Consider the following 56,674-nt stretch of genomic DNA (forward strand, 5'->3'; position numbering starts at 1 on the left):
CTCCGAATCTGCCCTTTGAATGCAAAAATTTGTCGTCATCTGAAATAACAGCAGGCGGTCGCCGCGTCAGCGGTGGTTGTGCAGACCATCCCTAGTTGAGCCAGGGTGTTCAGGTAATGGCGGATCTGGTGTGTAGTCGCGGAGATTGGCGAACCGTCCTGTTCACGAAAGCTATACTTTTCGAAGATTGACTGGCTCCGATGAGAGTCACCGGACAAACGATTATTGATGTCGTTCGTACATGGTCGCATGAACATACATCGGTAGACAGCTCTGGATTTGTGCAGCTCGTTTCGACGCACCAAAAACAGCAACTGGGAGAACTGCAACCTATGCTCCGAATCTGCAATCGGAAAGCCCGCAGGCAGCATGTTCAGAACAGCTCGCTGGACCGCATCGAAGCGAACTAGACGGGATGCTCCCTGCCTCTTTGTGTGGACCCCATTTGCTTTGCACCACAGATCAATCACGCTTCGGGCTACGGGGTCGATGAAAAGCACCGCCCCCAACTCAGCCATCGTCAGCCATTCCTGCGCTCTTAGGTGCTCTAGATCGTCAGGCAAGAAGATCTTTTCTGGATTTTCTTCGTACCACGCGGCAAGCTCTCTGGCAGGTGCGCTGATCTTATTCGTCTTGACGAATGCTTGCCGAACAACGTCTGCCATAGACTTTACCGTCCACTTGACCTGCGGTTTCGCTCCCTTTGAGGGAAACCACCGGAGGCCGTAAATCGGGTCACCAGTAGTGGGCTCTTGATGGGTCACTTGTGAGTCAGCCGCCAGCCTCAAGACTTCGTTAACTCGCTCTGGAGCGGCACACAAAATCGCCATCACAGACGTCACGATGACGTCCGATGGATCAGTCGCCACATTGAATATCGAGGCGAGCGCAGAAAGCGCAGCCGGGCTAGGCATGCGCGCCAGCCGACGCGCATCAAACTCGGGCCCAACCTTTTCCAAGCAACCAAAGCGCTTAACAGGCGATCGCCAGCTCATCGGCGAAGCCAGTAGACATGAATCGACCATCAGTTGATTGATGACCTCAAGCTGTCCGGCATATTGGTAAGCACTCGTCGCAGCCACACGCTCCTTGATCAGCTCCACCGCTCGATTGAAGTGAACGGGCAACAATCGAGTCGGATCTGCCGCGCCGCCATCCTCCGTGAGCGCACGATGAAGTGCCCTCAGGCCGATCAGTCGCGTCTGCAAGCTTTTGGACTGTCTTAGCCCTTGTAGGTATCGAATGGCTGACTTGGCAAAGGACTTGAATGGCTCTTGCATTGACACTGACTGGCGACGCCCAAGAGGCGACAGCTCGGTGAACAAGAGTGTCACTGGCCCTCGTTGCCCCTTCAATTCAACATACCCAGAGACATCCCAACGGTCCTCATCAAAATTTAGTCCCTCACCGAAGACAGAAAGCTCCGAGCGACATACTTTGACAAAATGGCTCAGGTTCTGCTGAGCAGACCAACCGTGAGCTGGTGAAAAGTAGATGACGTCAGCCATTGCTGCGCGCCCCCCGCGCCGCTGCGCAAATCTGTATGACCTCGGCCACTGCCAGTATCGTGCGGTCATTGATAGAAGCCATGCGCGCCCCATTACGGCTCAACTGCTGATCTCTGCGCGCGATCAAATCGTCAAGCACCGCTTGATGTGGGCCGTCTAGCCATGGCTTGAAGCTCCGGCACGTGTAGCAACTCAGCGGGGCCAGAAAGCTACACGAGCCTGTACCTGAGCATCGCCCCATCGGCTTGGCGCTCTGATCAACTCGCAGATCGACGATGACGCTGGATGGATCGGTCTTCTCTGGATCAAAGCGCTCAGGCTTCTCTCCCTGAAACGCACGAGCCAAGGGAGCAAGGCTGTGCGCCATTGCTGCATCGATCCGGCTAACGATGGTCGGCACCGCTTCAACGTAATACCTCGCGCTGGCCACATTCGTGTGATCGAGAATCTCCCCCACGACAAGTTCGCCATGCCCCTCTTCAGCGGCGCGTGTGCCGATTGTTCTTCTCAATCTTGCGGGTGTCACGTGCAAAGAGCGCCCAGTTCGTTCTGATTTGGCTTTGATCTTTCGATTCGCAGACTTGATGAGATCACTCATTTGATTCGCGGTCATGTGCCCGGAGAACGGCCCATCCTCCGAGTCAACCCAGCGAGCTGGGAACATGGGGGCTTGATACGCATCGCCAAGCCGTCCGTCAAACCTTGCACGTACCCGCTGCAAATAGTCATGCAGTGGGGCTCCCAGCTGTTGAATCAGCGGTCGAACCTTCAAGCTGCTTCGGGGGTGGATCGCATCTCGCTGCTTTGCTCGAGGAACCTTGAGGAGGTATTCATGGCTTCCGTCAGGCCGAGCTTCAACGACAAGATCGCAGACCTTCAGTGCGGCGGTCTGGCACGGCCGCTGACCGATGGCCCGCGTGAGCCAGATCGCAAAGAATGCCGCCTCACTCAGGTCACCACGCGCGAACGCCGCGTTCAGCCCATCTTGGTACGCCTGGTCCTCGAGGTGTGTGAGAGGCCCTTGCTTTGGACACATCGTCAACACAGGCACGCCCACGTCAGGCTTCTTCATGCGCAGGCTCTTCAAGAATCCAATGGCGTCGTCGCTGACCCCAAGCAGACCCAACCCATGCCACTTCTTCAACAACACGGCCAGCATCAAAAGGCGGTTGCCTTGTTGCCTGGTCAGCATCGATCGGTAGCTGATCAAATCAAACTGAGTGATTTCATTGATCGGGCGATCACCGGATCGGCCTGTCATGACAAGGAAGTGCTTGAAGCTCGAGTATGCGTTGCGCGCAGTCGCAACAGCCCTGTTTTGAAGCAACCAAGCCAACGTTGCTTTGAGCCCCTGCATCGTCTCAGGTGTCACCGCATCTCTCAGCACCAGGAAGTCAAAGTGCCCCGGCGTGACAGCATCCTGGAAGGACCAGATCTCGTCTTCCATGCAGAACTGAACGCCGCTCTTGGTGAAGGCGACAGGTAGCAACGTGCGGAGTGAATTTGCGCTCATGGCTTGCCTCCGCTAACGCCCAACTGGCCTTGCATGCTCTTCATTGCTTGGCTTGCACGCTCTCGAACGTACCGCCTCGTGTAGGTTGCGGCGGTCTCGGACGTGGGCGACCATCCCATCAACACCGAGCGCATTTTTTGCTCGGCCTCTGGCGACATACCTGCTCGCTCCATTTGCTTGCTAAACCGATCGTTCCAGGTGTGCCTCAGGATGTGCGCGGTCACGTCCTCCGGAAGATTGAGACCAGCCTCCCTCATCGAGGCAAACAGTTTGTTCGCCCCCGCAATAGACAGCGGCTTACCTGTCCCGCCTGCGACAAAAAGGAAGTCATGGCGACGAGATAGTCCCTGATTCGCGCGACTCCACATGACGTAGTCATGCGTCATCTCGGCAAGCTCCTCGCTGATATCAAGCACACGCTCATAGGTCTTGGCATTCGGTTGCTGTGCGCGAGGGTCATCCTTGGCGTCGGCTCTGCGGGCGATGAGGACCTCAAGTTTTTGAAAGTCGATGTCGCAGAGACGGACTCCTAGCAGTTCGCCTCGCCGGATTCCAAGCTCCATTAGCCAACGCAGCATCAGTTGGTTACGTGCCTGCGCATGCTCGTTCTGCCAAACCTGTTGAGCACCATCCACCACCGACTCCAAGATGGCCAAGGATTGATCGCTCAGGCCTTGCCTCTGATCCCTGGGGCTGCGAATCGTGAGGCATGGCGAACGCGCCTTCAACGCACTGCAGGCCTTCTCAACCCGATCGCGCAAGGCCAAGTAGGCCTTTTCGTTCGAGTCCAACTGCATCAAGAAGCCAAAGGCCTGCCAACGGAGGTATTGGTGGATGTAGTGAAGCCGATTTGCGGCAGATGCTCGACTGAGCTGCCTTGCCGAATCCTGCCCGAACGCACGAATCGGCTGATTCGCACAGCGTGCGATCAGATCAACCTCATGGATCTGCAGGTGCTTGCCACCACGCATCCGAGCGTTCAGATCGATCTGCTGTTGATCCAATGTCATCTGCAGGACCATGATCGCTTCGAGCGCGTGGCGAATCGTTGCGCTTGATCGCCCTTGCGCGCGAAGCTCTGTGAGGACGTAGAGCGCCGGCTCCATCATGGGCTGCCCATCGGATGTGCAGAGCACAGGCAACCGTTCACCGCTGCTCATCACGAGCAGACGAACTTGATACTTCATTGTCTTTCCTACCGCGCTAGATCGCGCGCAAACAGATGGACGAGCTGCCCCATCGCGGTTGCCAGATAGTTGACACCGCGAGGCCAAGTCGGAGACTTGCTGAATGGGGAGTGGCTGTGCCCCGGTTGACGGGGCGCTCGATCAGAAAGACAATGCTGGTGCGAATAGTCTCTGTCTTTGACCGAGCGGATGCGGCGGGCCCCGAACGGCCCGCCGTTTTCTTTTATGTCATGTCCGAGCCTCCCGATTCAGAGGGTTGGGGGTCAGGCTCTTAACCATGCGCGCGCTCTGCCCTACCTGGCGGCAGTAGTCGATGAGTCCAATTTGCTGATCGCCCTGCAGGCCATACAAGGCTGACAAGATCGCTGAGATGGCAGACAGCTCGGTTTCGCTGAGCCCTTGGCGACGCAAAGCTCCAATGGCTCGGTCATGACGGGCCGCCCAGTTCAGCTCTTCCGCTTCAAGGGGCGAGAGATCGAGGAAGGCTGCCAGCTTGCTCAGTGCCTTAGGGTCAAGCGGCCCTCTTGCGCCTCGCTCCGCAGAACACAGCAGGGTGGGGTCAACGTTCAGTTTTTCAGCGACGGTCTTTTGCATCAGGCCGCGCCTGCTTCTCGCCTGCCTCAAGGCAGTGGGAAATTGCAACAGATCGGCCATGACCTTGACGACTCACACTTGGGTTTCTGGGGTCAACTTTTGTTGATTGCCCATCCTAGTAACCGGCCGAGCAAACGTCCACATCAAGCAAAGCGGATATCTGGCCACACTGATCACACCCGATGTAGATAGCCTGGAATCAACACCCATATGCGCCTAGCATCCGCCGATGAATCAACCGCCACGCAGGACTTTCGCGTGACGCAGGTGGCTTACTTTCGCCAACTGCGGATGTGTGTCCTTTTGGATGAATTGCTGTTCCTGTCGGGAGAGCGGACGCTTAAGGGATTGCTCATCGATTTGAGTGAGCACGCGCGTATCGACAGCCAAATAGGGGTGTGGCGCGCTCGCCTGCGAGGCGAGTACCTGCCCCGACCAGCGCAAATCAACCAGCTGAAACGGAGATATCCGGGGCTGCGCTTCGATCTACGTCATCCCGCCTGGGACTTGCTCGCGCACCCTCAAATGAGTTCTCGGAACCGACGAAAGATGATGGACAAGTTGCCGGACCCATGGCATCAGAGCCGCGCTCTGCTGCACGAGCTACCGACAACGACGCTCAGCATTCATCCGTCTTTGCCAGACATGCTGCAGCTTTACAGGCTGGACTTTTTGGAGGCGCTGCTTTTGTTCTGGTGCGAACGGGAGCGCGCAAACGCAGACGGGCTCAAGGACCGCAGCACCGCATTGGATCAGATCCTGTGGCTGCTACCTGTCCTGTACCCTCTCGACCCACTTTGGGCTCGGGCAGAGCATTACCAAGACCGGCACAGGCTGATGCTCGCCGCGATCGATTGCGCGCTCAACCTCACCGACGAGGGGAGCCCCGACAACCACTGGGATTGGTGCAGGAGAGAGGCCATGATCTTTGATCAACAGTGGCGTCTTCAGGAACACATGAAACGGTATCCGCAGGGCCTACGAACAGCCAAGGATCGGATGCAGTACCTGGCCAGAGTTTGGTACTGGCGCCCCCACAAGCAGCCGGTCAACCAACCGCCCAACTAGTCACTGCACCCACTCATCCCCAATCGTCTCGGCCTGCTCCAGAACCAGTTCAACGGCCGCATCGGCCATGTCAGGCGGGTACTTGTACTTGCGCAGAATCCGTTTGACCATCAACCGCAATTTGGCGCGCACGCTTTCGCGCTGCGCCCAGTCCACGCTGATGTTCTGGCGCAGGCTTTCTGTCAGCTCATGCGCGATCTTCTTCAGCGTCTCATCGCTCAGCTCACGCACCGCTGATTCGTTGATGATCAGGGCGTCGTAAAACTTCACCTCGTCATCGCTAAGGCCCAGGCTCTCGCCGCGTGAGGCCGCCTCCCTGAACTTCTTGGCCATCTCCACCAGCTCTTCCATCACCTGGGCGGTTTCGATGGATCGGTTCTGGTAGCGCTTGATGACGTTGCCCAGCAGCTCAGAGAACTTGCGCTCTTGCACGACGTTGGCGGCAAAGCGGCTCTTGATCTCGCCTTCCAGCAGGCGCTCCAGCAGTTCCACCGCCAGGTTGCGCTCGGGCAGGTTCTTCACCTGCGCCAGGAACTCGTCATCCAGTAGGCCGATGTTGGGTTTGTCCAAGCCCACGGCATCGAAGATGTCGACCACGCTGTCAGACACCACGGCCGCGCTGATGATCTGGCGAATGGCCAGTTCGCGCTGCTCGTCGGTCTTCTTCTGCTGGGTGATGTCCTTCTTGGTCAGGATCACCTTCACGGCCTGCATGAAGGCCACCTCTTCCCGCACAGCCTTGGCTTCGTCCAGCGTGCAGCACAGCGTGAAGGCCTTGCTCATGGCCAGGGCCGTGTCGGCAAAGCGCTTCTTGCCGTCGCGCTGGCCTTCGCTCTTCAAGCCCAGCACGTGGTTGGCTGCACCGGCCAGCACCTTGTGCCCGCCGGTGAGGAAGCCACTGTAGTCAAAGCCATGCAGCATGGCGCGCAGCACGTCGAGCTTTTCTTCAAGCACAGCGTAGGCCTCATGGGCGTCCACCGTGGGCTTGCCACGGCCCTTGCTGGCGGTGTACTCCCTCATCGCAGCCTTCAGCTCGTTACCGATACCGATGTAATCGACCACCAGGCCGCCCTGCTTGTCCTTGAACACGCGGTTCACGCGGGCAATGGCCTGCATGAGGTTGTGGCCCTTCATGGGTTTGTCCACGTACAGGGTGTGCACGCAGGGCGCATCAAAGCCGGTCAGCCACATGTCACGCACGATCACGAGGCGCAACGGGTCGGTCGGGTCTTTGAAGCGCTTCTCCAGTCGCTTCTTGACCTGGCCGCTGTAGATGTGCGGGCGCAGCAGCGCCTTGTCGCTGGCCGAACCCGTCATGACGATCTTGATGGCCCCCTTCTCGGGATCTGCATCATGCCAATCGGGGCGCAGCTTGATGATCTCGTCGTACAGGTGCACGCAGATGTCGCGGCTCATGGCCACGACCATGGCCTTGCCGTTCTGGGCCTTGTTGCGCTCTTCGAAGTGCTTAACCAGATCAGCCGCTACGGCTGCAACGCGAGGCTCGGCGCCCACCACCTTTTCCAGGGCGGCCCAGCGGCTCTTGAGCTTGGCCTGGGTGCTTTCCTCTTCGTCTTCGGCCAGCTCGTCCACCTCTTCGTCGAGGTGGGGCAGCTCGTCTTCTTTCAGGCTGAGCTTGGCCAGGCGGCTCTCGTAGTAGATGGCCACGGTGGCGCCATCTTCCTTGGCCTGCTGCATGTCGTAGACATGGATGTAGTCGCCGAACACGGCGCGCGTGTCGCGGTCTTCGCTGGAGACGGGTGTGCCGGTGAAAGCCACGAAGGTGGCGTTGGGCAAGGCGTCACGCAGGTGCTGGGCGTAGCCGGCCTGGTACTTGTGTGCCACCTCATACGGGGGCGGCACAAAGTTGGCGGGCAGCGCCGAGCTGGCTGCATCACCCGTCGTCACTGCAGACGCTGCCGCATCAGGCTGGCCGGCCTTGCGCTTGACCATCTTGAGTTTTGCCTCGAAGCCATACTGCGTGCGATGCGCTTCGTCGGCAATCACCACGATGTTGCTGCGGTCAGAGAGCACCGGGAAGGTGTCTTCGTCCTCGCCTGGCATGAACTTCTGGATGGTGGCGAACACGATGCCGCCGGAAGGCCGGTTGGCCAGCTTGGCACGCAGGTCTTGCCTTGTTTCCACCTGCACGGGCTGCTCTCGCAACAGGTCTTGCGCCAGGCTGAACACACCGAAGAGCTGGCCGTCCAGGTCATTGCGGTCGGTGATGACCACGATGGTGGGATTCTGCATGGCCGGCTCTTGCATCACCCGCGCCGCAAAGCAGGTCATGGTGATGCTCTTGCCGCTGCCCTGGGTGTGCCAGACCACGCCGCCCTTGTGCGTGCCACCTGGGCGGGATGCGCCCACCACATGCTCGATGGCCGCGCGCACCGCGTGGAACTGGTGATAGCCAGCGATCTTCTTGATCAGGCCGCCGTCGTCCTCGAACAGCACGAAGTAGAGCAGGTAGTCCAGCAGGTAGGCCGGTGCCAGCGCGCCACGCACCAGGGTTTCCAGCTCGTTGAACTGGCCCAGGGGGTCGAGCGTCACACCGTCTATGGTGCGCCAAGCCATGAAGCGCTCGGCGTTGCTTGACAGCGAGCCCATCAGGGCCTCGGAGCCGTCTGACACCACCAGCACCTCGTTGTACTGGAACACGTCGGGGATCTGGGCCTTGTAGGTCTGGATCTGGTCGTAGGCCTTCCAGATGTTGGCGTTCTCATCAGCCGGGTTCTTCAGCTCCAGCACCACCACGGGCAGGCCGTTGAGGAACAGGATGATGTCGGGGCGGCGGGTGTGGTGCGGCCCCTTGAGCGAGAACTGGTTGATGGCCAGCCATTCGTTCGCTGCGGCATTGCCCCAGTCCACCAGGCGCACGAAGTCACCACGGGTTTCGCCGTCCTTCTGGTACTGCACCGGCACGCCACCCACCAGCAGGCGGTGGAAGTGCCGGTTGGCTGACAGCAGCACCGGGGTGCCGAGGTCTTGGATCTGCTTGAAGGCGTCTTCGCGGGCAGCCAGCGGAATGTGCGGGTTCAGGCGGGCGATGGCGTCGCGCAGGCGTTGGGGCAGCAGCACCTGGCGAAAGTTGTCTCGCTCAGGGGCGGGGCCATCAGGGGCAATTTCGTAGCCACTCAGGTGGGTGTAGCCGACCTCGATGAGCCAACTCAGTGCTTCCTGTTCGAGTTGATCCTCTGTCATGGACATCCCGCCTACTCCCATTTTTTGATGCTCGACTTTCGGTATTTGACCAAAGTTTTAACTCGCTGCATTTTCCGTGACAGCATCTGGTTCGAGGGCGAGAATGTCGGCGTCAGTTCAGCGAGGATCCGGCATCACGATCTTCGCCCCAGGCCAGAGGACGGCGCACATGAAACGAAAAAAGCATCAGAGAGGGCGTAAGCGGACAGAAGGAGATCGACGCGGTCCGTTTTTGACCCCGCACCCACTGAGTGGGTTGCCCCTTTCTGACCGGAAAGCCTATGCCATTGAGCTTGGAAAGAAATCCCGAGAGCGGAAGGGCACCATCCTTGAAGAGGTGCGCGAGCTTTGCGCTCGCATAGAACCGTTCATCACGTTGGCTGTCCTGCAAACATACGCCTTGATGAACGGGGTTCAGTCTTCAAAGGCACCTCGTGAAGCAAAGCTCCAGCAAGGCCACATCGAATTTGTACAGGCATTGCTGCTTGCCGCCCCTCCGCGCAATGGCATAGCGCCACCACAACCCGACGACATACAGAGCCTCTTCGACTTGCTTCCTGAGCTATTTGAGGCGCACCAAACAGCCAGACTGCCAACGGCATCCGAGGCCCCATCGAAAGAGGATGAAAAGCAGTCAGCAGTGACCGCTCTGCAAGAGTACCTCCGCGCTCATACCGCCGTGGTTCGAAACTGGGGCTACTACGGAACGGTCAAGCGCGTTAGCCACGACCAGTTCCGCGCAATCGACAGCGACTTCCACGCGAAATTCGGGCTGGCTCTCACAGATGTCGTGCGCCTGTTTGATCACTTGATCAGACGCATGGAGGATCAAGTCAATCAGCACTGGTCACAACTCCGATCCGTATTTGCGGCCAAGACCGTGGATGAACTGGTCGATTCCTTCCTCGAAGCCTTTCCTTTCAAGGGTGAACTGCAGGCGTGGTCCGAGTCTTTCAAACTGGACGCACCGCATCTGGAGGGAGCCAAGAATGCTCTGCTCCCTCTTGCAGATCGCTTCTTGACGATGCGCTTCTTTGTCAACTCTGCCGTCGTGGCTGAAGCCCTTCAAATCGACCCAGAAGCGACGGACTCCTTGATGACCAAGCTCAGCCAATCACTGGGCGTTACACAGGATTGCGACGTCGAAAGCTTCTTCTGGAACAACCCGGTTTGGACGAAGCCTCTGATCAAGCTCAGCGGTCACGACTACTTCTGTGCGCTTCCGCAAACTGGCATGAGCTTCATCTACCAAATTGCCGATGCGTTGCTACAAGAGGCGCCAAAGCTGATAGAAAAGCTCAGCAAGGCCAGATCTGACTACCTCGAACGTGAAGTTCACCGACTGCTTGCAGCCGCCTTCCCGAATGCACAGTTCGCCACGGCCTACCAGTGGCGGCACGAGGGCCAGCAGTTTGAGACGGACCTGATCCTTCGCTACGACACCACCCTGCTGCTGGTCGAAGCAAAGTCAGGGAAAGTCACATGGCCAGCACTGCGCGGGGCTACCGACCGGGTCGTGGAACACGTCAAGCGCCTCATCGTGGACCCATCCGAGCAATCAGGGAGGTTATCGAAGGTCATCCAGCAAGAGATCGAAATTCGGAAGAGCGAGGCCAAGCAAAACCTGGACTTCCCGATCAGCCTGGATGGCATTACCAGCGTCTTGCGGTTGTCTGTGACCCTGCACGACTTCGCCACGGTGCAGAGTGTTCCCACGCTCTTGCAAGATGCGGGGCTGCTGAGCAATCAGTACCCGCTCTCTCCGTGCATCTCGCTCGCTGACCTCGAAGTCATGCTTGATCTGCTGGAGCATCCCCATGAGCGGTTGCACTACATACGGCAAAGAACCCAGTCGCTCTTGACTCACCATCTCGTAGGAGACGAGCTTGACATCATGGGGTTCTACCTGGATACAGGCCTGAACCTCAATGGCTTCGAGCCGGGCAAACACAGACTGATCACGGCCGGATACTCTGCCGCAATCGACAAGTACTACTCGATGAGGGATGAAGGACAGCAAACACCCAAGCCTTCCAGAGCCCTCAGTCCTTGGTTCAAATCGCTGCTCTCCCAAGTCGCAAACAGACCTACACAAGGATGGTCGGAGTTGACCTCGGCACTTCTGTCGGTCACGCGAGATGATCAAGATGAACTGGAGCGAAGAGTTCGCGCGATCACCGCTTGCATCAAAGACGGGCGCACGCCACCGAACGGACAGGACGCCATCATCCTTTCTGGCCCAATTTGGACAAACAGCGCCTTGGTGATCCACGTTAAGCCACGACTAGCGGGCCACCGAGCGAACGACAAGGCAGAGAACCTAGCGTCTGCGACATTTGAGCAGGGACACATCGAAAGATGCTACCTAATCGTCGTCGATGCCCTGGATCCAGGGCTAGCCTACATGGGCGGATCGGTTTGGTACCGGACGGACCGTCCCGTACCCGCAACCATCTTCATGTGAATTGATTGACCTTACCTACGAGCATTCAAGGAGCGCTCCGACGCCAAAAGAAGGCCTATTTGACCGCTGGCCATGTAAAAGGGAAAGCTATAGCCGGTGTTGTCGTGCGCTTTGAAACCGCCTGCTAGACAGCATTGGGTTCGGCCTTGAAGGGAGAGTAGCCATGTTTCTTATCGAACTCGAGGCCTTTTGAAACTTCACAACTTCCGTCGAGATAGTGATTTTGATCCTCACCGAGCACCAACCTGCATCCCAAGCGCTCAACCAGTGGGCTGATCCCGCCATGCTCTTCAAGCCACTCGTGATAGCCTGCGATAGATGGGCCTCCGACATTGACGACGAACTCAATTCCATAGAAGAGAAAGCCAAAGAGCGTTTCCTGTCGCTTGTTCATAAAGAGCCCGCAACCAAACCCAGCTTGCACCCATTCATTTGTGCTTGGATGACGCATTAACGTGTCGTGTGGAAAAACACGCCGATGCGAAAAAGGCCACTCCTGAAAATTACTGCCATACCGAGCGTACTCACGCACGTTGTCGAAGAATGGCTCGCTGCCTAAATGATATGGGCCTTGCGGGCTTGAGCAAAACAACTCGGCGACGGCTTCATATGCCATCTTGCAGAGAAATCTGGACATCTCTCGATGTGGTAGGTCGTCTTCAATGGTGAAGATCAATGGCTGCTCGAAGCCATTGGCGATGACGGCGTCAAGGACCGACTTATCGTTGCCTTTCTCTGGACTGAGTTGCAGCTTTCCGTTTGGCGTGCGCCGCATGTTTACTGCGACATCGGTTCCAGCGATATGCCCAACCAATGACGGATATGTTCCCTTCTTGTTGGGGACTTGCTGCCACGCGCGAACGTTTCTCATCCATGAGTGTGTAAGGATCGGTTGTTCGACCTTGCGAGCGAAGTAGTTGTTGCACTTATCGCAGACAACACCAGCCGGAAGCACTCGTTTCTTGCTTCCAATTGATTCCGGCATGATGTGCTCAACACTACGTGATTGAGTGGAATCACCTTTACAGAAGATGCATCGCATGGACCGTGATCAATTGATGTGTTTATGAATCGACCGGATCCTGTGGATGAATCCAGCAACCAGGACTTTCCGCATCGAAGAACAACACCTCTTCCACTCCTGCGGCTTTCAGGGCATCTTCCATCTTTTGAGCGCTCGCTTGATCGCCACGATAGACCGATGCAGCTACTCTCCGCAGTCGAGTACCCGACCTGCGTAACTGAGCCAAGACGTGCTCGTCTTGTTCGGACGCGGCCCAACCGTAGATGACCAATGATTCGCCGGAGCTTGGCAAGACTTCCCGAAAAACACGACTCAGGTAGCTAGAGCTGGCGATAGACTTCCTTTTGTACTCTGTTGTGCCCTCGCTGACAAAAAGCGGCACAGCCGCGCCGGACTCCCAGAGCGCAAGAATGCGCTCCAAAAGGTTATCGCCACCGCCACCTTGCAGCGTGAGTTTTTTCTCCGAGTAGTCCCGTTTACGGGCCGTGATGAGGCTTCCATGCGGATAGAAGACCAACGTTGAACCATCTGCACGATAAGGTTTGCGCAGATCTTCCCAGTCCTCGCAAAACAGCCCGCCGCCCAGAAAGCAGTCCTTGAACCAATTCCCCAAGTGAGGCTGGCTGGCCATCATCGCCCAGTAAACAAGCAGGTCATAGTTGAGGCTCAAGACCGTGTCGAACGTCTTCATGAACTGGAACATGGGCTCGAAATGCTGGCTTGCATCCTCGTAGCTGATGTGCACCTGTCGCACCGTCGATATCAAGGCCTGCCTTACCTGCTGGTAAGCCTCCTCAACCCTGCCTGGCTCTACACCAAGAGCCTTGTTGACCAGGGTGGCCTCCCAAAGACGCCTGAGCACCAACTCGAAGTCGCTCGTGTCAAACGACCTAAAGATCGATGCGACCTCAGGGGTTAGATGACCATGCTCCTCTGCCGCGACTCGAAGTGACGCGTAGCCGAACTCTTTGTGAACCGCCATGCTAGCGCCGTTTCCAAGGAGAAGCGCGCCGCCGATGAACGGCTCTTTGATGTCGGCCCACTTCTGGATCTCAGGCAACTTTGGCCTCCATCAATTTAGGCAGGCGGAGTTGGCCGGAGATAAGACGGGGGAGAAGGCTGTCGCGGAGAGCCGCAAGGGTCTGGGCTTGTGCCTGGTTGCGCTGAATCTTGGCCCACAAGCCCGATGCGACGTCGTGAAATGCGGCTCTCAACGGCTGAGACGGCACCAACACCGGATAAGAGGGAAATTCCTTTAGCGCAATGCGGTTCACGGTCGCCCCCTGAATGGTGTGCTTGGCCAGAAGCGCTTGGAATGGCGGCGCCACAAACTGATGAAACCAGAAGTGCCCTGCCCCATCTTTGCCCTTCGGGCGGATGAGCGCCAGGCGCCGACCCAGGCAGCAACGCAAATCTGGTGGGATCAGCGCGAAGAATCCCAATGTTGCTTCGTAGCTGAACACGATGTCACCAGCGCGAGGCTCCACACGCTTGGTCCACTTGGCCCACTCGGCGTCGCCGATGAACCTGATTTCGGAGAGATCCAGCGCGGTGCCCGTCAGGTTTTTGATGCCTAGGAAAACGCCGCCCGAGTTCGCCTCGGGAGGCGTGGCGTGTGGGCCGTCATACACGCCTTCCACAACTTCCGAGATGGGCTGATAGGCCCACCCCTTTGGCACCACCCCCAACTCCGTCTCTTCCAATGCATCAGGGAACAGCTCGGCCGTGGCCTCATCCATGCCTTCGGGGGCGCGGCCTGCCATCTTGGCGCGCACGGGGTCGAAATCGACGAACCACGACTTGAACAGCGCCTGGGCGATGGCTTCGAGGGTGGCGTTGGTTTCGCGCAGGAGTCGCAAACGTTCGTCTAAAGCCTCACCAATAGAAGCAATCGCGTCTTGCTCCAATGGGGCGGGCACCCATACCGGGAATGCCAACAGTGCGTCGGTGTTGAGCCGCCCCGTTCCATGGCCAGCGGCATCAACGCGCTCATGCAATCGGTCATGGTTTCCGACCAACAGGTAAGGCAGGAATCGAGCGGAGAGCCCTTCGCGAGGCAACACGGCCTTTACGTCCTGGTTAAACGTGGCAGCCTGAGCTGTTCGGCAAATCGGTACCCGCTTGTGAAGAGTCATGCCTCGCGTCAGCATTAGCACGGTCCCCGGGGACACAAGCCTTGATGCGGCAGCTACTCCAGCCGGAGTCAGGTGGTCCTCTGAATCTTCAATCCAGAAGTTCGCCATGTCTTTTGCAGAAATCCAAGGCGTATCTCCATTCCAGTAGGACTCATCTGCCTTCGATGGGGTATTACCAGAGATGAGTCTAACGAAGTCGCCAAGAGGGCGCATTCTGGGATCAGACTTCATACCCCAGCACCCCCAGCTTCTGCCGAATCAGCGCATCCAGCTCCGCGCCCTTGGCCATCTGCTCGCCCAGTTTCTCGGTGAGCTTTTGCATCTTCTCGGCAAAGGCCTCGTCGTCGTCTTCCACCTCTTCGGCGCCCACATAGCGCCCCGGGGTCAGCACATGGCCGTGCTGCGCAATCTCAGCCAGGGGCACGCTGCGGCAAAAGCCCGGTACATCTTCATAGGTGGTGATGCTGGCGCCACCCTCCGCCCCATGCAACACCTCGCCACGCCAGGCGGCCACGGTCTCAGCAATGCGGGCAATCGCTGCATCGTCCAGCTCGGCCTGCACGCGAGAAATCATCTTTCCCAGCTTGCGTGCATCGATGAACAACACCTCGCCCTTGCGCTGCTTTTGCTTGGCCAGGAACCACAGGCAGGCCGGGATCTGGGTGTTGAAGAACAACTGCCCCGGCAGGGCCACCATCACCTCCACCACGTCGGCATCCACCATCGCGGCGCGGATCACGCCTTCGTTGTTCTGGCTGGAGCTCATCGAGCCATTGGCCAGCACGATGCCGGCGCGGCCCGTGGGTTTGAGGTGGTGCAGCATGTGCTGCAACCAGGCGTAGTTGGCATTGCCTTGCGGTGGATCGCCGTAGTGCCAGCGGGGGTCGCCTTCCAGGCTGCCGTGCCACCAGTCGCTGATGTTGAAGGGCGGGTTGGCCAAGATGTAATCGGCCCGCAGGTCGGCGTGCTGGTTGCGGGTGAAGGTGTCGGCGGGTTCGCGGCCTAGGTTGAAGTCGATGCCACGGATGGCCAGGTTCATGGCCGCCAGGCGCCAGGTGGTGGGGTTGGCCTCTTGCCCGTAGATGGACACGTCGCCAATCTTGCCGCCATGGGCTTCGATGAACTTCTCGCTCTGCACGAACATGCCGCCCGAGCCACAGCATGGGTCGTACACCTTGCCGTGGTGCGGAGCCAGCACGGCCACCAGGGTTTTGACGATGCTGGCGGGCGTGTAGAACTGCCCACCCCGCTTGCCTTCGGCGCTGGCGAACATACCCAGGAAGTATTCGTACACCTGGCCCAGCACGTCGCGGGCGGTGCTGGCGTTTTCACCGAAGCCGATGGTCGAGATCAGATCGACCAGTTCGCCCAGCTTGCCGTCGGGCAACTGGGCACGGGCATAGCGCTTGTCGAGGATGCCTTTGAGCTTGGGGTTTTCGGCTTCGATCAGGCCCAGGGCGTCGTCAATGAACTTGCCGATGGTTGACTGCTTGGCGGTGGCACGGATGGCCTCCCAGCGGGCGGCTTCGGGCACCCAGAACACGTTGGCCGAGGTGTAGTAATCGCGATCTTCCAGCTCGGCGGCAATGTCTTCGTCTGTGGCGTCGCCGTAGAAGTATTCGTCGTCAGGGTCACGCAGGCGCGCGGCCAGCTCGGCCGTGCGGGCGGTGAAGGTGTCCGAGATGTACTTGATGAAGATGAGGCCGAGCACCAGGTGCTTGTACTCGGCGGCGTCCATGTTGGCGCGCAGCTTGTCGGCGGTGGCCCAGAGGGTCTTCTTGATGTCGTCGAGCATGTGTCCCGTGCGCTGGATTTGTTGTTGACTGCAAGGTGGCAAGGGTATTTGCCAAACCTCTTGATCTTAATTTGCAGCACGGGGCGGAAGCAGTTTCGGAAGGGAATTTCCTACGGTCAGCCAAAGGGGGCTCAGCAGCTGGAAACGGGTGGGTGCTGGCCTTCCGCCGCCAGGTCTGCAATGGCTGATCGCACCAGATTTCGGACACCCTGCAGCGCGAGGTATGGCGTTGGGGCCAACCACGACAGTGAGGGAAACGCGGCGCATGTGGCCACGAACTCCTGGTCCTCGGCCGACCAGTGGACGGCGTAGGCGTAGAGGTCTTCGGCCTCCGGCTGGCGCAAACACTTCTTGGCTTCATGCCCTGCCTCGCCAGCAAGCCGCTCGGGCTGCAAGACGCCCACCAGAAGCGAAGGCACATAGAGATCGGCGTCCAGCGCTGGGAAATGGAGGCCTGTACCTGTTGGTGAAACCTCAATCTGCAAGAGGTCGACTGGTTGTGCATGTTCCAAGCCCGCAGCGAGATGGGGGTCGAAGGACAGCTCCATGCCAGTGTTCAGCAGGACCACGACATGACCACTGGCGGAGTCGTACCTTGCTGACGTTGCCCGTACTTTTTGGAGGGTCGCCAGAAGCTTGTCATTCATCGCAGAGGCTTTATTCATCGACATGCTTGGGTTTCACAACTGCTGATTGATCCAGGGGAACGCACAGTACCGTTCGAAACAAGAACTCCGAGCCTGTTTCGCAGGCGAAAGTCCAGGGCTCATGGGTGCTGCGGCTCGTCATTGAGCACCGCCAAGCGAGCCTGAACCACCAGATCGTCATCTTTGTGGATCCCGACCAACTCGTAGGCGCCTGACTCTGTTTGGTAGCCCACACCGAGGTTCAGGCATACGTCACGGGCAACCAAATAGGCGGCTGTCGCGGCGACCTCGCATCCGTACTCATGCCCACGGAACACCTTGGCCAGCATGCCCAAGGCACGAATGTCTTCATGGGTCTGCTCGCGCAAAAACTGAATGAACCGTTGCTGTTGGTCGGCCACATCTGCTGGCAGTCCACCTGCGCGGGCATCTGGAGTTTCTATGCCGAACACGTAGGCAGTGTCGCTCGACTCCACGAACAGCACGTTCGCGAACACCGTGCTGAACAGCCCTTGGCGCACCGCCATGACCTGTGCTGACCAGAGGTGCCCCCGCCCTTGCGGCAGAGTTGCAACACGTAGAGGCGCCTTCACCCCAAACGCAATGGGCACGAGCCCGAGTGGGCTTGCGAGTCGATCCAGCATGGCACTCCCTTCGGGGCTGGTGCTACTGGGCCCTCCCGGCAGCGCGTCAGCGAACGCCCCAAGGGCATGATTCTAGGCCAAGTGCTACTTATAGTCTGTAGACCTATAGTCATCCAAATTGGATTCTCGCGGGCAATGTCAATAGCCCGCAAGTCCACCGAAACAGCGCGCATGCGCTTCGCCAGGCTGCTCAAAACCGAGCGGCTGGCCAGAGGCATCAGCCAGGAAGCACTGGCTGAGTTGGCTGGACTGCATCGCACCTACGTGGGGTCTGTGGAGCGCGGGGAGCGCAACATTGCCGTGGACAACATGGAGGCGTTGGCGAATGCGATGGGGTTGGATGTGAGCGACCTGCTCAAAGCGCAATAGCGCCCTGCACAAAACGGCGTGGCCAGCGGGGCTTGAGATCGTGGTCACTTGCGTGACCTGGTCTGGCCGAGAAGCTAGGCTGAGAAGAGGTTGACCACAGCTCCGCTACTGGTTGGCCCAGCCTCACCAAGCAACTCGTCAAGCAGACGAGGCTGGACGCACATCTGCCGAGCGACTGCGACGCGAGGGATCCCAATAGAGTCATTGAGAACCTTTAGACCATCGGAAACAACTTCCGGCACCTCAAGCGCGAGTTCGCTATCTTCTGCCTCCATCAACGCCTCGCCATGGCGTTTGAGCGAGATAAAGCCCGCCCGAACTTGGTCGTCCGTGAACACGCCAAGTTGCCAACCGCGGTAAAGCAACGCTGCCTTCGAAACGCCCCACCGACGTTTCAGGTCAGCCATGTGTTCCCAATTTATGCGTGTCCTCCGTAGCGCTCGCGAGCTCTCAGCCAAGAACGAAGCCCTGGGCAACAGGAATGCACTGGCGAATCGATTAGCTTGACCTTCTGTAAGCCGATCGCCTGTCAGCACACCAATATGCAGAGCAAAATGCCCGAGCTCATGCGCTATACCAAAGCGTAGACGGCAAGCGGAACGACCTTCAGCATTTAGCGCAATCACGGGGCGACGGGATGCGAACGAAACGGCATCCACCTCTTGTGCAAGCCCGCTGACTCGCATCACCACGGCTCCCGCGTTTTCTGCGACACGAGTGATGTTGCTGATAGGCCCCCAGCCCAGCCCCCACGATGCCCTGCACCTCTCAGCCCCCAGCTCAATAGCTTCATCGCTGACAGGGTCGGCCTCCTCGATCTGGTAGGTCGGAAAGTCAAGATAGTCCTCGAGCACACAGACAAGCCGCTTCAGCATTTCCCCGCGAGCCCTCGCGTACTGACGCAACGCTACCTTGGTGGTGAGCTGCTTTCTGAAATGGCATTGCTCCTCGGTCAAGGGCATAGGATCCACCTTCCGAAGGAACTCCGGAAGAATGCCAAAGGCCTCGACGAGGTCTCGCTCCAAAGACGAAGAGACCGGCTCGGCGCCGGTCTCAACTCGACTCAGGTACTGCTTTGACTTTCCTAGTCGTTCACCAAGGTCTGCCAACGACAGTCCGTTAAAGAGACGAGCCAGTCTGATATTCGAGCAGAGGATTTGATCGCTCATGGTCCAGCCGACGCGATGTCATCGCCAGCATCTGTACGCCGCTGCTTGATAGCGACCTGAGGCTTGGGAAGCTCGATTGGCTGAGGGAGAGATGGGGTCGCAACACCCATAGCCCGAACCCCCGTTGACGAGAACCAGCGACACACCACCTCGTCAGAGTTGGAGAACCCCAAAAGAACCACTCGCGGATCGGCTGATTCGTTGGGCCCACGATCGATCACAAACACGAACCGCGCTGGCTCGCCGGCCGATGCTGCTTCGAGAAGCTGCATCTGATAAACATGCGTCTCCAGAACAGCACGCTTCTTTGGTGCATCTGGATCATCATTGCTGAAACGGCAAGGGATGTCGTGAATAGAGAAAACGATGTCCTGGCCACCGTTCATGACCTTGAGCCACGGATGATGCCCCGACAGGTACTCGTTCAGGATGCGCTGACGCTGCCGGCCAAACCGAGTTGAGCCACGCGTGTACGCGTTGTCGGTCTCCCTGTACAGATCATCTTCCGTAGAGAGCGCCTCTTCCAGCAGCCACGACGCAATAAGCCTGAGGTATTCCTCCTTCATCGCGGAAGGAAGCTGGCCGTCAGATGAATTCAGCACGAGCATTTTTGTGCAAGAAGAAGTGATCGTCAACGCATTATGTGCGAAAACGTTCGTTCGTCAACCCCTGGGCCTTCACTTCTCCTCCCCGTCTTCAATCCAGTGCGTATGTGGCTTCATCGGACCATCGCCGGCAACCTTGCAAGACAGTGGTGCGAGACACTGCAGTTGTTGACAAGGGCATAGCAAGGCCTAGACTAAACGCTTGATCTGAAAAGAAATTTGGCTTGTTGACACATCAAAGGTCAACACAAGCGCGCTGACCAAAGCCTCTGAGAAGATGTGACGGGGCGGCTGGGCACGATTTGATCGGTGCCCAGGCCTCAAGTCTCTGGCTTCAGCGCGCCGCCTCAGGCACCCACGCCCAGCGGGCGCCGGTCTCCAGCTGCCAACGCCAGCGTGCACGCAGCGCCTCCAGCTCGGCGGTGGCCGCGGTTTGCTGCTGGTCCAGCCACTGGCGCTGCAGCAGCAACACCTCGCTGAGCGATCCCTCGCCCAGTTCGTAGCCCTTGCGCACGGCCAGTGCGGCCCGGCGGGTCTGCGCTTGCGCCTGTTCGGCCGCCTGCCAGACCTGCTGGCCCGAACGCCACTCGGCGCGCCACTGGGCCAGGCTGCGCTGCAGTTCTCGCCGCACCTCGCCTTCCTGCGCACGCGCTGCCTGCGCATCTGCCCACTGGGCTTGCGATTGCAGCGAGCGGGCCGCGCTGCCCAAGGGCCAGGACACGTTCACCCCGAGGATGCGCTCTGCGCCACTGCGCTCGCGCCCGAGTTGCACGCCCACGGTCGGGTCGGGCTGGCGCTCGGCTTCGGCCAGGCGGGCCTGGGCCTCGGCGGCATCGGCCTCCAGGCGCGCCAGGCGCCACTGCGGGTGGGCGTCCAGCCAGGTGGCTTCAAGGGCTTCAGACACAGTGACTGGCACGTCTTGCGGCGAAGGCACCGTGTCAGATGGCGTGCTGGCTTGTGGCAGAGACAGGGGCAGTGGCAGGCCCGGGTAGCGGCTGCGCCACACACCTTGGGCGGCCTGCCAGCGCTGCTGCGCCTGCAACCACTGCGACTGGGCCTGTGCCCGGCCGGCGTCCAGCAGCACCAGTTCCTGGCGCGCGGCATCCCCCAGGGCATGGCGACGCGTCGCGGCCTGGTGCTGCTGCTCCCACAGCCTGAGCTGGGCGGACAGCAGTTGCTCCTGGCGCGATGCCTGCAGCACACCGACGGCATCTTCGAGCCAGGTGCGTGCCAGCTCGTGCCAGGCCATGGCCAGTTGCGCGTCGGCACGCGCCTGCTGGCCTTGGCCTGCGGCCGACGCCGCTTCGGCTTTCGCCGGCAAGCGCAAGCCGCGCGACAGCCCCAGCGACCACTCGCGCGTGCGCACATCGCCGCTCGCGGGGCTGGCCGCGCCCACATCGGCACGGGCTTGGCGTTGCGCCCAGCTGGCCGAGGGCGTCCAGTCGTTGGGGTTGGCGACCACCGCCGCGCCGCGGGACCGTTCGGCCTGGTGGCGCTGCAGGGCCACGCGCCAGGCCGGTGAGCGTTGCAGGGCCTCGGTCACGGCGGCATCGGGCGGCAGCGCGTGGGTGTCCTCGGCATGGGCCTGGGCGGGCATGAACAGCAGCAGCAGGAGCACCGCCGCTGCGGCTGCGATCAGGGCCAGCACCGCCAGAACGCGGGTCAAGCGCAGCAGCGGGTCCATCGCTTGACCGAAGGCTCGGTCCAGACCTTGTTTCATGCAGCCTCCTGTTGGCGCACACCGAATCGTTCGTAGGCCATGGGCAGCAGCAGCAGCGTCAAGGCCGTGGAACTGAGCAAGCCGCCCGTCACCACGATGGCCAAAGGCTTCTGGATTTCCGAGCCCGGCCCGGTGGCGAACAGCAGCGGGATCAAACCGCCCGCCGTGATGGCCGCCGTCATCAGCACCGGCCGCAGGCGGCGCTGGGCGCCCTCCCACACCGCTTCGCGGGGCGAGAGGCCCTCTTCGATCAACTGGTTGAAGTAACTCACCATCACCACGCCATTGAGCACCGCGATGCCCAGCAACGCGATGAAGCCCACCGAGGCCGGCACCGAGAGGTACTCGCCCGTGACGGCCAGCGCCGCGATGCCACCGATCAGCGCCAGCGGCACGTTGGACAGCACCAGCGCCGCCTGGCGCACCGAACCGAAGGTCGAAAACAGCAGGAAGAAGATCAGCAGCAAGGCCACCGGCACCACCAGGCCCAGGCGCTGGGCAGCGCGCTGCTGGTTCTCGAACTGGCCGCCCCAGGTGATGCGGTAGCCCTCGGCCAGGGGCACGGCCTGCGTCACCTTGGCACGGGCTTCTTCGACGAAACCGACCAGGTCGCGGCCACGCACATTGGTCTGCACCACCACGTAACGCTGGGCCTGTTCCCGGTCGATTTTGACGGGGCCGTCGGTGCGCGTGAGGCGCGCCACCGTGGACAGCGGCAACGATTGCCCGTCGGGCGTGACGATGCGCAGGGCCTCGAAATCCGCGGGCGACTGGCGCAGTTTCTCGCTGCCGCGGATCACCAGCGGCGTGCGCCGGCCTGGCTCTTGGATCAGGCCGATGGGCTGACCCTCGACCCAGCGGCGCAAGTCGGCCTGGATGTCCTGGGCGTGCAGGCCCAAGCGGCCCGCGGCCTGGCGGTCGATCTGAACCTGCAGGTAGGCCACGCCGTCGTTGCGCAGCGTGAGCGTGTCGGTCGCACCGGGGATCTGCGCGATCAGGGCCTCGACTTTCAGCGCCATGGCGTTGAGCTCACTCAGGCTCGTGCCGTAGATCTTGACGGCGACGTCTCCGCGCACACCGGTCAGCATCTCCGAGACGCGCATGTCGATGGGTTGGGTGAAAGTGGAATCCACCCCGGGGAAGCTCTCCATGACCTCGCGCAGTTGGCCGATCAGCCATTCCTTGTCGGGGTTGCGCCAGGTGTCGTGCGGTTTGAGCACGAGGAAGGTGTCGGTCTGGTTCAAGCCCATCGGGTCCAGGCCGAGCTCGTCGGCACCGCTGCGCGCGACGATGCCTTGCACCTCGGGCACGCGCTTCAAGATCTCTTGTTGCACGCGCAGGTCCACGGCGGCGGTGGCGTCCAGGCCGATGGACGGCAGCTTCTCCAGCTGCAGGATGAGGTCGCCTTCGTCCAGCGTGGGCATGAAGGTCTTGCCGACCTGCGTGAACAGCAGCACCGCGCCGAGCAAGGCCGCGCCGGCACCGCCCATCAGGGCTTTGGGGTGGGCCAGCGCCCAGCGCAGCATGGGCAGGTAGCCCGCATGCAGCTTGCGCATCAGCCAGGGCTCTTGCGTGTGGCCCGCTTTGAGCAGCCACGAGGCCAGTACCGGCACCAGGCTCAGCGACAGCAGCAGCGACACACCGAGCGCGAACACGATGGTCAGTGCCACAGGCCCGAACAGCTTGCCCTCCAGCCCTTCCAGGCTGAGCAGCGGCAGGAACACGATGATGATGATGGCGATGCCCGAGGTGACCGGCATGACCACCTCGCGGGCCGCGCGCGCCACCACCTGCAGCATGGGGTGCTTGGCGGCATCGCCCCGGGCCAGGTGGGCCTCGACGTTCTCGACCACCACCACGGCGCCATCGACCAGCATGCCAATCGCAATGGCCAGACCGCCCAGGCTCATGAGGTTGGCCGACAGGCCGAACCAGCGCATCAGCACGAAGGTGCCCAAGGCCGCCAGCGGCAGCATCAGCGCCACCACCAGGGCCGGACGCACCTGCCCCAGGAAGGCCAGCAGCAGCAGCACCACCAGCACCACGGCCTCCAGCAAGGCCTTGCCCACGGTGAAGACGGCGCGGTCCACCAGCTTGCTGCGGTCGTAGAACACGTCGATGACCGTGCCCTTGGGCAGCGTGGGCTGCAGCGTCTCCAGGCGCGCCTTGACGCCGGCCACCACCTCGCGGGCGTTGGCGCCACGCAAGCCCAGCACCAGCCCTTGAACCGCCTCGGCCTTGCCGTCTTTCGTGACGGCACCGTAGCGCGTCAGCTCGCCGAAGCGCACCTCGGCCACATCGGCCACCCGCGTGACGCGGCCGGCTTCGCTGCGCACCACCGTGTTGCGCACATCGTCGAGCGTTTGCAGCGCACCCTCGGCCCGCACGATCAAGGCTTCTTCACCCTGCGTCAGGCGGCCGGCACCGTCGTTGCGGTGGGTGGTCACGATGGCTTCTTGCAGCTGGTTGAGGCTCACGCCCTGCGCCTGCAGCGCGGCCGGGTCGGGCACGACCTCGAAGGTGCGCACGCGGCCGCCCAGGCTGTTGACGTCGGCCACGCCGGGGATCGTGCGCAGCGCGGGCCGGATCACCCAGTCGAGCAGGCGGCGGCGCTCTTCCAGCGTCTGCGGGCCCTCGATGGTGAACATGAACATCTCGCCCAAGGGCGTGGTGATGGGTGCCATGCCGCCCGAGGCCGTGTCGGGCAGGTCTTTCATGACGCCGCTCAGGCGCTCGTTGACCTGCTGGCGGGCCCAGTAGATGTCGGTGCCGTCCTCGAAGTCCAGGGTGATGTCGGCCAGCGCGTACTTCGAGGTCGAGCGCAGCATCTTTTGCTTGGGGATGCCCAGCAGCTCCTGCTCGATGGGCACGGTGATGCGGGTCTCGACCTCTTCGGGCGTGAGGCCCGGCGCCTTGACGATGACCTTGACCTGCGTGCCCGACACATCGGGGAAGGCGTCGATGGGCAGCTTGGTCCAGGCGAACACGCCCGCGCCGGCCAGCATGATGACCAGGATCAGCGTCAGCAGGCGCTGGCGCAGGGAAAACTCGATGAGTGCGTTCACAAAGGGCTCCCGCGGCTCAAGGCTTGACCAGCGCCTTGAGCGCAGCGGTGCCCCGGGTCACGATGCGCAAAGGTGCCGCACCGGCAGAGGTGTCGGGCAAGCCCTGCACGACCATGTCGCTGCCCTGGCGCCCCAGCGTCTTCACCTTCTGCAAGCGGTAGCGCCCCGGCGCTTCTTCGATGAACACGGCCTGCTCGCCCGACGCCGTCAGCGTCACGATGGCCGACTCGGGCAAGCGAGGCGCCATGGCGGCCGATTGCAAGCGGGCCTGGACCCATTGACCGGGACGCAGGCTGCCCGACGCCGTCTGGCGCAGGCGGGCGCGCACGGTCACGCTCTGGGTGCGCTCGTCGAGCAAGGGCGCGATGGACACCACCGTGGCCACCAACTCGCCCGAGCCCGGCGCAGCGCTGCCGCCAGCCAGCAGCACCTGCACGGTCTGGCCCGCCTGCAGCCCCTGAGCCTGCTGCACCGGCACCTGCAATTCGACCGACAGCTCCTGCAGGTTGGCCAGCTTGAGCAGCGGCGCCGCTTCCTCGACGCGCTGGCCGACGCTGACCATCAGCTCGGCCACCTGGCCGCTCATGGGCGCCACCAGTGTGATCTCGCCGTTGGGCGACACCTGGGCCGAGCCCAAAGCCTGGCCGACGGCCTGCTGTTGCTGCTGCGCCGTCAAGCGCGCCACGCGGGCCTGGGTGCGGCTCTGGTCCAGGCGCGATTGCGCGATCAGGCCTTCGGACATCAACTGTTCGTCGCGCTTCAAGCTGCGCTCGGCCAGCTCGTGCTGGCTGCCGGCCTGCAAGGCGTCGCGGCGCAAAGCCTGGGCCTGGGTGCTGCGCAAGCGCACCAGCCACTGGCCCTGGCGAACCTGGGCACCGGTGTCGGCCTGGATGGCCGTGACCAGGCCCGACACGGGTGCGGCGAGCACCTGCTGCTGCTGGGCTGGCAAACGCAGCTGCGCAGGCACCGTCAAGCCACCTTGGGCCGACTGGGACAAGGGCACAGAGGTCACCCCGAGCGCGGCCACCTGCTGGGCCGTGAGATTCAGCCCCTCGGCCGGCGCTGCGGCACCCGCACTGACGGCGACACAGGCCAGCACCGAGGCCAGGCCCTGACCGAAACGCTGCCGCACACCCTGGCTCAACTTGGAAAACATCGGCTCACCTTTTCATGGATCGCTCACAGTGTCGCGCTGCAACATGAAGCCAAGCTGAACACGGCGGGCAGGCCCCCATGCTAACGTTTGGACATGAAATTGCTCCTGCTGGAAGACGACCCGATCCTGGGCGAAGGCCTGCGCGATTTCCTGCGTGCCGAGGGCCACACGGTGGACTGGGCCCAACGCCTGCTCGATGCCCGCTGCCTGGTGGGCGAACACCACGACGCCCTGCTGGTGGACTGGCATCTGCCCGACGGCTCCGGCCTGGACTGGGTGCGCAGCCTGAGGCGCCAGAACGACACGCGCCCCATCCTGATGCTGACCGCGCGCGACCTGCTCAAGGACCGCATCACCGGCCTGGAATCGGGCGCAGACGACTACCTCGTCAAACCCTTCGAGCCCGAGGAGCTGCTCGCGCGCCTGCACGCCGTGCACCGCCGCGCCGCCGGCGCCCCCAGCGGCCGCAAACGCGTGGGCGACATCGAGATCGACCTGCAAGCCCGCAGCGTGTGGCTGCGCCAGCACGAACGGCTGGACCGCGTCGAGCTCACCGCGCGCGAATGGCAGCTGCTGGAAGCGCTGGTCAACCGCAGCGGCCGCATCGTCGAGAAGGCCGCGCTGGAAGGGCTGGTCGGCGGCGATGGCAACGCGCAGAGCAACGTCATCGAGGTGCACATCGCCAACCTGCGTCGCAAGCTCGGACGCAGCCTGATCGAAACCGTGCGCGGCCTGGGCTACCGCATCCCCTCCGAAGCATGAGCGCGATGAGCGCCCGCGCCCTGCCCTCCATCCGCCAGCGCCTGAGCCGCGTGCTGGGCGGCATCGCCATCGTCTGGGGACTGGGCATGACCGCGGGCGTCGGCCTGCTGACGCACGAGGTGCTCGACGACCTGCTGGACGGCGCCTTGCGCGAATCGGCCGAAATCCTCTACGGCCTGGTCGCCGTGGCCGACCGCGACAGCAACCCGCCCGCCGAGGGGATGCTGCCCGCCCCACCGCACCAGGAAAACCTGGTCTGGCAGCTGGTGGACACGCAAGGCCGCGTGGTGCTGAGATCGCACAAGGCGCCCGAATCCCGCCTGACCGAGCGCCAGACCGAAGGCTTCACCGACGAAGCCCTGGGCCTGTGGCACGTCTTCACCTTGCCCATGCGCAACGGCCACAGCGTGCTGCACGTGGCGCAGCGCGAAGACACCCGCCGGGCCACGATGTGGCTGGCCATGGGCAGCTCGGTCGGCCTGACCCTGCTGCTCGGCCTGTGCGCCGCCTGGTGGCTCAACCGCGGCCTGCGCCGCGAACTGCAGCCCCTGCTCGACCTTTCCAGCGAAGTCGCCCAGCTGGAGCCCCTGCACCCACATACCCAGGGCTTGGCCACCACCCGCACCGAACTGCAACCCCTGGTGGACGCCATCGAGGGCCTGACCCAGCGCCTGGCCCAGCGCGTGGCGCACGAACGCGCCCTGGCCGCCCACGCGGCCCACGCCCTGCGCACCCCGCTGGCCGGCATGGACGCCCAACTGGCCGTGGCGCTCAAGGAAGCGCCGCCCCAGCTGCAACCGCGCCTGACCCAGACGCGCGAAGCCGCCGCCCGCCTGCGCCGGGTCGTCACCGCCCTCATCACCCTGTTCCGCACCGGCGGCGAGCTGCAATGGCAAGACACCTCCGTGTCGGCCCTGCTGCAGCGCCTGCCCCTGCAAGATGCGGTCGTGGAGGCCAGCGGCACCGACATCCTGCCCTGCGACCCCGACCTGCTGAGCGCCGCCCTCTCCAACCTGCTGGACAACTCGGTGCGGCACGGCGCGCGGCGCATCCACGTCCACGCCAGCCTGGACGACGCTCAGGTGCGGCTCACGCTGCGCGACAACGGCAGCGGCATCTCCGCAGAACAGCGCGAACGGCTGCAACAAGCGCTCGACGCGCAAGGTCCGCAAGAAGGCTTGGGCCTGGGCCTCACCCTGGCCGACATGGTCGCCCGCACCCACGGCGGGCGCCTGCAGCTCCTGGCGCCTGAGCTGTCAGACCCGGCCGTGCCCGGTGCGGCCATCGCGCTGCACTGGCCTGTGCACACGCCTGACGAGGCCTGAGCGCGCCCGAGGGGCAGCCTCAGCTCACAAATCAGCTCACAAATCAACTCACAAAGGCAGCCGGCCCGTGATCGTCTGCCAAAACATCACCCAATCGCCCATCAGGCTGTAGAGCGGGTAGGTGAACGTGGCCGGTCGGTTGCGCTCGAAGCGGAAGTGCCCCACCCAGGCAAAGCCATAACCCACCACCGGCAAGGCCCACAGCGCCTGCCATTGCTGCGTGCCCACGGCATAGGCCAGCAAGGCCAGCACCGTCAGCGAGCCCACCACGTGCAGGCGCCGGCAGGTGCGGTCCTGGTGCTGGGACAGGTAGAAGGGGTAGAAGTCGCGGAAGGTGGTGTAGCGGTCCATGGCTCAGGAATGTGCCTGCGGCGCGGCCACGGCACCATCCGGCGCGACCCTCGGCAAGGCCTTCAAAAGCGCCATCGCGATGGCCAGCGAGTAAGGGCTGGCCACGCTGCGCACAAAGCGCTCGAAATCCACGTGCGCCGAGGCATCGGCCCGGTCAGAAACCGTGCGGACGACGGCATACGGCAGCCCGAAGGCCACGCAGACCTGCGCCACCGCAGCGCCTTCCATCTCCACCGCCAATACATCGGGCAGGTGGTGGCGCAAGGTGTCGGCATCCTCGGCACTGTTGACGAACTGGTCGCCGCTGACGATCAGGCCCGTGTGCACGCGCGGGGCGTGCAAGCCCAGGGTGTCCAGGTGGATGTGGGATAGCGGGCCGCCCGGCGCCAGGGCCTGCGGCGACAAGGCCTCGGCCACCGCGTCGGCCACCTGCGTGACCAAGGCCGCGGGCGGGTGCAAACGGCTGACACCCAGGCCCGGCACCTCGTGGCGCGGGAACAGCGGGGACGCGTCCAGGTCGTGCTGCAGCAAGGCGCTGGCCACCACGACATCGCCCACGCGCACGTCGGCGCCCAAACCACCGGCCACGCCGGTGAACCACAGCTGCGACACCCCGAAGGCATCGGCCAGCAAGGTGGCGGTGGTGGCCGCAGCCACCTTGCCGATGCCCGAGAGCACCGCCACCACCTCGCGCCCACCCAGGTGACCGCGCCAGAACTCGCGCCCGCCGCGCTGGACGCGGGACTCGTCCGGCATCAGGTCGAGCAGGGCCTGGAGCTCCTGCGGCATCGCGGCCATGATGCCAATGGGGCCTGAAGGGTTTGCGGGGTCGGTGCGGGCGTCAGCGGGGTGCGGCATGCCAGCCATCATCCCCCATCCGCACAAAAAAAAACCACCCTGAGGGCGGTTTTGAAAGCCAAAGGCACCAACGGTCAGGCTGCTGGAGCCTGTCGTTGTGTGTCGCTGCGTTGTGCAAGCACAGACAACGGCACGGTTCTGAATGTTCCCTGAGCAGCGCCTTGTTCTGTTGTGATCGAACATGTTGTTTGTTCAGCGCATCGAAGGCCATTGTAGTGAGCAAGAATGCCTGATACGATCATTTTTGACGCACTGTTACGTATTGAGATGTCACCAAGGGTTCGGCCATGCGCGAGCGCCCTGGGAATTCGGTCACACTTTCTCGCATGGACGCTTCCACCTATCCCGACAAGCAGCCTCAGGCAGACGAGCTCTCTGCGGGGTGGATGGCCGGCTGCGTGTCCGATTTGCTGGGCCGCCACGGGGTGAGCCCGCGGCACCAGGCCACGGAAATCGCGCAAATATGCGCGATATCAATCAGCCAGGCGCGGCGCAAGCTCCGCGGCGCGGTGTGGCTCTTTGGTGAGATTTTGGCGCTGTGCCGTCACTATGGCGAATCGCTCGACGCCGTCTTCGCTCAGCACGCGGTGCTCGGCGCACTGCCCTTTGGCGCGGGTGTGGGCGTGGGCGCGGCAAGCGGTGGGGGCGACTTCCGCGCGGGCCAGCCCGCCCTTTTGCTGGCCGACGCGCTGGAATTGCCCTGCACCATCCACCTCGGCGCCCAGTGCACGCCCAGCGCCACCGACACCCAGGAACTGCTGGCCACCCACCTCGGCCAGTCCTGGGTGGTGGGCAGCGCAGCCCGGGTCCTGGCGCTGAACCCCGCGGGCGCCTGCTACCGCATCGAGCAGCTCCAGCTGGAGTCGCCCGACGACCAACCCCGCCTGCGCATCGCCGTGCTCGACGACGACCCCTGTGCCGCGCAGACCCTCGTGGACTGGTTCCACGAGATGGGCTTCGATGCCGAGCCCTTCACCAGCGCCGACGCCCTGTTGCAACCACTGCAGGCAGGCAGCCACTTCGACGCCTACGTGGTGGACCTCATCCTCTCGGGCGGCCAGACCTCGCAAAGCGTGGTCGAAGAGATCCGCCGACGGCAGGCCCAGGTCCCCATCATCTTGCTCACCGGGCAGTTGCGCGACGGCACGGCCTCCGAGGCCACGCTGGCGACCATGCTGCGCACCCAGGGCGTGACCTTCTTCGAAAAACCGGTGCGCCCGGCCGTGCTGACGGCCGCCATCCAGAGCAGCCTGGACAGGCTGCAAGCCCCCCCATCCCCGCAGCCATGAGCCGCTACGTGGTGCCACCGCCCCGGCGCGTGCAGCGGGAGCCGGGCTCCCCCGGCGCGCGCGTGGCCCTGACACGCTGGCTCACGGCCCTGTCGGCCATCGGCACCTTCCTGGTCTGGTGGGCCGACGAGCGCGCCGGCATGAACAGCACCTGGGCCAGCATCACCGTGCCCATGGTGTCGGCGGTGCTGGGCGGCAGCGCCCTGGCGGTGTGGTGGCGCCCGCACTGGCACCCCTGGGCCTCGGCGGCCAGCACGGTGGCATCGGCCATTTACTTCATTGGCTCGCTGGTCTCGGCCACCATTTCGGCCCAGCCCAACAAGCTGTACGAGGTGGCCTCGAACGCGCAGTTCATGCCCATCCTCTACATGGCCGCCTTCGTGGTCATGGTGCGGGGGGCGGCGCTGCTGAGCTGGCTGACCTACGCGGGCGTGGTCATCGCCTACCTCTGCCTGTTCGGTCTGCCGCCGCCGCGCAATGGCGACCCGCTGGGTCATTTCTGGTTCACCCTGCTGATCACGCACCCCATGTGCATCCTGGCGCTGTCCTACATCAGCGTGCTGCACAGCCGCTTGAGCCGGGCCGAGCTGAGAGCGCAGGCCGACCGCGAACGCTTCCTGGCCATGCTGTCGCACGAAATCCGCACGCCGCTGCAGTCCATGCTGGGCTCCATCGACCTGCTGGACCTCAAGGTGCGCGGTCAGGTCGAGCGTCGTGCCATCGACCGCCTGCGCCAGGTGGCGGCGCAGCTCGAAGCCCACCTGAGGGACGTCACCGAGTACACCCGGCTCGACAACCCGTCCTGGCAGATGCACCTGCAGCCGGTGGACCTGCCCAAGCTCGTGCAGGACAGCTGCGAGGCGCTGCAGTCGCGCGCGCGCTCCCGTGGCCTGAACCTGCAGTGCGACATCGCCAGCGACGTCCGCCTGCGCGACGCCGAATCCGACCCGACCCGCGTGCGCCAGATCCTCGACAACCTGCTGCACAACGCCCTGAAGTACACCGCCGAAGGCCAGATCACGGTGCGGCTGGCCGTGCGGCAGGCCCGCACCCGCGTCCACGGCGCGGTTCACGACGAAGGCGACGACACCGCCCTGTCCACCGATGCGGTCGCGCTGTCGGTGCACGACACTGGCTTGGGCATCGCGCCCGAGGCCATGGCCAAGATTTTCGAGCCCTATGTGCGCCTCGAAGACCGCCGCCTGCCGCGCGCCGAGGGCACAGGCCTGGGTCTGGCGGTGGTGCGCCGCCTGGTGGACCGCCTGGACGGCCGCCTGGAAGTGGACAGCACACCGCAGCAAGGCACACGTTTCACGGTCCTGCTGCCCCTGCACGGCCACGCACACCCCCAGGCTGGCGCCACAATGTCGTGATCGGCGCAACCACCCTCCAAGGAACGACCCACCATGAGCCCAAGCCCCCAGACCGTCACCACCCTCACCCTGGGCACGCCCCTGTCGCCGTCGGCGGTGCGCGTCATGCTGCTGGGCTCCGGTGAGCTGGGCAAGGAAGTGCTGATCGCGCTGCAGCGCCTGGGGGTTGAGACGATTGCCGTGGACCGCTACGCCAACGCGCCCGGCCAGCAGGTCGCCCACCACGCCCGCACGATCACCATGAGCGACCCGGCCCAGCTGCGCGCGCTCATCGAGGCCGAAAAGCCGCACCTGGTCGTGCCGGAAATCGAAGCCATCGCCACGCCACTGCTCGAAGAGATGGAAGCCGCCGGCCAGGTGCGCGTCATCCCGACCGCCCGCGCCGCCCGCCTGACCATGGACCGCGAAGGCATCCGCCGCCTGGCCGCCGAGACCCTGGGCCTGCCCACCAGCCCCTACCAATTCTGCGACTCGCTGGCCGAGCTGCAAGCCGCCATCGACGGCGTGGATGGCCAGCCCGGCATCGGCTACCCCTGCGTGGTCAAACCGGTGATGAGCTCCTCCGGCAAGGGCCAGAGCAAGATCGATGGCCCCGCCGACGTGCAGACAGCCTGGGAGTACGCCATGGCCGGTGGCCGCGTCAGCCACGGCCGCGTCATCGTCGAGGGCTTCATCGACTTCGACTACGAGATCACCCAGCTCACCGTGCGCGCGGCCGGCCGTGGCGCCCAGCTGGGTGAAGTGGTCACTCACTTTTGCGAACCGATCGGGCACAAGCAGGTCAGCGGGGATTACGTCGAGAGCTGGCAGCCCTACCCCATGCACCCGGAGGCCCTGCGCAAGTCGCGCGAGATCTCCAAAGCCGTGACCGACAACCTCGGCGGCCAGGGCCTGTTCGGCGTGGAGCTGTTCGTCAAGGGCGAGCAGGTCTGGTTCAGCGAGGTCAGCCCGCGCCCGCACGACACCGGCCTGGTCACGCTGAGCACCCAGGTGCAAAGCGAGTTCGAGCTGCACGCCCGCGCCATCCTGGGCCTGCCGGTGGACACCTCCTTGCGCAGCGTCGGCGCCTCGGCCGTGATCTACGGTGGCGTGGACGCGCAAGACGTCACCTTCGACGGCGTCGCCGAAGCCCTGTCAGAGCCGGGCACCGACATCCGCCTGTTCGGCAAGCCCGAGAGCTTCGTCAAACGCCGCATGGGCGTGGCCCTGGCCACCGCCGACGACGTCGATGCCGCCCGGGCCAAGGCGCGCAGCGCCGCCGCCAAGGTGGTGGTGAAGACGCCGATGCCTCAGCGCAAAGGCTGAAGCGAGCCTGCGGGCGCCACGCCCGTGAACATCTGCAGCAGGTTGGGGTCGATGGCCCCTGCCCGCGCCAGCAGCGCATCGAGGTCGAGGATCTCGATTTCGGCGTAGTGCAGGGCGATCACCCGCTCGCGCGCCATGTCGCGCAAGGCCTTGTTCACGGTCTGGCGCGACACACCCATCATCTGCGCCAGATACTCCTGCGGCAGGCGCAGGCGGCGCCGCAGCCCCGAGGGCGCCACCACCTGGCCGAAGTTCACCGCCGAAAACAGCAGGCGGCGCGCCAGGCGTTGGTGCAGCGACAGCGAGGCGCTGTCTTCCAGCGCCACCGTCATCAAACGCAGCTTGCTGCCGGCCAGCCGGGCCACATCGCGCCAATGCTGCGGGTGCTCGTCCAACCAGGCTTCCAGCTGCACGCGGGACGTCACCAGCACCGTGCTGGGCGTGTCGGCCACGGCCAGCATGGCGCGCGGCAGGCGGTCGATCAGGCTGATCTCGCCAAACCAGTGGTAGGGCTCGACATACAGCGTCAGCCGGTGGGTGCCGTCGTGCGGGCTCATGGAGCCGAGTTTGAGCGCCCCCGCCACCACGCAACTCAGGCCATCGCGGAATTCATCGGACTTGAACAGCGTTTCGCCCGCCGACAGGTGCAACAGGCTGGAGCGCTCGACCAGCGCCACCTGGAACTCTTCCGGGCAACTGGCGAACCAGACGTGGGTGCGCAAAGCCGGCAGCAAATTCAGGGGCGTGGCTTCGGTTCGACGGTGCATCTTTTCATTCAACGCAAAATGCGCCCCGTATGGGCATAATTACCCCCCCGAAATGGTTAGATGTTCTGCGTGCAATTGTATGGGTATTGACAATGTTCTCCGGACAAAGCTCATACGATCCATCCGTCCGACAATGACACCACCCAAAAGTCCTATGAACTACTCTGAAGCACTCCACCCCGGCGCCATCCTCCGCAGCAAGTTCATGGAGCAGCATGGACTGTCCGCCAGCGGCTTGGCCATCCGCCTGCACGTGCCGGCGCCCCGCGTCAACGACATCGTGCGTGAGCGTCGCGGCATCAGCCCCGACTCTGCCCTGCGCCTGGCCCGCTTTTTTGGCACCACGCCCCAGTACTGGATGGACCTGCAAACCGCCTACGACCTGAAGGTGGCCGAAGAGCAGGCTGGTGACCAGATCCGCCGCGAAATCCCGACCTCGTCGCAAGCGGCTGCCCGCAACTCGGCGCCCGCAGCCGCTGCCGTCGAACGCGAAGTCGCCCTGGCCGCCTGAGCGGCATCGGACGGTGTCAACCCGGGTGCGGCCCACGCCGCCCTGGGGCACACCGCACCGAAACTCCCCAAAGGGGTGATCACCCGGACGGGTAAGACGTTGCCTGGTGCACGGCATGCAAGGCATGTTGCCCAGTGAACGCCTCACGCGTCAAGCACGGCAGCATCACTGGAAAGCCACTTCGGCGAAGCTGCGCAGTTTTCGGCTGTGCAACTGACCGGCCCGGTTGCCTCTCAGGCGCTCGATGGCCCTCAGGCCGATGCGCAGGTGCTGGTCCACGCGCTCGCGGTAGAAGGTGTTGGCCATGCCCGGCAGCTTGAGTTCGCCGTGCAAGGGCTTGTCGCTCACGCACAGCAAGGTGCCGTAGGGCACACGGAAACGGAAACCGTTGGCCGCGATGGTCGCGCTTTCCATGTCCAGGGCCACCGCGCGGCTCTGGCTGAACCGCCGCTCGGGCTCGCGCTGCGGCAGCAATTCCCAATTCCGGTTGTCGGTGGACGCCACGGTGCCCGTGCGCATGATGCGCTTGAGCTCGTAGCCATGGAGTTTGGTCACGTCGGCCACCGCGCCTTCGAGCGCCAGCTGGATTTCCGCCAGCGGCGGGATCGGCACCCACAGCGGCAGGTCTTCGTCCAGCACGTGGTCCTCACGCACATAGCCGTGGGCCAGCACGTAGTCGCCCAATTGCTGTGAGTTGCGCAAGCCGGCGCAGTGCCCCAGCATGATCCAGGCGTGAGGCCGCAGCACCGCGATGTGGTCGGTGATGGTTTTCGCGTTCGACGGCCCCACCCCGATGTTGACCATGGTGATGCCATCGCGCGTGCGGCGCACCAGGTGGTAGGCCGGCATCTGCGGCAGGCGCGGCGGCACCACGCCCAGCCCGTCGAGCGCCTCGGGCGGCACGCCCACGCGGCGCGTGACGACGTTGCCCGGCTCGACGAAAGCGATGCAATCGTCGTCGTCCTGCGGGTTGGCCGGGTCGGGCACACGCTGCATCAGCGCGTGGCCCATGCGCACGAACTCGTCGATGTAGAACTGGTAGTTCGTGAAGAGCACGAAGTTCTGGAAATGCTCGGGCGAGGTGCCGGTGTAGTGGCGCAGGCGGTGCAGGGAGTAATCCACCCGCGGCGCCGTGAACAGGGCCAGCGGACGGGGTGCACCACCGCGCGTCTCCCAGGTGCCGTTGGCGATGCCATCGTCCATCGAGGCCAGGTCCGGCAGGTCGAACACATCGGGCAACAAGGCGCGGCGCTCGGGCGTGAGCTGGCCTTCGAGGTGCTGGTGCTCGGCCAGGCTGAAGTGCACGGGGATGGCGTCGGCGCCCACGCCCACCTCGATGGCCACGCCGTGGTTGGCCAGCAGCAACTCGAACTGCTCGCGGTAGTAATCGGCGAACAGGTCGGGGCGCGTCAGCGTGGTCTCGTAGGTGCCCGGCCCGGCCACAAAGCCGTACGACAGGCGCGAGTCGGCACGCGCCACGGTGTCGGTGTGGATGCGCACGAAGGGGTAGCGGGCGCGCACCTGCTTGAGCGGCTCGCCGTCCACGAAGCGCTGCAGCGATTGCCGCAGGTAGGCGATGTGGGCGTCGTAGAGCTGGGTGACGTAGGCCAGGGCCGGCGCGGCCTGGTCAAAGCGTTGCGTGGGGAACTTCGGGGCGGGCATCGGGTGATCAGGGCTTGGCGGACGGCGTCATGTCAGGGTCGCCACCAACGCCACCATCGCCCGCAGCACCAGGCAGTGCCGCCTCGGTGACAAAGGCGATGCGGTTGAGGCCCGATTTCTGCAGCAGCCCGATGAGCTGGGCCACGCGCTCGTAGGGCACGACGCGGTCCACGCGCAGCTGCACCTCGGTGTCGGGCTTGGCGCGCGACTGGGCTTCGACCTGCTTGGCCAGGGCCTCGGGGGTGATGAGCTGCTCGTCGAGGTGGGTCTGGCCATCGGCCGTCAGCGCGATCGCCAGCACCGCCGGCGGCGTGGGCGGGTTGGCACGCGCATCGGCCTTGGGCAGATCGAGCTTGAGGCGCGAGGTCATGAGCGGCGCGGTCAGCATGAAGATGACCAGCAGCACCAGCATGACGTCGATGAGCGGCGTCATGTTGATGTCGCTCATCGGTTGGCTGCCTTGGGGGCGCTCCAGTCGTCCGAAAGCCATGGTCGGGTCCCTCGGGGATCAGTCGCGGGTGCCCGCCTGGGCGCCCAGCAGGGTCTCGCGCAGGTCGTGCGCAAAGCCTTCGAGGTCGGCTTCGCAGGCAGAGACGAACTTGCCGAAGATGTTGTAGGCCAGCACGGCGGGGATCGCCACGGCCAGGCCGGCCGCGGTCATGATGAGTGCCTCGCCCACAGGGCCAGCCACCTTGTCGATGCTGACCGAGCCTTCCGTGGCGATGCCCATCATGGCGTGGTAGATGCCCCAGACGGTGCCGAACAGGCCCACGAAGGGCGAGACCGAACCCACCGAGGCCAGCAGCACCTGGCCGGCCTGCAAGCGCATCAGCACGTCGTGCAGGCTGTCGCGCAGGCGGCGGGTGAGCTGGGCTTCGGGCAGCGCGCGGGCCTCCATCGTGCCCGAGGCCACGGGCTCGCTGGCCGCATCGATCAGGGGCAGCAACACCGCCTCGCGGTCGATCTCGGCGACCGCCTGGCGACCGGCAGCGAGGTCGCTCGCCCGCCAGAACGCGGCCGAAGCCAGCACCAGGTCACGGCGTGCGCGGCGCAGCAACCAGCCTTTCCAGAAGATCACCACCCAGGCGCCCACCGACATCACCAGCAGCCCGATGGCCACCGCGCGGCCGATGGCGTCGCCCTGCTCCCAATACTGGATCAAACTGTCCACAACGTGTCCTTGTTGAGATGCCGAATCACTTCAGGCCGAGCACGTCGTCCATGCCGAACAAGCCATGCGGCTGGCGCGACAGGAAACGCGCGGCGCGCAAGCTGCCCTGGGCGTAGTGCACGCGGCTCGACGACTTGTGCGTGATCTCGATGCGTTCGCCCAGACCGGCGAAGAGCACGGTGTGGTCGCCCACGATGTCGCCACCGCGGACGGTGGCAAAGCCGATGGTGGACGGGTCACGCTCGCCGGTCACGCCTTCACGGCCATAAACGGCGCAGTCCTTCAGGTCGCGGCCCAGGGCGTCGGCCACGACCTCGCCCATCTTCAGCGCGGTGCCGCTGGGGGCATCGACCTTGTGGCGGTGGTGGGCTTCGATGATCTCGATGTCATAGCCTTCGTTGAGGGCTTTGGCCGCCTGGGCCAACAGCTTGAAGACCACGTTCACGCCCACGGCCATGTTGGGGGCCATGACGATGGCGATGTCGCGGGCGGCATCGGCGATCTCGGCCTTCTGCGTCTCGGAAAAACCCGTCGTTCCGATGATGAGCTTGACGCCCAGCTCGCGGCAGACCTTCAGGTGCGCCAGCGTGCCTTCAGGACGGGTGAAGTCGATGAGGTACTTCGCGTTCTTCAGGCCTTCACGCAGGTCGTTGGTGATCTTCACACCGCTGGCGATGCCGGTGAAGGCGGTGGCGTCCAGGCCGATGGCGGGGCTGCCGGCCACGTCCAGGGCGCCGGCCAGGTGGGCGTCAGGCGATTGCTGCACAGCCTCGACCAGCATGCGGCCCATGCGGCCAGAGACGCCGGCGATGGCGATGGCAAGGGAGTCGGCGTTGGCCGTGGGGTTGGCGGTGCTCATGCAAAAAATCCAGGTGCGAGGTGCGGGTGGGTATCGACAGGAAATCGACAGGATGTCGGCGGGTTCAGCGCTGACCGCGCTCCAGCGGCGGGTAGTCGCGTGCAGCGCCCACAGGCAGCTTGCGGGTGCTGTCCGTTTTCGCCGGCACCGGCAGCTTGGCGATCTGCTCGGGCGCCATCTCCAGCGGGGGCTCGGGCCGGATCAGGGGCTTGTCGATGGCGGCCACGAACTCGCGCTCGGCCGGCAGGGCCTCGGTGTCGAAGCGCTCGACCACATCGCCCTTGAAGAAGACGCTGACGCGGCGCTTTTGCGGCGGCACGCCCTGGCGGTCGATGGTGAAGACGTAGTCCCAGCGGTCGGTGTGGAAGGGATCGACCAGCAGCGGCGTGCCCAGGATCTCGCGCACCTGCAGGCGGCCCAGGCCCGGCTGGATCTGCGCCATGACCTCTTGCGTGACCACGTTGCCCTGCACCACGTCCACGCGGTAGGGCGTGAAGAGACCGAACAGCGTCTCGGGCTTGGCCTCGGACAGGCCCAGGCTGCTGCAGGCGCTCAGCGACAGCACGCTGGCCCCGCAAGCGAGTGTGGCCAGCATCTGGGTTGCGCGGCGGGTCGGGGTGGATTTCATCGGGGAGGTCTCGGCAGAGTCACAGCCAAATCATTATCATGGCGGATTCTAGCGGGGGCCGGTCACGGTTGCCCGCGCAGCGGAGCCCCCCATGAACAACGCCGACGAACTCAAGAGCAGCGGGCTCAAGGCCACCTTGCCTCGCATCAAGATCCTCGAACTCTTCCAGCAGTCGGCACAGCGCCACATGACGGCAGAAGACGTGTACAAGGTGCTGTTGAACGAGGGTTCGGACATCGGCCTGGCCACCGTCTATCGTGTGCTGATGCAGTTCGAGCAGGCTGGCCTGCTCTCGCGCAACCACTTCGAGGCCGGCAAGGCCGTGTTCGAACTCAACGAAGGCCAGCACCACGACCACCTGGTGTGCGTGAACTGCGGCCGCGTGGAGGAGTTTTTCGACCCGGAGATCGAGCGCCGTCAGCAGCAAATCGCCACCGAACGCGGCTACAAGCTGCAGGATCACGCCTTGTCGCTGTACGTGCTGTGCAACCGGGAAGGTTGCGCCGACAAGCCAGCCAGCCGCTGAGCTTGTGGAGGGCTGGCTCAGCCGCCGCGCTCCATGGCGCGCTGGTGCCGCTCGATGAACTCTTTGTAGGTGTCGATGCCGCGCAACTGCAGCACGGTGTTGCGCACGGCGGCCTCGACCAGCACGGCCAGGTTGCGGCCGGCGTCCACCGCGATGACGGCTTTGCGGATGGGCACGTCCATCACGTCCTCGTACAGCGGCTCGTAAGGCAGGCGCTCGAACTCGCGCTCCATGGTTTCCTTGCGGACCAGGTGCACGATGAGCTTGAGGCGCATCTTGCGGCGCACCGCGGTTTCACCAAAAATGGATTTGATGTCCAGCAAGCCGATGCCGCGGACTTCCAGCAAGTTCAGCAACAGCTCGGGACAACGGCCCTCGATGGCGGTGCGCGAGACGCGGTAGAGGTCCACCGCGTCGTCGGCCACCAGGCCATGGCCACGCGAAATCAGCTCCAGGCCGAGTTCGCTCTTGCCCAGGCCGGACTCGCCGGTCAGCAGCACGCCCAGGCCGAGGATGTCCATGAAGACACCGTGGCGGGTGATGCGCTCGGCGAAGTGCTGGGTCAGGTAGCTGCGCAGCACGTCGATGACGTGGCCGGCGGGCTCCTGGGTGACGAACAGCGGGATGCCGGCGCGGCCGCACATGGCCATGAGCTTTTCAGACGGCGGCTGGGCATCGGCCACGACCACCACGGGCGGCTCCAGGGTCACGATGCGCTGGATGCGGCGCTCCTGGTCTTCCGGGGTCGAGCTGGAGAAGTACGCCGACTCACGCCGACCGACGATCTGCACCCGGTAGGGGTGGATGTAGTTCAGGTAGCCGACCAGATCGGCCGCCGACTGCGCCGATTGCACGGCTTCCTCGTCGAAATGGCGCTCCGGGTTGGCGTGCCCGGCGACCCACTCCCAACGCAGCGCGGTGCGGTTGGCTTCGAACAGCGCCTCGGCGCTGATGATGGCGAGGTCTTTGAGGCTCACGGACTTCGGTTCACAGGTGGCGGTTCACAGGTGGTGGTTCACGGACGTCACGCCACGGACTTCAGCGGCTGCCAGCGCTCGATCAGGTCGTGCACCTCAACGGCCGTGCCTTCGGTCTTGAGGCGTTCGCGCAGTTCGCGGTCGGACAGCAGCTCGGCGATTTCCGAGAGGATTTCCAGGTGCCGCTGCGTGGCCGCCTCGGGCACCAGCAGGAAGATCAGCAGGCCGACGGCTTCTTCGTCAGGGGCGTCAAAGGGGATGGGCTGACTGAGGCGGATGACCGCCGCCAGCGGGTTCTTCAGCCCCTTGATGCGGCCGTGCGGGATCGCCACGCCGTGCCCCAGCCCGGTCGAGCCCAGGCGTTCTCGGGCGAACAGGTTGTCGGTGACCGTGGCGCGGGCAATCGCGTGCTGGTTCTCGAACAGCAACCCTGCGTGCTCGAAGACGCGCTTTTTGCTGCTGGCGTCCACATCCACCAGCACTTGGCTGGCGGGAAGGATGGCTGAGAGTCGGTTCATGGTTCAGACGCAAATCAGACGTGAGCGACGGCCGAAGACGAAAAAAAAGCCAGCCCGCCCGGACTGACAGAGGGCGGATTATAGGGATGCGTCCGGATTCATGGAACCCTCGTGCAACCCTGTTTCCGGGGATTCTGCACTGTGTGCTGCACCGCAGCAAGGGGGCACACCTTGAAAACGCGCGATGGGCCGTTCGGGCTGACAGCATGGGTCAAATTTCAACGAAAACAGGTTCGGATGGCCCATGAAAAACGGCCCCGAAGGGCCGTCAACTCGGCGTCTACCTGCGCTGGCGACCCGCAATCAGGGTCCGCCGAGGATGTCCGGCACTCGGGAATGCCGGCGCGCGACACGCTGCAGCGTCATTGCGCGGCATCCCAGGCGGAGTCCTGGCGCTTCAGCGAGTCATGGTGGTGGTCCTGCACGCGATCCTTGTGGCGACAAACCTGGCGGTCCAGCTTGTCCATCAGTTGATCAATGGCGGCGTAGAGATCCTCATGCGCGGTCTCCACGAAAATGTCCTTGCCCTTCACATGCACGTTGACTTCAGCCTTCTGACGACGTTCCTTTTCCTTTTGCTTTTCCACCGAGAGCAGCACCGTGATGTCCACGACCTGGTCGAAATGGCGGGTCACACGGTCCAACTTGGTGAGCACGTACTCACGCAGCGAAGGGGTAACTTCGAGATGGTGGCCACTGATCGTCACATTCATACTGCCTCCTTTCGAGAGCAGAAACGTTGCACACACTTCGTACAAACCGGAAAGTGCGGTGACCCAAACCCGTCTGCGAGGCTGTGAAAGCACGGGCAGAAAAGAGGCCACTGATGCATCAACCGGGAATTCAGTGTGCCCCTCTCCGGGCTCTGTGACAAGCCCATGACAGCAGTATTTGTATCCGGATTCAAGCGGATGCGCGCCGAGCGTGCGCTTTCCTCGCTGGGCGACTGAAACAGCGGTCACAAGGCCCTCGGGAAGACCCCGACGCAGGCCTGACAATGTCACCCCATGAACCCGATCCGTTCCGAATCCCTGAGCACCGGCTGGGGCCTGGCCATCCTGGCGTTGCTGGGGCCGACCCTGATTGCCGCGCACGACCCGCCTTCGGTGACCTTCTACAACCAGGCCCTCGCGGCGCTGGGCTGGGGCCTGTGGCTGGCCTGGCTGGGCGTGCACAGCGCGGACGCCACCCCCTTTCGCGCGCCGCGCGGACCGGGGCGCTCGGGGCTGATCGCCATGAGCGTGGTGCTGCTGGTGCAGGCCGCACAAGCCTTGTGGGCGGGCGTGGCCTCGCCGGTGCCGCTGGGCTTGGGCCTGATGGGCGGCGGCCTGGCGCTGGGCGCCTTGCTGGCGCTGCACGGCGGCTGGCGTGCTGGCAGCAGCGCGGCGTCGGGCATGGACACCCTGCCCATGCTGTTTTTCGGCGGGCTGGCGCTGGCCGGCGCTGTGGGTTTGGGACTGTCGCTGGTGCAGGTCTTTCACCCGGCCTGGGCCGACGGCGTGTTCATCGCGGTGCCGACGATCGCCGGGCGCGCCGTGGCCAACCTGCGCCAGCCCAACCACCTCAGCACCGTGCTGGTGTTCGCCTGCGCCGCTGCGGCCTGGCTGGGCGCACAAGGCCGCTTGCACGAGCGGCTGGCAGCGCTCGGTGTGGCGGGCTTCATCGTGGGCATCGTGTTGACCGCATCGCGCACCGGCATGGTCGGCATGGCCTTCCTGACGCTGTGGGGCTGCCTGGACCGCCAGCTGCCGCGCAGCCTGCGCTGGACGCTGATCGGTGCACCCGCCATCTACGGTCTGGCCTGGGGTGGGATGTGGCTGTGGTCGCACGCGGACAGCTCGGTGGCCTTCGCGGCGGAAGCGCGCCTGCACGATGGCAGCGACATCTCCAGCTCGCGCTTCAAGATCTGGGCCAATGTGCTGGAGCTGATCCGCCAACAACCCTGGCTGGGCGTGGGCTACGGCCGCTTCAATTTCGCCTGGTCGATGACGCCCTTCCCCACCCGGCCCGTGGCTTTCTTCGACCACACGCACAACGTCCTGCTGCAATGGGCGGTGGAGTTCGGCGTGCCGCTGGCCGCGCTCATGACGGGCTTGTGTGCCTGGGCCTTCTGGCTGCTGGTGCGGCCGTGGCGCGCAGGGGCTGAGCAGGGCTCGCCCTGGCGCCATCACACGGTGGGCGCGTGCGCGGTGATGGTGGCCATGGCCGGCTTCCACAGCCTGCTGGAGTACCCGCTGTGGTACGGCTACTTCCTGTGGCCCACGGCCTTTGCGTTTGGCCTGGGTTTGTCGGCGCGCACTCCAGCATCGGCCGATGCTGGAGTGGGCAGCTGTGCGTTGAGCTCGGCCACGGCAGCGCCCTGGCGGGGTCGCGCAGCGCCTGGCCTGCTCATGGCGGCACTGGCCGTGTGGTGCGCGCTGGACTACCGTGCCGCGTCCAACATCTACGCACCACGCGCCGGTGCCGGGCCGCTGGACCAGCGCATCGCCTTCGGCATGAAGATGCCGTGGTGGGGCTACCAGGCCGACTACGCGCTGGTGAACCGCCCCGACGAGGACGAGCCCAGCCTGCCGCCCGAGGCCTTCCGCCGCACGGTGCACAACCTGCTGGACGCCCGGCTGATGATGGCCTATGCGCGCTCATTGGCCGAGCATGGCCAGACCGACAAGGCGCGTTACGTGGCACAGCGCCTGTACGAGTTCAGGAACAGCATGGCCAAGGACTGGAAGGCTTTGTGCGAGACCCCGCTGGAGCCTGGCGAGCCCGTGCCTTTCCAGTGCGAGAAGCCGCAGCAGGCCTACACCTGGCGCGACATGGCGCCTTGAGCTCAGCCCCCGCGCACCCAGTGCCCGCTGCGCCCGCCTTGCTTTTCCAGCAAGGCCACGTCGGTGATGACCATGCCGCGGTCGGCGGCCTTGAGCATGTCATAGACGGTGAGCAAACCGACCTGCACCGCGGTCAGGGCCTCCATTTCGACGCCAGTGGGGCCGGTGGTTTGCACGGTCACGCGGCAGACCACGGCGACATCCACCTCGTCGAGCTCGAAGGCCACGGCCACTTTGGACAAGGCCAGCGGGTGGCACAACGGGATGAGGTCGGCGGTGCGCTTGGCCCCCTGGATGGCCGCGATGCGTGCCACGCCCAGCACATCGCCCTTGCCGGCGCGGCCTTCGCGCACCAGTGCCAGCGTGTCCGCCAGCATGCGGATGCGGCCTTGGGCCACGGCCACGCGCACGGTGTCGGGCTTGGCAGAGACGTCCACCATGTGGGCCTGGCCCTGGTCATCGAAGTGGGTGAGTTCGCTCATGGTGTCAAGAATTCGGAAGTGGCAAAGCCTGCAGGCCCGCGGGCCACGGTGGCTTCGGGCAGGACGCATACTGTCAGGCAGTTCGCTCCGAATTGTGACCGATGCGCCCTGTCCACGCCCTGTCCGCTTTGATCGCCACGCCTCATTCCGCCCATCCCGGCACCCGCACCACCTGGCAGCGCAAGGCATGGCGCGCTGGCCTGGCACTGGCTTTGTGGGGCGGCAGCGCCTGGGTGCAAGCACAGGCACCCACACCGTCGCCCGGCGACAGCCTGACACCCATCCATGGCCCAGGCAACGGGGCCATCGCCTTGCCGGCACTGGGCGAGACCAGCGGTCAGGACCTCTCCGCGGCGGCCGAGCGCAAGCTGGGCGATCGCATCATGCGCAGCATCCTCAGCGACCCGGACGTCCTCGACGACCCGATGCTGGTGGAGTACCTCGATGTGCTGTGGCAGAGCCTGCTGACATCGGCCCGCCAGCGCGGCGACATCACGTCCGAGCTCGATCAGAGCCACGCCTGGGAGCCCTTCCTGGTGCGCGACCGCTCGGTCAACGCCTTCGCCCTGCCCGGTGGCTACATCGGCGTGCACCTGGGCCTCATCGCCATGACCAGCACGCCCGATGAGCTGGCCTCGGTGCTGGCGCACGAGCTGTCGCACGTCACGCAACGGCACATCGCGCGGATGATCGGGCAGCAGTCGCGCACCTCGTGGGTGGGCATCGCCTCGCTCTTGCTGGGCATGCTGGCGGCCAGCCGCAACCCCGCGGCCGCGCAGGCCATGATTTACGGCGGGCAGGCCGTGGCCATCCAGGGGCAACTGAACTTTTCGCGCGACATGGAGCGCGAGGCCGACCGCGTGGGCTTTGGCGTGCTCAACGATGCCGGCTACGACCCCGGCGGCATGGCGCTGATGTTCGAGCACCTGCAACAGGCCTCGCGCCTGAACGACGATGGCAGCTACCCCTACCTGCGCACCCACCCGCTGACCACCGAACGCATCGGTGATGCGCGCGCACGCTTGGGCGTGGGTGGCTGGGACGCCGCACGGATGGCGCTGAGCATCGGCCCGGGCAGCTCGCGCCTGGCGGCCTGGCATGCCCTGATGGCGGCGCGCTCACGCGTGTTGATGGACACCCGCAGCATCGCCCAGGAAAACCTGGTGGGTTTGACACCCAAGGCGGGCAGCCCGGCGCTGGTGGCCACCGCGACCCACTACACGCGGGCCGTGGCCCTGCAACGCAGCGGCGCGCTGGCCAAGGCGCAGCAGGCCCTGGACGATGCGCGCAACGCGGGCAAGACCCTGCCTGCAGATCAGCAGGCCGTGTTGCAACGCGTGCTGTGGCTGACCCAGGCCGAGGCACAGCTGCAAGGCCAGCAGGCGGAAGCCGCCGCGCAGACGCTGGCGCGTGGGGCCGTGGCTGGCTCGGCCGATGGCGATCAGACGTCCCGACCGACCGTGCGCTTCGTGGTGCGCTCCGTGGTGCGCCTGGAAGCCCGCCCCGAGCTGCTGCTGGCCGCCCGCGCGGCCTTGGCCCTGCCCGAGCCACCGAACCGCCAGGCGGTGCTCAACGATGCAGCCGCGCGCCTGCAGACCCACCTCAGCGTGCATGCGCACGATGCCGCTGCGTGGTCGCTGCTCAGCAGCGTGTGGCAGCGCCTGAACCAGCCCATCCGCGCCGTGCGCGCCGATGCCGAAGCCAGTGCAGCCCTGGGCGATCTGACGGGTGCCATCGACCGTGTCATCGGCGCGCAGCGGCGCTTCCGCCAGCCCGACGCCGCCAGCATCATCGAACTCAGCGTGATGGACTCCCGCCTGCGCGCCTGGCAACGCCAGTGGCGCGAGGACGTGCGCGACGACGGCGGCCGCTGACTTTGCTACACTGAACTGGTCCGAAAGGGGAGTAGCTCACCGCGCCAGCGGTTGGTGGCATCCCGTCAATACGGTGCGCGGCTGCAACGGCCGCTCGCCCGGGTTTCACGGCAGGCGCTTGCCTGCATCGCAAGACCTTTCGGCGCCGAGTTTGTGCGGCTGTTGCGGCTGCGCCATGTTCGTTTCCCTGTCGGAGAACCCTCATGCACACCCTGGCGCCGCTCTGGCTCTGGTTCGTTTTCGCTGCCGTCGTGCTGGCAGCGCTCTTCATTGATTTCGTCGTCCTGAAAAAACAGGGCGCCCACGCCGTGTCCGTGCCCGAAGCGGCGCGCTGGTCCGCCCTGTGGGTGGCCCTGAGCCTGGCCTTCAACGGCCTGCTCTGGTGGGCCTTCCACCAATCGCAGGGCGCGGAAGTGGGGCAGGCCAAGGCAGTCGAATTCCTCACCGGCTACCTCATCGAGAAGTCGCTGGCGGTGGACAACATATTCGTCTTCCTGATGATCTTCACCTACTTCTCGGTGCCGCCCGCTTACCAAAAGCGCGTGCTGATGATCGGCATCATCGGCGCCATGGTCTTGCGCACGGTGATGATCCTGCTGGGCGGCTGGCTCATCAGCGAGTTCCACTGGGTGCTCTACCTGTTCGGCGCCTTCCTGCTGCTCACCGGCATCAAGATGTGGTGGGCCGCTGGCGAAGAACCCAGCCTGGACGACAACCCCGCGCACAAGCTGCTCAAACGCGTGCTGCCCGTGAGCCCACGCTTTGACGGCGAAAGCTTCTGGACCATGCACAACGGCGTGCGCATGGCCACGCCCCTGCTGATGGTGGTGGCGCTGGTGGGCATCACCGACGTGATCTTCGCGGTGGACTCCATCCCCGCCATCTACGCCATCACCGACGACCCCTTCATCGTGCTGACCTCCAACATCCTGGCCATCCTGGGCCTGCGCGCGATGTACTTCCTGCTGGCCGCCATGGCCGCCAAGTTCCACCTGCTGAGCTACGGCCTGGCGGTGATCCTGGTGTTCATCGGCAGCAAGATGCTGCTGGTGGACTTCGTCAAGATCCCGGTGTGGGCCTCGCTGGTGGCCGTCATCGGCATCCTGGCCGTGACCATGGTCTGGAGCGTGAAGACCGCACCGAGCATCGGGCCCAGCCGCACGGCGGGCATCGACAAGGCCTGAGCGAAGCGGCCTGACGCCCGTCAGGCCTCCCCCACGGCCGGCACGTGACGCCGGCCGCACCCCCACATTCCCCACCCTGAACACCCTGCTGCGCGCCAGCCTGCGCGGCAGGGTGCCCCCGCGTTCAGGTGGCAAGGGCACCACAAATCCGCAGTCTGGCGAAGGTTGATGTTTACAAATGCGAATTATTCGCATTATCATAAGCACACGTTTGCCGCACCGCCCCGTCCACCGAACCTGTGCAAGGGGGACAAGGTCGCCAACCTGACTGTGGGGGTCAGGCGCACCGTGGCCGGGGCCGCGGCAAACGCTTTTTTCTGCCAGCGCACCCATCCGCGCACCCATCTGCGGCGCACCCGCGCATGGGCCCTTGCACTTGGCAGCACCGTTTGTCCACCGCCCTGCGCCCTTGCGCGGGCCGCCATCGCCGGAAATTCCACCATGTCGCCACACGCGTCCAACGCCCCCGTCTCGCCTGCATCACACACCGCACAAGCCCCTTCGCTCGCCCTCACCTCGCTGGGCGCCATGGCCGCCGGCATGGGCCTGAGCCTGCTGAGTGCGGGCGCCATGGCCCAGAGCAGCCAGAGCGCCCCAAGCGCCCAGCGTGTCGAAAGCACCGCGACAACCCCTGCCACCCGGCAGGAAGAAGCCCTGCCCACGGTCACCATCACCGACAAGGCCAACCGCCCCGACGCCAAGACCACCTACCAGGCCACCACCACCACCATCGGCAAGGGCAAGCAGGCCCTGCGCGACATCCCGCAATCCATCACCGTGGTGACCGAAAAGCTCATCACCGACCGCAACCTCGACACCATGAAGGACGTGCTGCGCCAGACCGCCGGCATCACCTTCCAGGCGGCCGAGGGCGGCGAGGAAGACATCCGCCTGCGCGGCTTTTCGCTGCAAACCACGGGCGACATCTTCCTGGACGGCGTGCGCGACCCGGCCATCTACGACCGCGACACCTTCAACCTCGACCGCCTGGAGCTGCTGCGCGGCTCGGCCTCGATGCTGTTCGGGCGCGGCTCCACCGGCGGCGCTGTCAACCAGGTCAGCAAGGCGCCTTACCTGGGCTCGTCCAGCGAGCTGAACGTGACCGCCGGCAACCACGAGTACAAGCGCGTCACCGGTGACTTCAACATCCAGACCGCCGAGGATGCCGCCCTGCGCATCACCGGCATGCGCACCGAAGCCAACAACAACGGCGCGGGCAGCAGCATCGACAAATACGGCGTGGCCGCCAGCTACCGCTGGGGCATCGGCAAAAAGGTCGAGCACCAGGTCAGCGTCTTCCACATCACCAACGACAACGGCATCAACAACGGCCTGCCCTGGATCAAGCCGCGCAGCACCGACAGCCAGGGCGCCCAGCGCATCAACAGCAACCTCGACCCCGCCAACTACTACGGCATGGCCAGCGACTACAACCGCACCGAAGGCACCGCGTTCACTTACATGAACACGGTCAAGCTGGGTGGCGGCTCTGAGCTCAAGACCGTGGTGCGCAAAGGCGATTTCAAGCGTGACCTGCGCGCCAGCACCATCCGCCTGGCCTCGGCCACGACCGGCCTGAACAACTTCAGCGATGCCACCGCCTTCAGCCGCGGCACACAGGTCAAGAACCAGAACATGGACCTGATCCAGGCCCAGACCGACTACAGCGGCAAGCACCAGCTGCTGGGCCTGAAGCACGAGATCACCACTGGCATCGACTTCTCGCGCGAGAACCGCACGGTGATGACCGCGCCCAACGCCGCAAACGGCGGCAGCACCATCAACAAGCCCAACACCACCGCAGGCAACCCCAACGACGGTGCCTGGGTGGACGAGGCCAGCCGCATCCTGCGCCGAGGCAACCAGTTCAGCGCCAAGGGCGTGGGCACCTACGTGCAGGACCTGGTCCACATCGCCCCGATGTGGAAGGTGCTGGGCGGCCTGCGCTACGACTACTTCAATGGCGACTACACGACCTTCAACGCCAATGCGGCCAACCAGCCGAGCGCCAACTACAAGCAAAGCATCAACAAGATCAGCAAGCGCGCCGGCGTGCTGTTCCAGCCCAATGCGCTGGACTCCTTCCACTTCTCGTACGGCACCTCGTTCAACACCTCGGGCGACACCTACTCGTACAACGCCAACAGCGCCAACACCGCGCCGGAATCGAGCGAGAACATCGAGCTGGGCGCCAAGCTGGACTCGGAAGACGGCCGCGTGACCACGCGACTGGCCCTCTTCCGCGCCACCAAACTCAACGAGCGCAACACCGACCCCAACAACGCCGCCACGCGCCTGTTGCTGTCCGGCAAGCGCCACGCAGCGGGCTTCGACATGGACGTGATCGGCCAGATCACCGACAAATGGGACATCTACGCCTCCTACACCTGGATCCCGCAGGCGCGTGTCGATGAAGCCGCATCGACCGTCACCAGCGGTGGCTCGCGCAAGGGCGACCGCCCCGGCCTGACGCCGCGCCACAGCGGCACCGTGTGGAACACCTACAAGTTCATGCCGCAGTGGCGTGCCGGCGTGGGCGTGAACTTCCGCAGCAAGCAAGCCCCGGCGGACATCAACAACCCGGCCAACGGCATCTACAACGCGCCTGGCTTTGCCACGCTGGACCTGATGGCCGAGTACGCCTTCAACAAGGTTTACACCGTCAAGGCCAACGTCACCAACGTGGCCAACAAGGTCTATGCCGACCAGGTCTATCGCGGCTTTTACGTGCCGGGCGCTGGCCGCCTGGTCCAGGTGACGCTGTCGGCCAAGTTCTGAGCCTGGCCCTCGCTCCCCTGCCCTCGCCATGCTGCTCCACATCCCCCAGGTCCTGACACCCGACGAACTGCAACGCGCCCGCGCCATCCTGGACGCTGCGCCCTGGGTGCTGGGCCAGGTCACGGCCGGCCGCCAGGCCGCCTTGGTCAAGGACAACGAGCAGCTGGCGCAGCAGGGCGAGCATGCCAAGGCCTTGCGGGCGCTGATCCTGCCCGCGCTGGACCGCAACACCCTGTTCTTCTCGGCCGCGCTGCCACGGCGCATCGTGCCGCCGCTGTTCAACCGCTACGGTGGCGAGCACGCCAGCTACGGCAAGCACGTGGACAACGCCATCCGCGTCAACAACGAGCTGGGCCAGCGCGTGCGCACCGACATCTCGGCCACGCTCTTCCTCGCCAACCCCGATGACTACGAGGGCGGCGACCTCGTCATCGACGACACCTTCGGCGAGAAGCGCGTCAAGCTGGCCGCCGGCAACATGGTCATCTACCCGGGCACCAGCGTGCACCGCGTCGAGCCCGTCACACGCGGCCACCGCCTGGCCAGTTTTTTCTGGATCGAAAGCATGGTGCGCAGCGACGAGCAACGCCGCCTGCTCTTCGACCTCGACACCCACCTCACCCGCCTGCGCCAGCAACACGACCACGACGAATCCCTTGTGGGCCTGACGGGCACGTACCACAACCTCTTGCGCATGTGGGCCGACGTTTGAGTCGGACGGCCACGCACCTCGCACCCTGACCCCACCCAAGGAGCCACTCCATGAAGACCTTTGCACGCCGCGCACTGCCCGCCCTGGCGCCCACCCTGGTGCTCGCCACCGCCACCCTGCTCGCCACCAGCGCCATGGCCCACGGCGGCTTCAAGTGCGATGAGCCCAAGAAGGAATGGAAGCTGCGCGATGACCTGCAAGACAAGCTCAAGGCCGAAGGCTGGGACGTGCGCAAGGTGAAGATCGACAACGGCTGCTACGAGGTCTATGGCTTCGATGGCAAGGGCCAGCGCCGCGAGGCCTACTTCAACCCCAAGACCTTCGAACTCGTGGGCGACGTGTCGCAGAAGTGATGCCGTCTGCCCATGAATTGGCCGACAACGCCGCCATCCCCGTGTGGGATGCGGCCGTGCGCGTGCTGCACTGGACACTGGCAAGCGCCATCACCGTGGCCTGGGCCAGCACCCTGGACATCGGCGTGCCGCCAGACTGGCACGAGTGCGCCGGCTACACGGCCCTGGCCTGCGTGGGCTTGCGCCTGCTGTGGGGTGTCATCGGCAGCCGCCATGCGCGCTTTGCCGCCTTCGTGCGCGGCCCACGCACCACCTGGCGCTACGCCTTGCAGGTGCGCCAAGGCACGGCCCCGCGCCACATCGGCCACAACCCGCTGGGCGGCTGGATGGTCGTGGCGCTCCTGCTCACCGTGGGCGCCATCACCGTGACGGGCTGGCTGCAAACCACCGACCGCCATTGGGGCTCCGAGCCGCTGGAGCAGGTCCACACCACCCTGGCCTGGGGCCTGCTGGGCCTCATCGCCTTGCACGTGGCAGGTGTGGTGCTCACCAGCCGACACCAGCGCGAAAACCTCGTGAAGGCGATGGTGGATGGGCGCAAAATGCCGCCCTCATGAGCACCCCCACCGACGCCGTCCCGCACGGCCTCCAAGCCATCCCGACAGACACCGTCAACTTGGCCGACTACGCGCGCCACGCGCAAGCGCGCATGGACACGGGCGCCTGGGCCTACCTGCAAGGCGGCGCGGGCGACGAACTCACGCTCGACGCCAATGTGCGCGCCTGGCAGGACCTGCAGCTCCTGCCGCGGGTGCTGCGCCGCACAGCAGGCGGCCACACCCGCTCGCAGCTGTTCGGCCGCACGCTGGCGCACCCGCTGATCCTCGCGCCCGTGGCCTACCAGCAGCTCGCGCACCCTGAGGGCGAGATGGACACCGCCCTGGCCGCCGCCGCGCAGGAAGCCGGCTTCGTGCTCAGCACCCAGGCCAGCACGCGCCTGGAAGACATCGGCGATGCCGTGGCCGCCGACGACCTGCGAGGCCCGCTGTGGATGCAGCTCTACCTCCAGCCCGACCGCGCCTTCACCAAGGCCCTGGTGCACCGCGCCGAAGCCGCCGGCTTCGATGCCATCGTGCTGACGGTGGACGCCCCGACCAGCGGCGTGCGCGACCGCGAGCGCCGCGCCGGCTTCCGCCTGCCCCCGGGCATCTCGGCCGTGAACCTGAGCGGCATGGCGCCGCCCCCTGCGCGCGAAGTGCCTCCTGAAAACGGCCATGGCAGCGCCCTGTTCGACGAGCTGCTGCACCACGCCCCCACCTGGGACGACGTGGCCTGGCTGCGCGCGCAAACCCGCCGCCCCATCCTGCTCAAGGGCGTGCTGCACCCCGATGACGCCCGCCAGGCGCTGAGCCTCGGGGTCGATGGCCTGATCGTCTCCAACCACGGCGGGCGCACGCTGGACACGGTGCTGCCCACCGCGCGCGCCCTGCCCCGCATCGCCGATGCGGTGGGCAGCGACATGCCCTTGCTGGTCGATGGGGGCATCCGCCGGGGCACCGACGTGCTCAAGGCCCTTGCGCTGGGCGCACGCGCCGTGCTCATCGGGCGGCCCTGTGTGCACGCGCTGGCCACCGCGGGTGCCTTGGGGGTGGCGCACTGCATCCGCTTGCTGCGCGACGAACTGGAAGTGGCCATGGCCCTCACGGGCTGCGCCACGCTGGCCGACATCCACCGCGACATCATCGACACGCCCTGATCGACACACCCTGACCGAGCGGCCAGGGCCAAGGGTCACGTCGCGCGCAGCTTCGTCGGCTTCTTCTTGCGGCCCAGGCCTGCCTGCGCCGCGATGTACTTGACGAACACCCACAGCGGCGACTCGTTGGGCTTGGGCGCTTCGCCGCGGCCGATGCGCTTGAGCTGGCCCGTGTACCAGGTGATCTCCATCAGGCCCATCTTGTCGATGAAGCCGATGCCCGTGTTCTTGGGCGTGACCTGCTCGCGTGGCTGCTGACCCGCCAGCAAGCGCTGGGGCACATCCGGCTCGATGGCCAGCGCACGCGCCAGGCCGACGAAGTCCACCGCGCCCGAGGTGATGGCCTCGGCCATGCCTTGCGAGGAGCGGAAGCCGCCCGTCACCACCAGCGGCGTCTTCACGGCGGCACGGGCCTTCTCGGCAAAGGCCAGGAAGTAGGCCTCGCGCTGCTTCGTGCTTTCCTTGACGGGCTCGCCCACAGCGCCTTTCGGCTGGCCCTTGGCGCCGGTCATCACCGGGGCCTCGTACGTGCCACCAGAGATCTCGATGAGGTCGATGCCGGCTTCGGCCAGCGCACGGATGGTGTCCAGCGACTCTTCCTCGGTGAAGCCACCGCGCTGGAAGTCCGCCGAGTTCAGCTTGATCCCGATGGGAAAGCCCGGGCCCACCCGTGCACGCATCGCGGCCAGCACGGCCAGCACGAAGCGGCGGCGCTTCTCGGGCGTGCCGCCCCACTCGTCGTTGCGGCGGTTGTGGTGCGGCGACAGGAACTGGCTGACCAGGTAGCCGTGCGCGCCATGGATCTGCACACCGCTGAAGCCGGCTTGCTGCACGAGGGCTGCGGCCTGGGCAAAACGCGCGATGACCTCGCGCACCTCGGCGTCCGTCATCTCGCGCGGGGTCGGGAAGAAGGCCTGCATCTCGGCGCGGAAAGGCACGGCCGAAGGCGAGATGTTTTCCTTGTTCAGGCCCTTGGGCGCTTGCTTGCCGGGGTGGTTGAGCTGCACCCAGCACTGCGTGCCATTGCGCGTGGCCGCCTGCGCCCAGGCTTTGAGTTCAGGCAGGAAGCGCTCGTCTTCGATGACGACGTTGCCCGGTTCACCCAAAGCGCGCCGGTCGATCATCACATTGCCCGTCACGCACAGGCCGATGCCGCCATCGGCCCAGGCGCCATACAGGCGCACCAATTCAGGCGTGGCCGCACCGGGGCGCGAGCCCAGGGCCTCGCTCATGGCGGATTTGAACAGGCGGTTCTTGACCACCGTGCCATTGGGCAAAGTGAACGGCTGGGACAGCACGGCTTGAGGGGTCATCGACGGGGCTCCACGGTGGACACAACACATCGGCCATGCGAGCGGCGCCCAACCAGCGCCCCACCGCATGCCAGCCGGCATTGGACACCAAAGTGGAAATCGGTGCCTTCAGTTGGAAGATGGCGCGCCGCAGCATGCGCCATTGAGGCCGCACGGCCACATTCAGCAGCAATTCGAGGGCTTGCAACGTGGTTTTGCCCAGGAGAAAGCATTACCATGCGTCCTGCCGGCCTTCAGAGGAACGCTCGCGCACGCAGCTTGCGCCCGAAGACCGCATCAGATCTGACCTGACACTGGAGTGAATTCACATGGCAACTGCGACGAAGAAAGCCCCGGCCAAAAAGGCCGAGGACACCAAGGCACCTGCAGCCAAGAAGGCCGCCGTCAAGCGCGCGCCCAACGCGGCATTTTCCAAGCCTCTGACCCCCAGCGCCGCCCTGGCCGCCGTGATCGGCGCGACCCCGGCCCCGCGCACCGAGGTCACCAAGAAGATTTGGGAATACATCAAGAAGCACAACCTGCAGGACGCCGCCAACAAGCGCAACATCAATGCGGACGAGAAGCTGAAGCCCATCTTCAAGAAGCCGCAAGTCACCATGTTCGAGCTGACCAAGCTGGTCAGCGAGCACCTGAGCTGATGCGCCTGTCCGCTGCCACTGGCTGACGAGCCACTGCAGCAGACACACCGAGAGAGCCCGGCCTTGCGCCGGGCTTTTTCATGGGCGCTGCGCGGGCACCTTCACGCCCACCACGGGTAGAAGGCCGGCATCTCCGAGGCCTTGCCCTGGAACTGCGCGGGGCGCTTGTCCAGGAAGGCCTGCACGCCCTCCTTGCCATCGCCGATGCTGGTGTAGAACATGGCCAGCGAATCGACCTGGTGCGCGGCCAGCGGGTGCGGCTGCGCCGAGTTGCGGTACATCATCTGGCGCGTCAGCGCGATGCCCACGGCCGAGCGCTCGGTGGCGATGCGCCGCGCGATCTTCATCGCCTCGTCCAGCAGCTGCTCGGGCGGCACCACGCACTTCACGAGCCCGCCGCGCTGCGCCTCGTGGCCATCGAAGATGTCGGCCATGTAGGTCCATTCCAGCGCCTGCGAGATGCCGACGATGCGCGGCAGGAACCAGCTCGAACACGCTTCCGGCACGATGCCGATGCGGCCGAACACGAAGCCGATGCGCGCCTTCTCGGACGCGATGCGGATGTCCATCGGCAAGGTCATGGTGGCGCCAATGCCGACGGCCGCGCCGTTGATGGCGCCGATCACCGGCTTCTTGCACTCGAAGATGGACAGCACGACGCGGCCACCTGTGTCGCGCACGCCTTCGTGGATGGCGGGCTCGGTCAGGCGCTCGCGCATGTCGGCCATCGTCGGTTGCAGCGACTCGTCCAGGCCGAACACATTGCCACCGACGCTGAGGTCCATGCCCGCGCAGAAGGCCTTGCCCGCGCCCGTGACCACGATGGCGCGCACGGCGTCGTCGTCGCTGGCGCGCGTGAAGGCATCGACCAACTCGTTGGCCATCTCCACCGTGAAGGCGTTGAGTTGCTCGGGGCGGTTGAGGGTCAGCAGCAGGACGCCATCGGCATCGACGGCATGGCTCAGGGTCTGGTAGCGCATGGGCGGTCTCTCTCGGTTGTGGGGTCGCGGCTCAGCATAGCGCAGCCATCCGTGTCCGCAGCGGCACGACAGGGGTTTGAGGCAGATCACGGAGCGGCGTCGAACCCACAGACTTCGGGTTGTCCCGGAGGGGTCAGGGCACCATTTCGCCCGTACCATGCGCCGGGCCGTTCACCCAGGACGGCTTGCGGCGTCCATGAGACGCCTGCCCTGTTTGTGTCCCCTCAGGAGATCCCCATGTGGAAGATGTTGCTTGGTTTCATCGTGTTCGCCGTCCTGGCGGTTTACCTGCTCATGAAGAGCGGCGCCGACGTGGACATGGGCGGTGAGAAGCACGGGATTGACGCCACCCATGTGGAAGAAAAGACCAGCGAATCGGCAGCCGTGCCTGCCTCCGCCGCGGTGACGCCGTCGGCCCCGGTCGATGCAGCCTCTTCCGCTGCCAGCGCCGCGTCGAACTGATCCCGGCGATCAGTCTGGCTCGCGGTGGGTGGGGCCCGTGTGGCCCCGCTCATCGGCCAGCCACTGCAGAACCGGGATGGTGCCCGGCAAGACCGGCACCACGTCCACCGGCAAGCGCTGCCAGGCCATGTCCTGGCCTTCGCGCATCTCGAACTCCCCCGTCCAGTCGTGCACTTTGCAGAAATGCAGGCGCACGCGCGCGTGCGGGTAGTCCATCAGCTCGACCTTCCAGACGCGCGCATCGCCGATGGTGATGCCCAGCTCTTCGTCGAGCTCGCGGCGCAAGGCCGCCTCCACCGTTTCACCCGCTTCGAGCTTGCCGCCCGGGAACTCCCAGTGGCCGGCGTAAACCTTGCCGGTGGGGCGCGAGGTCAGCAGGAAGCGGCTGTCAGGCCCTTCGCGGCCCTCGGCATCGCGCTCGATCAGCACGCCCACGGCCACATCGACCGGCGGCCGGTCGGTGGCGTCCATCACGTGGTAGGGCTTGCGCTCGGGCGTGGGTGCGGGTGCGGGTGCGGTGCGGCTCATGCGCCCTCCCCCCCCTGGTCGGCCAGGCGGCCGTCCGTGCCGGCGCGACCCGCGTGGTCCCGCGCGAACTGGTAAGCCACACGGCCTGAACGCGAACCGC

General features: G+C 64.6%; 52 protein-coding genes (1 of these 52 cut by a window edge). 20 read left to right on the forward strand and 32 right to left on the reverse strand.

What is annotated here, in order from left to right; all coding sequences use genetic code 11:
* Positions 1–35 precede the first annotated feature (35 nt).
* The 4 genes from EV672_RS12230 to EV672_RS12245 all read right to left on the reverse strand — a co-directional run bounded on the left by EV672_RS12230 (position 36) and on the right by EV672_RS12245 (position 4,862).
* Positions 36–1,508 carry an integrase gene (locus EV672_RS12230; protein WP_133609633.1) on the reverse strand — a complete coding sequence of 491 codons (1,473 nt, stop codon included), beginning with the start codon at positions 1,506–1,508 and terminating at the stop codon, positions 36–38.
* Positions 1,501–3,021 carry a site-specific integrase gene (locus EV672_RS12235; protein ID WP_133609635.1) on the reverse strand — a complete coding sequence of 507 codons (1,521 nt, stop codon included), beginning with the start codon at positions 3,019–3,021 and terminating at the stop codon, positions 1,501–1,503. The genes EV672_RS12230 and EV672_RS12235 overlap by 8 nt, the downstream gene beginning before the upstream one ends.
* A complete protein-coding gene (locus EV672_RS12240; protein ID WP_133609637.1) occupies positions 3,018–4,208 on the reverse strand; it encodes a tyrosine-type recombinase/integrase in 1,191 nt (396 codons plus the stop codon). Before EV672_RS12240 ends, EV672_RS12235 begins: the two co-directional genes overlap by 4 nt.
* Positions 4,209–4,436: 228 nt before the next feature.
* Positions 4,437–4,862 carry a helix-turn-helix domain-containing protein gene (locus tag EV672_RS12245; protein ID WP_133609639.1) on the reverse strand — a complete coding sequence of 142 codons (426 nt, stop codon included), beginning with the start codon at positions 4,860–4,862 and terminating at the stop codon, positions 4,437–4,439.
* A gap of 150 nt (positions 4,863–5,012) precedes the next feature.
* On the opposite strand from EV672_RS12245, the gene EV672_RS12250 reads away from it, so the two are divergent.
* Complete coding sequence (locus EV672_RS12250; RefSeq protein WP_133609641.1) at positions 5,013–5,870, forward strand: hypothetical protein; 858 nt, start codon at positions 5,013–5,015, stop codon at positions 5,868–5,870.
* On the opposite strand, the gene EV672_RS12255 is transcribed toward EV672_RS12250, so the two are convergent.
* Positions 5,871–9,074 (reverse strand): type I restriction endonuclease subunit R, encoded by a 3,204-nt coding sequence (locus tag EV672_RS12255; protein WP_133609643.1) that lies wholly within the window; start codon positions 9,072–9,074, stop codon positions 5,871–5,873.
* A 256-nt stretch (positions 9,075–9,330) separates the two neighbouring features.
* Between EV672_RS12255 and EV672_RS12260 the strand changes: the two genes are divergently transcribed.
* Positions 9,331–11,538, forward strand: coding sequence for a hypothetical protein (locus EV672_RS12260; protein WP_166643558.1), 2,208 nt, complete (start codon positions 9,331–9,333; stop codon positions 11,536–11,538).
* Positions 11,539–11,662: 124 nt separating this feature from the next.
* Here the strand turns inward: EV672_RS12260 and EV672_RS12265 are convergent, their stop codons facing one another.
* The 6 genes from EV672_RS12265 to EV672_RS12290 all read right to left on the reverse strand — a co-directional run bounded on the left by EV672_RS12265 (position 11,663) and on the right by EV672_RS12290 (position 17,666).
* Positions 11,663–12,580: an HNH endonuclease gene (locus EV672_RS12265; RefSeq protein WP_133609647.1), complete on the reverse strand. Its 918-nt coding sequence runs from the start codon at positions 12,578–12,580 to the stop codon at positions 11,663–11,665.
* Positions 12,581–12,602: 22 nt separating this feature from the next.
* On the reverse strand, positions 12,603–13,622 hold the full coding sequence (locus tag EV672_RS12270; RefSeq protein ID WP_133609649.1) for a DUF4917 family protein: 1,020 nt from the start codon (positions 13,620–13,622) through the stop codon (positions 12,603–12,605).
* On the reverse strand, positions 13,615–14,928 hold the full coding sequence (locus EV672_RS12275) for a restriction endonuclease subunit S (protein ID WP_133609651.1): 1,314 nt from the start codon (positions 14,926–14,928) through the stop codon (positions 13,615–13,617). Before EV672_RS12275 ends, EV672_RS12270 begins: the two co-directional genes overlap by 8 nt.
* On the reverse strand, positions 14,918–16,492 hold the full coding sequence (locus tag EV672_RS12280; RefSeq protein ID WP_133609653.1) for a class I SAM-dependent DNA methyltransferase: 1,575 nt from the start codon (positions 16,490–16,492) through the stop codon (positions 14,918–14,920). Before EV672_RS12280 ends, EV672_RS12275 begins: the two co-directional genes overlap by 11 nt.
* Positions 16,493–16,623: 131 nt before the next feature.
* On the reverse strand, positions 16,624–17,163 hold the full coding sequence (locus tag EV672_RS18840) for a DUF2442 domain-containing protein (RefSeq protein WP_208110767.1): 540 nt from the start codon (positions 17,161–17,163) through the stop codon (positions 16,624–16,626).
* A gap of 95 nt (positions 17,164–17,258) precedes the next feature.
* Complete coding sequence (locus EV672_RS12290; protein WP_133609655.1) at positions 17,259–17,666, reverse strand: hypothetical protein; 408 nt, start codon at positions 17,664–17,666, stop codon at positions 17,259–17,261.
* Positions 17,667–17,954: 288 nt separating this feature from the next.
* On the opposite strand from EV672_RS12290, the gene EV672_RS12295 reads away from it, so the two are divergent.
* Complete coding sequence (locus EV672_RS12295) at positions 17,955–18,152, forward strand: helix-turn-helix domain-containing protein (protein WP_341770488.1); 198 nt, start codon at positions 17,955–17,957, stop codon at positions 18,150–18,152.
* A 74-nt stretch (positions 18,153–18,226) separates the two neighbouring features.
* Here EV672_RS12295 and EV672_RS12300 read toward each other — a convergent pair whose 3' ends face one another.
* From EV672_RS12300 to EV672_RS12320, 5 genes are all read right to left on the reverse strand, one after another.
* Positions 18,227–19,321 (reverse strand): helix-turn-helix domain-containing protein, encoded by a 1,095-nt coding sequence (locus tag EV672_RS12300; RefSeq protein WP_133609658.1) that lies wholly within the window; start codon positions 19,319–19,321, stop codon positions 18,227–18,229.
* The gene (locus EV672_RS12305) at positions 19,318–19,956 is read right to left on the reverse strand and encodes a hypothetical protein (protein WP_133609660.1); all 639 of its coding nucleotides are present in this window, start codon (positions 19,954–19,956) and stop codon (positions 19,318–19,320) included. Before EV672_RS12305 ends, EV672_RS12300 begins: the two co-directional genes overlap by 4 nt.
* A 304-nt stretch (positions 19,957–20,260) precedes the next feature.
* Entirely contained in the window at positions 20,261–21,646 is a 1,386-nt protein-coding gene (locus EV672_RS19265; protein WP_133609662.1) for a TolC family protein, read from the reverse strand.
* A complete protein-coding gene (locus EV672_RS12315; RefSeq protein ID WP_133609664.1) occupies positions 21,643–24,711 on the reverse strand; it encodes an efflux RND transporter permease subunit in 3,069 nt (1,022 codons plus the stop codon). Before EV672_RS12315 ends, EV672_RS19265 begins: the two co-directional genes overlap by 4 nt.
* A 16-nt stretch (positions 24,712–24,727) precedes the next feature.
* Positions 24,728–25,867, reverse strand: coding sequence for an efflux RND transporter periplasmic adaptor subunit (locus EV672_RS12320; protein WP_133609666.1), 1,140 nt, complete (start codon positions 25,865–25,867; stop codon positions 24,728–24,730).
* A 93-nt stretch (positions 25,868–25,960) separates the two neighbouring features.
* On the opposite strand from EV672_RS12320, the gene EV672_RS12325 reads away from it, so the two are divergent.
* Both EV672_RS12325 and EV672_RS12330 read left to right on the forward strand, forming a co-directional pair.
* Positions 25,961–26,629 carry a response regulator transcription factor gene (locus EV672_RS12325; protein WP_133609668.1) on the forward strand — a complete coding sequence of 223 codons (669 nt, stop codon included), beginning with the start codon at positions 25,961–25,963 and terminating at the stop codon, positions 26,627–26,629.
* Between the two features lie 5 nt (positions 26,630–26,634).
* The gene (locus tag EV672_RS12330; protein ID WP_133609670.1) at positions 26,635–27,954 is read left to right on the forward strand and encodes a sensor histidine kinase; all 1,320 of its coding nucleotides are present in this window, start codon (positions 26,635–26,637) and stop codon (positions 27,952–27,954) included.
* A gap of 48 nt (positions 27,955–28,002) precedes the next feature.
* On the opposite strand, the gene EV672_RS12335 is transcribed toward EV672_RS12330, so the two are convergent.
* The gene (locus tag EV672_RS12335) at positions 28,003–28,305 is read right to left on the reverse strand and encodes an Mpo1-like protein (protein WP_133609672.1); all 303 of its coding nucleotides are present in this window, start codon (positions 28,303–28,305) and stop codon (positions 28,003–28,005) included.
* 3 nt (positions 28,306–28,308) lie between these two features.
* The gene (locus tag EV672_RS12340) at positions 28,309–29,163 is read right to left on the reverse strand and encodes a 5'-methylthioadenosine/adenosylhomocysteine nucleosidase (protein ID WP_133609674.1); all 855 of its coding nucleotides are present in this window, start codon (positions 29,161–29,163) and stop codon (positions 28,309–28,311) included.
* 326 nt (positions 29,164–29,489) lie between these two features.
* Between EV672_RS12340 and EV672_RS12345 the strand changes: the two genes are divergently transcribed.
* Genes EV672_RS12345 through purT form a run of 3 tightly spaced genes read left to right on the forward strand, consistent with a single transcriptional unit; the run spans position 29,490 to position 33,130 of the window.
* Positions 29,490–30,452: a helix-turn-helix domain-containing protein gene (locus tag EV672_RS12345; RefSeq protein WP_166643560.1), complete on the forward strand. Its 963-nt coding sequence runs from the start codon at positions 29,490–29,492 to the stop codon at positions 30,450–30,452.
* Positions 30,449–31,825: a sensor histidine kinase gene (locus EV672_RS12350; protein WP_133609678.1), complete on the forward strand. Its 1,377-nt coding sequence runs from the start codon at positions 30,449–30,451 to the stop codon at positions 31,823–31,825. The genes EV672_RS12345 and EV672_RS12350 overlap by 4 nt, the downstream gene beginning before the upstream one ends.
* Positions 31,826–31,858: 33 nt before the next feature.
* Positions 31,859–33,130: a formate-dependent phosphoribosylglycinamide formyltransferase gene (purT, locus tag EV672_RS12355; protein WP_133609680.1), complete on the forward strand. Its 1,272-nt coding sequence runs from the start codon at positions 31,859–31,861 to the stop codon at positions 33,128–33,130.
* Here the strand turns inward: purT and EV672_RS12360 are convergent.
* Positions 33,115–33,897 (reverse strand): Crp/Fnr family transcriptional regulator, encoded by a 783-nt coding sequence (locus tag EV672_RS12360; RefSeq protein ID WP_133609682.1) that lies wholly within the window; start codon positions 33,895–33,897, stop codon positions 33,115–33,117. The two genes, purT and EV672_RS12360, sit on opposite strands and share 16 nt — an antisense overlap.
* Positions 33,898–34,051: 154 nt before the next feature.
* Between EV672_RS12360 and EV672_RS12365 the strand changes: the two genes are divergently transcribed.
* Positions 34,052–34,408, forward strand: a complete 357-nt coding sequence (locus EV672_RS12365; protein ID WP_133609684.1) for a HigA family addiction module antitoxin — start codon at positions 34,052–34,054, stop codon at positions 34,406–34,408.
* 165 nt (positions 34,409–34,573) lie between these two features.
* On the opposite strand, the gene EV672_RS12370 is transcribed toward EV672_RS12365, so the two are convergent.
* The 5 genes from EV672_RS12370 to EV672_RS12390 all read right to left on the reverse strand — a co-directional run bounded on the left by EV672_RS12370 (position 34,574) and on the right by EV672_RS12390 (position 38,728).
* Complete coding sequence (locus EV672_RS12370; RefSeq protein ID WP_133609686.1) at positions 34,574–36,070, reverse strand: AMP nucleosidase; 1,497 nt, start codon at positions 36,068–36,070, stop codon at positions 34,574–34,576.
* 7 nt (positions 36,071–36,077) lie between these two features.
* Positions 36,078–36,560, reverse strand: coding sequence for an ExbD/TolR family protein (locus tag EV672_RS12375; protein ID WP_133609688.1), 483 nt, complete (start codon positions 36,558–36,560; stop codon positions 36,078–36,080).
* An 18-nt stretch (positions 36,561–36,578) separates the two neighbouring features.
* The gene (locus tag EV672_RS12380) at positions 36,579–37,241 is read right to left on the reverse strand and encodes a MotA/TolQ/ExbB proton channel family protein (protein WP_243738673.1); all 663 of its coding nucleotides are present in this window, start codon (positions 37,239–37,241) and stop codon (positions 36,579–36,581) included.
* A gap of 25 nt (positions 37,242–37,266) precedes the next feature.
* The gene (gene dapB, locus EV672_RS12385) at positions 37,267–38,100 is read right to left on the reverse strand and encodes a 4-hydroxy-tetrahydrodipicolinate reductase (RefSeq protein ID WP_133609690.1); all 834 of its coding nucleotides are present in this window, start codon (positions 38,098–38,100) and stop codon (positions 37,267–37,269) included.
* Positions 38,101–38,164: 64 nt separating this feature from the next.
* Positions 38,165–38,728, reverse strand: coding sequence for an outer membrane protein assembly factor BamE (locus EV672_RS12390; protein WP_133609692.1), 564 nt, complete (start codon positions 38,726–38,728; stop codon positions 38,165–38,167).
* Between the two features lie 91 nt (positions 38,729–38,819).
* On the opposite strand from EV672_RS12390, the gene fur reads away from it, so the two are divergent.
* Positions 38,820–39,254 carry a ferric iron uptake transcriptional regulator gene (gene fur / locus EV672_RS12395; RefSeq protein ID WP_133609694.1) on the forward strand — a complete coding sequence of 145 codons (435 nt, stop codon included), beginning with the start codon at positions 38,820–38,822 and terminating at the stop codon, positions 39,252–39,254.
* A gap of 17 nt (positions 39,255–39,271) precedes the next feature.
* On the opposite strand, the gene hprK is transcribed toward fur, so the two are convergent.
* From hprK to hpf, 3 genes are all read right to left on the reverse strand, one after another.
* A complete protein-coding gene (hprK, locus tag EV672_RS12400) occupies positions 39,272–40,210 on the reverse strand; it encodes an HPr(Ser) kinase/phosphatase (protein WP_424923158.1) in 939 nt (312 codons plus the stop codon).
* Between the two features lie 68 nt (positions 40,211–40,278).
* The gene (locus EV672_RS12405) at positions 40,279–40,749 is read right to left on the reverse strand and encodes a PTS sugar transporter subunit IIA (RefSeq protein ID WP_133609698.1); all 471 of its coding nucleotides are present in this window, start codon (positions 40,747–40,749) and stop codon (positions 40,279–40,281) included.
* A 362-nt stretch (positions 40,750–41,111) separates the two neighbouring features.
* A complete protein-coding gene (gene hpf / locus EV672_RS12410; RefSeq protein ID WP_133609700.1) occupies positions 41,112–41,462 on the reverse strand; it encodes a ribosome hibernation-promoting factor, HPF/YfiA family in 351 nt (116 codons plus the stop codon).
* Between the two features lie 294 nt (positions 41,463–41,756).
* Between hpf and EV672_RS12415 the strand changes: the two genes are divergently transcribed.
* A complete protein-coding gene (locus EV672_RS12415) occupies positions 41,757–43,574 on the forward strand; it encodes a PglL family O-oligosaccharyltransferase (protein ID WP_133609702.1) in 1,818 nt (605 codons plus the stop codon).
* A 2-nt stretch (positions 43,575–43,576) separates the two neighbouring features.
* On the opposite strand, the gene moaC is transcribed toward EV672_RS12415, so the two are convergent.
* A complete protein-coding gene (gene moaC / locus EV672_RS12420; protein ID WP_133609704.1) occupies positions 43,577–44,056 on the reverse strand; it encodes a cyclic pyranopterin monophosphate synthase MoaC in 480 nt (159 codons plus the stop codon).
* Between the two features lie 101 nt (positions 44,057–44,157).
* On the opposite strand from moaC, the gene EV672_RS12425 reads away from it, so the two are divergent.
* The 7 genes from EV672_RS12425 to EV672_RS12455 all read left to right on the forward strand — a co-directional run bounded on the left by EV672_RS12425 (position 44,158) and on the right by EV672_RS12455 (position 52,653).
* Complete coding sequence (locus tag EV672_RS12425) at positions 44,158–45,930, forward strand: M48 family metalloprotease (protein ID WP_243738674.1); 1,773 nt, start codon at positions 44,158–44,160, stop codon at positions 45,928–45,930.
* Between the two features lie 203 nt (positions 45,931–46,133).
* On the forward strand, positions 46,134–47,114 hold the full coding sequence (locus tag EV672_RS12430) for a TerC family protein (protein ID WP_133609706.1): 981 nt from the start codon (positions 46,134–46,136) through the stop codon (positions 47,112–47,114).
* A gap of 441 nt (positions 47,115–47,555) precedes the next feature.
* On the forward strand, positions 47,556–49,892 hold the full coding sequence (locus tag EV672_RS12435; RefSeq protein ID WP_133609707.1) for a TonB-dependent receptor: 2,337 nt from the start codon (positions 47,556–47,558) through the stop codon (positions 49,890–49,892).
* A 28-nt stretch (positions 49,893–49,920) separates the two neighbouring features.
* Positions 49,921–50,604, forward strand: coding sequence for a Fe2+-dependent dioxygenase (locus EV672_RS12440; protein ID WP_133609709.1), 684 nt, complete (start codon positions 49,921–49,923; stop codon positions 50,602–50,604).
* A 50-nt stretch (positions 50,605–50,654) separates the two neighbouring features.
* A complete protein-coding gene (locus tag EV672_RS12445; protein ID WP_133609711.1) occupies positions 50,655–50,957 on the forward strand; it encodes a PepSY domain-containing protein in 303 nt (100 codons plus the stop codon).
* Entirely contained in the window at positions 50,957–51,514 is a 558-nt protein-coding gene (locus tag EV672_RS12450; RefSeq protein ID WP_166643561.1) for a cytochrome b/b6 domain-containing protein, read from the forward strand. Before EV672_RS12445 ends, EV672_RS12450 begins: the two co-directional genes overlap by 1 nt.
* The gene (locus EV672_RS12455; protein ID WP_133609713.1) at positions 51,511–52,653 is read left to right on the forward strand and encodes an alpha-hydroxy acid oxidase; all 1,143 of its coding nucleotides are present in this window, start codon (positions 51,511–51,513) and stop codon (positions 52,651–52,653) included. The genes EV672_RS12450 and EV672_RS12455 overlap by 4 nt, the downstream gene beginning before the upstream one ends.
* A gap of 35 nt (positions 52,654–52,688) precedes the next feature.
* On the opposite strand, the gene EV672_RS12460 is transcribed toward EV672_RS12455, so the two are convergent.
* Positions 52,689–53,966 carry an NADH:flavin oxidoreductase/NADH oxidase family protein gene (locus EV672_RS12460; RefSeq protein WP_133609715.1) on the reverse strand — a complete coding sequence of 426 codons (1,278 nt, stop codon included), beginning with the start codon at positions 53,964–53,966 and terminating at the stop codon, positions 52,689–52,691.
* A gap of 308 nt (positions 53,967–54,274) precedes the next feature.
* Between EV672_RS12460 and EV672_RS12465 the strand changes: the two genes are divergently transcribed.
* A complete protein-coding gene (locus EV672_RS12465) occupies positions 54,275–54,604 on the forward strand; it encodes an SWIB/MDM2 domain-containing protein (protein WP_133609717.1) in 330 nt (109 codons plus the stop codon).
* Positions 54,605–54,705: 101 nt separating this feature from the next.
* On the opposite strand, the gene EV672_RS12470 is transcribed toward EV672_RS12465, so the two are convergent.
* Positions 54,706–55,584 (reverse strand): crotonase/enoyl-CoA hydratase family protein, encoded by an 879-nt coding sequence (locus EV672_RS12470; RefSeq protein ID WP_133609719.1) that lies wholly within the window; start codon positions 55,582–55,584, stop codon positions 54,706–54,708.
* Positions 55,585–55,821: 237 nt separating this feature from the next.
* Here EV672_RS12470 and EV672_RS12475 point away from each other — a divergent pair, with 237 nt between their 5' ends.
* Positions 55,822–56,046: a hypothetical protein gene (locus tag EV672_RS12475; protein WP_133609721.1), complete on the forward strand. Its 225-nt coding sequence runs from the start codon at positions 55,822–55,824 to the stop codon at positions 56,044–56,046.
* 9 nt (positions 56,047–56,055) lie between these two features.
* Here EV672_RS12475 and EV672_RS12480 read toward each other — a convergent pair whose 3' ends face one another.
* Complete coding sequence (locus EV672_RS12480) at positions 56,056–56,517, reverse strand: NUDIX domain-containing protein (RefSeq protein ID WP_166643573.1); 462 nt, start codon at positions 56,515–56,517, stop codon at positions 56,056–56,058.
* 53 nt (positions 56,518–56,570) lie between these two features.
* Positions 56,571–56,674: the end of an ATP-binding protein gene (locus EV672_RS12485; RefSeq protein ID WP_133609724.1), read on the reverse strand. It continues 871 nt past the right edge of the window; the window shows 104 of its 975 coding nt (coding positions 872–975); its start codon lies beyond the right edge, outside the window — the gene reads right to left on this strand; its stop codon occupies positions 56,571–56,573.

Source organism: Aquabacterium commune (assembly GCF_004362855.1).
GTDB classification, from domain to species: Bacteria; Pseudomonadota; Gammaproteobacteria; order Burkholderiales; family Burkholderiaceae_C; genus Aquabacterium; species Aquabacterium commune.

Bases quoted from the DNA above. Each gene is read 5' to 3' on its own strand.
- EV672_RS12230 (WP_133609633.1), bottom strand. From the start codon at position 1,508: ATGGCTGACGTCATCTACTTTTCACCAGCTCACGGTTGGTCTGCTCAG.
- EV672_RS12235 (WP_133609635.1), bottom strand. From the start codon at position 3,021: ATGAGCGCAAATTCACTCCGCACGTTGCTACCTGTCGCCTTCACCAAG.
- EV672_RS12240 (WP_133609637.1), bottom strand. From the start codon at position 4,208: ATGAAGTATCAAGTTCGTCTGCTCGTGATGAGCAGCGGTGAACGGTTG.
- EV672_RS12245 (WP_133609639.1), bottom strand. From the start codon at position 4,862: ATGGCCGATCTGTTGCAATTTCCCACTGCCTTGAGGCAGGCGAGAAGC.
- EV672_RS12250 (WP_133609641.1), top strand. From the start codon at position 5,013: ATGCGCCTAGCATCCGCCGATGAATCAACCGCCACGCAGGACTTTCGC.
- EV672_RS12255 (WP_133609643.1), bottom strand. From the start codon at position 9,074: ATGACAGAGGATCAACTCGAACAGGAAGCACTGAGTTGGCTCATCGAG.
- EV672_RS12265 (WP_133609647.1), bottom strand. From the start codon at position 12,580: ATGCGATGCATCTTCTGTAAAGGTGATTCCACTCAATCACGTAGTGTT.
- EV672_RS12275 (WP_133609651.1), bottom strand. From the start codon at position 14,928: ATGAAGTCTGATCCCAGAATGCGCCCTCTTGGCGACTTCGTTAGACTC.
- EV672_RS12280 (WP_133609653.1), bottom strand. From the start codon at position 16,492: ATGCTCGACGACATCAAGAAGACCCTCTGGGCCACCGCCGACAAGCTG.
- EV672_RS18840 (WP_208110767.1), bottom strand. From the start codon at position 17,163: ATGTCGATGAATAAAGCCTCTGCGATGAATGACAAGCTTCTGGCGACC.
- EV672_RS12290 (WP_133609655.1), bottom strand. From the start codon at position 17,666: ATGGCGGTGCGCCAAGGGCTGTTCAGCACGGTGTTCGCGAACGTGCTG.
- EV672_RS12295 (WP_341770488.1), top strand. From the start codon at position 17,955: ATGCGCTTCGCCAGGCTGCTCAAAACCGAGCGGCTGGCCAGAGGCATC.
- EV672_RS12300 (WP_133609658.1), bottom strand. From the start codon at position 19,321: ATGAGCGATCAAATCCTCTGCTCGAATATCAGACTGGCTCGTCTCTTT.
- EV672_RS19265 (WP_133609662.1), bottom strand. From the start codon at position 21,646: ATGAAACAAGGTCTGGACCGAGCCTTCGGTCAAGCGATGGACCCGCTG.
- EV672_RS12320 (WP_133609666.1), bottom strand. From the start codon at position 25,867: ATGTTTTCCAAGTTGAGCCAGGGTGTGCGGCAGCGTTTCGGTCAGGGC.
- EV672_RS12325 (WP_133609668.1), top strand. From the start codon at position 25,961: ATGAAATTGCTCCTGCTGGAAGACGACCCGATCCTGGGCGAAGGCCTG.
- EV672_RS12330 (WP_133609670.1), top strand. From the start codon at position 26,635: ATGAGCGCCCGCGCCCTGCCCTCCATCCGCCAGCGCCTGAGCCGCGTG.
- EV672_RS12335 (WP_133609672.1), bottom strand. From the start codon at position 28,305: ATGGACCGCTACACCACCTTCCGCGACTTCTACCCCTTCTACCTGTCC.
- EV672_RS12340 (WP_133609674.1), bottom strand. From the start codon at position 29,163: ATGCCGCACCCCGCTGACGCCCGCACCGACCCCGCAAACCCTTCAGGC.
- EV672_RS12345 (WP_166643560.1), top strand. From the start codon at position 29,490: ATGGACGCTTCCACCTATCCCGACAAGCAGCCTCAGGCAGACGAGCTC.
- EV672_RS12350 (WP_133609678.1), top strand. From the start codon at position 30,449: ATGAGCCGCTACGTGGTGCCACCGCCCCGGCGCGTGCAGCGGGAGCCG.
- purT (WP_133609680.1), top strand. From the start codon at position 31,859: ATGAGCCCAAGCCCCCAGACCGTCACCACCCTCACCCTGGGCACGCCC.
- EV672_RS12360 (WP_133609682.1), bottom strand. From the start codon at position 33,897: ATGCACCGTCGAACCGAAGCCACGCCCCTGAATTTGCTGCCGGCTTTG.
- EV672_RS12365 (WP_133609684.1), top strand. From the start codon at position 34,052: ATGAACTACTCTGAAGCACTCCACCCCGGCGCCATCCTCCGCAGCAAG.
- EV672_RS12370 (WP_133609686.1), bottom strand. From the start codon at position 36,070: ATGCCCGCCCCGAAGTTCCCCACGCAACGCTTTGACCAGGCCGCGCCG.
- EV672_RS12375 (WP_133609688.1), bottom strand. From the start codon at position 36,560: ATGGCTTTCGGACGACTGGAGCGCCCCCAAGGCAGCCAACCGATGAGC.
- dapB (WP_133609690.1), bottom strand. From the start codon at position 38,100: ATGAGCACCGCCAACCCCACGGCCAACGCCGACTCCCTTGCCATCGCC.
- EV672_RS12390 (WP_133609692.1), bottom strand. From the start codon at position 38,728: ATGAAATCCACCCCGACCCGCCGCGCAACCCAGATGCTGGCCACACTC.
- fur (WP_133609694.1), top strand. From the start codon at position 38,820: ATGAACAACGCCGACGAACTCAAGAGCAGCGGGCTCAAGGCCACCTTG.
- EV672_RS12405 (WP_133609698.1), bottom strand. From the start codon at position 40,749: ATGAACCGACTCTCAGCCATCCTTCCCGCCAGCCAAGTGCTGGTGGAT.
- hpf (WP_133609700.1), bottom strand. From the start codon at position 41,462: ATGAATGTGACGATCAGTGGCCACCATCTCGAAGTTACCCCTTCGCTG.
- EV672_RS12415 (WP_133609702.1), top strand. From the start codon at position 41,757: ATGAACCCGATCCGTTCCGAATCCCTGAGCACCGGCTGGGGCCTGGCC.
- moaC (WP_133609704.1), bottom strand. From the start codon at position 44,056: ATGAGCGAACTCACCCACTTCGATGACCAGGGCCAGGCCCACATGGTG.
- EV672_RS12425 (WP_243738674.1), top strand. From the start codon at position 44,158: ATGCGCCCTGTCCACGCCCTGTCCGCTTTGATCGCCACGCCTCATTCC.
- EV672_RS12430 (WP_133609706.1), top strand. From the start codon at position 46,134: ATGCACACCCTGGCGCCGCTCTGGCTCTGGTTCGTTTTCGCTGCCGTC.
- EV672_RS12435 (WP_133609707.1), top strand. From the start codon at position 47,556: ATGTCGCCACACGCGTCCAACGCCCCCGTCTCGCCTGCATCACACACC.
- EV672_RS12440 (WP_133609709.1), top strand. From the start codon at position 49,921: ATGCTGCTCCACATCCCCCAGGTCCTGACACCCGACGAACTGCAACGC.
- EV672_RS12445 (WP_133609711.1), top strand. From the start codon at position 50,655: ATGAAGACCTTTGCACGCCGCGCACTGCCCGCCCTGGCGCCCACCCTG.
- EV672_RS12450 (WP_166643561.1), top strand. From the start codon at position 50,957: ATGCCGTCTGCCCATGAATTGGCCGACAACGCCGCCATCCCCGTGTGG.
- EV672_RS12455 (WP_133609713.1), top strand. From the start codon at position 51,511: ATGAGCACCCCCACCGACGCCGTCCCGCACGGCCTCCAAGCCATCCCG.
- EV672_RS12460 (WP_133609715.1), bottom strand. From the start codon at position 53,966: ATGACCCCTCAAGCCGTGCTGTCCCAGCCGTTCACTTTGCCCAATGGC.
- EV672_RS12465 (WP_133609717.1), top strand. From the start codon at position 54,275: ATGGCAACTGCGACGAAGAAAGCCCCGGCCAAAAAGGCCGAGGACACC.
- EV672_RS12470 (WP_133609719.1), bottom strand. From the start codon at position 55,584: ATGCGCTACCAGACCCTGAGCCATGCCGTCGATGCCGATGGCGTCCTG.
- EV672_RS12475 (WP_133609721.1), top strand. From the start codon at position 55,822: ATGTGGAAGATGTTGCTTGGTTTCATCGTGTTCGCCGTCCTGGCGGTT.
- EV672_RS12480 (WP_166643573.1), bottom strand. From the start codon at position 56,517: ATGGACGCCACCGACCGGCCGCCGGTCGATGTGGCCGTGGGCGTGCTG.